The 57,356-nt window shown below is 60.3% G+C and carries 47 protein-coding genes and 5 pseudogenes (1 of these 52 running past the window's edge); 22 read left to right on the top strand and 30 right to left on the bottom strand.

Annotation, left to right across the window (positions count from 1 at the left end; genetic code table 11):
• Positions 1 to 56 carry the 3' end of a hypothetical protein gene (locus GWG67_RS16020; protein ID WP_275170256.1) on the top strand. Its footprint begins 151 nt before the window's first position, so the window shows 56 of its 207 coding nt (coding positions 152-207); its start codon lies off the left edge, out of view; it ends in the stop codon at positions 54 to 56.
• A gap of 85 nt (positions 57 to 141) precedes the next feature.
• On the opposite strand, the pseudogene GWG67_RS16015 reads toward GWG67_RS16020, so the two are convergent.
• Positions 142 to 255 (bottom strand): annotated as a pseudogene (locus GWG67_RS16015) (DUF427 domain-containing protein); the annotation flags it as partial.
• Positions 256 to 258: 3 nt separating this feature from the next.
• Positions 259 to 336 (bottom strand): annotated as a pseudogene (locus GWG67_RS16010) (fasciclin domain-containing protein); the annotation flags it as partial.
• Between the two features lie 508 nt (positions 337 to 844).
• Here GWG67_RS16010 and GWG67_RS16005 point away from each other — a divergent pair.
• The 4 genes from GWG67_RS16005 (at position 845) to GWG67_RS15990 (ending at position 6,033) form a co-directional block, all read left to right on the top strand.
• A complete protein-coding gene (locus GWG67_RS16005; protein WP_275170255.1) occupies positions 845 to 3,313 on the top strand; it encodes a family 16 glycoside hydrolase in 2,469 nt (822 codons plus the stop codon).
• Between the two features lie 20 nt (positions 3,314 to 3,333).
• On the top strand, positions 3,334 to 4,710 hold the full coding sequence (locus tag GWG67_RS16000) for an alpha-amylase family glycosyl hydrolase (RefSeq protein ID WP_275170254.1): 1,377 nt from the start codon (positions 3,334 to 3,336) through the stop codon (positions 4,708 to 4,710).
• Complete coding sequence (locus GWG67_RS15995) at positions 4,692 to 5,183, top strand: hypothetical protein (protein ID WP_275170253.1); 492 nt, start codon at positions 4,692 to 4,694, stop codon at positions 5,181 to 5,183. Before GWG67_RS16000 ends, GWG67_RS15995 begins: the two co-directional genes overlap by 19 nt.
• Positions 5,184 to 5,394: 211 nt before the next feature.
• A complete protein-coding gene (locus GWG67_RS15990) occupies positions 5,395 to 6,033 on the top strand; it encodes an MBL fold metallo-hydrolase (RefSeq protein ID WP_342761042.1) in 639 nt (212 codons plus the stop codon).
• On the opposite strand, the pseudogene GWG67_RS15985 reads toward GWG67_RS15990, so the two are convergent.
• Both GWG67_RS15985 and GWG67_RS15980 read right to left on the bottom strand, forming a co-directional pair.
• Positions 6,008 to 6,387, bottom strand: a pseudogene (locus tag GWG67_RS15985) (hypothetical protein). The gene GWG67_RS15990 and the pseudogene GWG67_RS15985 sit on opposite strands and share 26 nt — an antisense overlap.
• Before the next feature lie 53 nt (positions 6,388 to 6,440).
• Complete coding sequence (locus GWG67_RS15980; protein ID WP_027516267.1) at positions 6,441 to 6,662, bottom strand: hypothetical protein; 222 nt, start codon at positions 6,660 to 6,662, stop codon at positions 6,441 to 6,443.
• A gap of 1,462 nt (positions 6,663 to 8,124) precedes the next feature.
• Between GWG67_RS15980 and GWG67_RS15975 the strand changes: the two genes are divergently transcribed.
• The 4 genes from GWG67_RS15975 (at position 8,125) to GWG67_RS15960 (ending at position 10,724) form a co-directional block, all read left to right on the top strand.
• On the top strand, positions 8,125 to 8,334 hold the full coding sequence (locus tag GWG67_RS15975) for a hypothetical protein (protein ID WP_275170252.1): 210 nt from the start codon (positions 8,125 to 8,127) through the stop codon (positions 8,332 to 8,334).
• 131 nt (positions 8,335 to 8,465) lie between these two features.
• The gene (locus GWG67_RS15970) at positions 8,466 to 9,506 is read left to right on the top strand and encodes a glycosyltransferase family 4 protein (RefSeq protein WP_275170251.1); all 1,041 of its coding nucleotides are present in this window, start codon (positions 8,466 to 8,468) and stop codon (positions 9,504 to 9,506) included.
• 256 nt (positions 9,507 to 9,762) lie between these two features.
• A complete protein-coding gene (locus GWG67_RS15965) occupies positions 9,763 to 10,206 on the top strand; it encodes a low affinity iron permease family protein (protein ID WP_275170250.1) in 444 nt (147 codons plus the stop codon).
• 2 nt (positions 10,207 to 10,208) lie between these two features.
• On the top strand, positions 10,209 to 10,724 hold the full coding sequence (locus tag GWG67_RS15960) for a DUF1003 domain-containing protein (RefSeq protein ID WP_275170249.1): 516 nt from the start codon (positions 10,209 to 10,211) through the stop codon (positions 10,722 to 10,724).
• 117 nt (positions 10,725 to 10,841) lie between these two features.
• Here the strand turns inward: GWG67_RS15960 and GWG67_RS15955 are convergent, their stop codons facing one another.
• Positions 10,842 to 12,206, bottom strand: coding sequence for a carbohydrate porin (locus tag GWG67_RS15955; RefSeq protein WP_275170248.1), 1,365 nt, complete (start codon positions 12,204 to 12,206; stop codon positions 10,842 to 10,844).
• A gap of 229 nt (positions 12,207 to 12,435) precedes the next feature.
• Between GWG67_RS15955 and GWG67_RS15950 the strand changes: the two genes are divergently transcribed.
• Together GWG67_RS15950 and GWG67_RS15945 are read left to right on the top strand one after the other, a co-directional pair.
• On the top strand, positions 12,436 to 12,639 hold the full coding sequence (locus GWG67_RS15950) for a hypothetical protein (protein WP_275170247.1): 204 nt from the start codon (positions 12,436 to 12,438) through the stop codon (positions 12,637 to 12,639).
• 15 nt (positions 12,640 to 12,654) lie between these two features.
• Complete coding sequence (locus GWG67_RS15945; protein WP_275170246.1) at positions 12,655 to 13,077, top strand: hypothetical protein; 423 nt, start codon at positions 12,655 to 12,657, stop codon at positions 13,075 to 13,077.
• A gap of 274 nt (positions 13,078 to 13,351) precedes the next feature.
• On the opposite strand, the gene GWG67_RS15940 is transcribed toward GWG67_RS15945, so the two are convergent.
• A complete protein-coding gene (locus GWG67_RS15940) occupies positions 13,352 to 14,536 on the bottom strand; it encodes a DNA topoisomerase IB (RefSeq protein ID WP_275170245.1) in 1,185 nt (394 codons plus the stop codon).
• Positions 14,537 to 14,795: 259 nt separating this feature from the next.
• On the opposite strand from GWG67_RS15940, the gene GWG67_RS15935 reads away from it, so the two are divergent.
• Positions 14,796 to 15,620, top strand: a complete 825-nt coding sequence (locus tag GWG67_RS15935) for a ribonuclease HII (protein WP_275170244.1) — start codon at positions 14,796 to 14,798, stop codon at positions 15,618 to 15,620.
• Between the two features lie 29 nt (positions 15,621 to 15,649).
• Here GWG67_RS15935 and ligD read toward each other — a convergent pair.
• From ligD to GWG67_RS15895, 8 genes and pseudogenes are all read right to left on the bottom strand, one after another.
• Positions 15,650 to 16,557: pseudogene (ligD, locus tag GWG67_RS15930) on the bottom strand (non-homologous end-joining DNA ligase).
• Between the two features lie 200 nt (positions 16,558 to 16,757).
• Positions 16,758 to 17,435: an MOSC domain-containing protein gene (locus GWG67_RS15925; RefSeq protein WP_275170243.1), complete on the bottom strand. Its 678-nt coding sequence runs from the start codon at positions 17,433 to 17,435 to the stop codon at positions 16,758 to 16,760.
• Entirely contained in the window at positions 17,435 to 19,117 is a 1,683-nt protein-coding gene (locus tag GWG67_RS15920) for a helix-hairpin-helix domain-containing protein (RefSeq protein ID WP_275170242.1), read from the bottom strand. The genes GWG67_RS15925 and GWG67_RS15920 overlap by 1 nt, the downstream gene beginning before the upstream one ends.
• Positions 19,118 to 19,597: 480 nt before the next feature.
• The gene (locus GWG67_RS15915) at positions 19,598 to 19,936 is read right to left on the bottom strand and encodes a hypothetical protein (protein WP_342761038.1); all 339 of its coding nucleotides are present in this window, start codon (positions 19,934 to 19,936) and stop codon (positions 19,598 to 19,600) included.
• A gap of 62 nt (positions 19,937 to 19,998) precedes the next feature.
• Positions 19,999 to 20,262 carry a GlsB/YeaQ/YmgE family stress response membrane protein gene (locus GWG67_RS15910; protein WP_275170240.1) on the bottom strand — a complete coding sequence of 88 codons (264 nt, stop codon included), beginning with the start codon at positions 20,260 to 20,262 and terminating at the stop codon, positions 19,999 to 20,001.
• A 22-nt stretch (positions 20,263 to 20,284) separates the two neighbouring features.
• Positions 20,285 to 20,743, bottom strand: coding sequence for a YidB family protein (locus GWG67_RS15905; RefSeq protein WP_275170239.1), 459 nt, complete (start codon positions 20,741 to 20,743; stop codon positions 20,285 to 20,287).
• Between the two features lie 75 nt (positions 20,744 to 20,818).
• Positions 20,819 to 21,439 (bottom strand): general stress protein, encoded by a 621-nt coding sequence (locus GWG67_RS15900; RefSeq protein ID WP_275170238.1) that lies wholly within the window; start codon positions 21,437 to 21,439, stop codon positions 20,819 to 20,821.
• A gap of 31 nt (positions 21,440 to 21,470) precedes the next feature.
• Positions 21,471 to 21,791 (bottom strand): hypothetical protein, encoded by a 321-nt coding sequence (locus tag GWG67_RS15895; protein ID WP_275170662.1) that lies wholly within the window; start codon positions 21,789 to 21,791, stop codon positions 21,471 to 21,473.
• Between the two features lie 387 nt (positions 21,792 to 22,178).
• Between GWG67_RS15895 and GWG67_RS15890 the strand changes: the two genes are divergently transcribed.
• Entirely contained in the window at positions 22,179 to 22,364 is a 186-nt protein-coding gene (locus GWG67_RS15890) for a DUF3606 domain-containing protein (RefSeq protein ID WP_275170237.1), read from the top strand.
• Between the two features lie 42 nt (positions 22,365 to 22,406).
• Here GWG67_RS15890 and GWG67_RS15885 read toward each other — a convergent pair.
• Positions 22,407 to 23,307, bottom strand: a pseudogene (locus tag GWG67_RS15885) (3'-5' exonuclease).
• 734 nt (positions 23,308 to 24,041) lie between these two features.
• A complete protein-coding gene (locus tag GWG67_RS15880) occupies positions 24,042 to 24,254 on the bottom strand; it encodes a hypothetical protein (RefSeq protein ID WP_275170236.1) in 213 nt (70 codons plus the stop codon).
• A gap of 575 nt (positions 24,255 to 24,829) precedes the next feature.
• On the opposite strand from GWG67_RS15880, the gene GWG67_RS15875 reads away from it, so the two are divergent.
• Positions 24,830 to 25,030: a hypothetical protein gene (locus tag GWG67_RS15875; protein WP_275170235.1), complete on the top strand. Its 201-nt coding sequence runs from the start codon at positions 24,830 to 24,832 to the stop codon at positions 25,028 to 25,030.
• A 152-nt stretch (positions 25,031 to 25,182) separates the two neighbouring features.
• On the opposite strand, the gene GWG67_RS15870 is transcribed toward GWG67_RS15875, so the two are convergent.
• Both GWG67_RS15870 and GWG67_RS15865 read right to left on the bottom strand, forming a co-directional pair.
• Positions 25,183 to 25,494 carry a DUF2380 domain-containing protein gene (locus GWG67_RS15870; RefSeq protein WP_275170234.1) on the bottom strand — a complete coding sequence of 104 codons (312 nt, stop codon included), beginning with the start codon at positions 25,492 to 25,494 and terminating at the stop codon, positions 25,183 to 25,185.
• A complete protein-coding gene (locus tag GWG67_RS15865; protein WP_275170708.1) occupies positions 25,425 to 25,757 on the bottom strand; it encodes a hypothetical protein in 333 nt (110 codons plus the stop codon). The genes GWG67_RS15870 and GWG67_RS15865 overlap by 70 nt, the downstream gene beginning before the upstream one ends.
• 904 nt (positions 25,758 to 26,661) lie before the next feature.
• On the opposite strand from GWG67_RS15865, the gene GWG67_RS15860 reads away from it, so the two are divergent.
• Together GWG67_RS15860 and GWG67_RS15855 are read left to right on the top strand one after the other, a co-directional pair.
• Positions 26,662 to 26,853, top strand: coding sequence for a CsbD family protein (locus GWG67_RS15860; RefSeq protein ID WP_275170233.1), 192 nt, complete (start codon positions 26,662 to 26,664; stop codon positions 26,851 to 26,853).
• A gap of 912 nt (positions 26,854 to 27,765) precedes the next feature.
• Positions 27,766 to 29,040 carry a patatin-like phospholipase family protein gene (locus GWG67_RS15855; RefSeq protein ID WP_275170232.1) on the top strand — a complete coding sequence of 425 codons (1,275 nt, stop codon included), beginning with the start codon at positions 27,766 to 27,768 and terminating at the stop codon, positions 29,038 to 29,040.
• A gap of 117 nt (positions 29,041 to 29,157) precedes the next feature.
• On the opposite strand, the gene GWG67_RS15850 is transcribed toward GWG67_RS15855, so the two are convergent.
• On the bottom strand, positions 29,158 to 32,508 hold the full coding sequence (locus GWG67_RS15850) for an adenylate/guanylate cyclase domain-containing protein (RefSeq protein WP_275170231.1): 3,351 nt from the start codon (positions 32,506 to 32,508) through the stop codon (positions 29,158 to 29,160).
• Positions 32,509 to 33,155: 647 nt separating this feature from the next.
• On the opposite strand from GWG67_RS15850, the gene GWG67_RS15845 reads away from it, so the two are divergent.
• The 3 genes from GWG67_RS15845 to GWG67_RS15835 all read left to right on the top strand — a co-directional run bounded on the left by GWG67_RS15845 (position 33,156) and on the right by GWG67_RS15835 (position 38,161).
• Positions 33,156 to 33,293, top strand: coding sequence for a hypothetical protein (locus GWG67_RS15845; protein WP_275170230.1), 138 nt, complete (start codon positions 33,156 to 33,158; stop codon positions 33,291 to 33,293).
• 115 nt (positions 33,294 to 33,408) lie between these two features.
• Complete coding sequence (locus tag GWG67_RS38950) at positions 33,409 to 33,546, top strand: PAS domain-containing protein (protein ID WP_342761041.1); 138 nt, start codon at positions 33,409 to 33,411, stop codon at positions 33,544 to 33,546.
• A 1,249-nt stretch (positions 33,547 to 34,795) separates the two neighbouring features.
• A complete protein-coding gene (locus tag GWG67_RS15835; RefSeq protein WP_342761037.1) occupies positions 34,796 to 38,161 on the top strand; it encodes an AAA family ATPase in 3,366 nt (1,121 codons plus the stop codon).
• 1,284 nt (positions 38,162 to 39,445) lie between these two features.
• Here the strand turns inward: GWG67_RS15835 and GWG67_RS15830 are convergent.
• From GWG67_RS15830 to GWG67_RS15815, 4 genes are all read right to left on the bottom strand, one after another.
• Complete coding sequence (locus GWG67_RS15830; protein ID WP_275170228.1) at positions 39,446 to 39,631, bottom strand: hypothetical protein; 186 nt, start codon at positions 39,629 to 39,631, stop codon at positions 39,446 to 39,448.
• 1,547 nt (positions 39,632 to 41,178) lie between these two features.
• Positions 41,179 to 42,489 carry an adenylate/guanylate cyclase domain-containing protein gene (locus GWG67_RS15825; RefSeq protein WP_275170227.1) on the bottom strand — a complete coding sequence of 437 codons (1,311 nt, stop codon included), beginning with the start codon at positions 42,487 to 42,489 and terminating at the stop codon, positions 41,179 to 41,181.
• A 288-nt stretch (positions 42,490 to 42,777) separates the two neighbouring features.
• Positions 42,778 to 43,950, bottom strand: coding sequence for a CynX/NimT family MFS transporter (locus GWG67_RS15820; RefSeq protein ID WP_275170226.1), 1,173 nt, complete (start codon positions 43,948 to 43,950; stop codon positions 42,778 to 42,780).
• Positions 43,951 to 43,993: 43 nt separating this feature from the next.
• The gene (locus tag GWG67_RS15815) at positions 43,994 to 45,370 is read right to left on the bottom strand and encodes an FAD-binding oxidoreductase (RefSeq protein WP_275170225.1); all 1,377 of its coding nucleotides are present in this window, start codon (positions 45,368 to 45,370) and stop codon (positions 43,994 to 43,996) included.
• Positions 45,371 to 45,480: 110 nt separating this feature from the next.
• Here GWG67_RS15815 and GWG67_RS15810 point away from each other — a divergent pair, with 110 nt between their 5' ends.
• Together GWG67_RS15810 and GWG67_RS15805 are read left to right on the top strand one after the other, a co-directional pair.
• The gene (locus GWG67_RS15810) at positions 45,481 to 46,392 is read left to right on the top strand and encodes a LysR substrate-binding domain-containing protein (RefSeq protein WP_275170224.1); all 912 of its coding nucleotides are present in this window, start codon (positions 45,481 to 45,483) and stop codon (positions 46,390 to 46,392) included.
• Positions 46,393 to 46,618: 226 nt separating this feature from the next.
• Positions 46,619 to 47,473 carry an arylamine N-acetyltransferase gene (locus tag GWG67_RS15805; protein WP_275170223.1) on the top strand — a complete coding sequence of 285 codons (855 nt, stop codon included), beginning with the start codon at positions 46,619 to 46,621 and terminating at the stop codon, positions 47,471 to 47,473.
• A gap of 296 nt (positions 47,474 to 47,769) precedes the next feature.
• On the opposite strand, the gene GWG67_RS15800 is transcribed toward GWG67_RS15805, so the two are convergent.
• The 6 genes from GWG67_RS15800 to GWG67_RS15775 form a co-directional block, all read right to left on the bottom strand.
• Complete coding sequence (locus GWG67_RS15800; protein WP_275170222.1) at positions 47,770 to 48,750, bottom strand: ABC transporter substrate-binding protein; 981 nt, start codon at positions 48,748 to 48,750, stop codon at positions 47,770 to 47,772.
• 321 nt (positions 48,751 to 49,071) lie between these two features.
• A complete protein-coding gene (locus GWG67_RS15795; protein ID WP_275170221.1) occupies positions 49,072 to 50,322 on the bottom strand; it encodes an adenylate/guanylate cyclase domain-containing protein in 1,251 nt (416 codons plus the stop codon).
• Complete coding sequence (locus GWG67_RS15790) at positions 50,319 to 50,708, bottom strand: response regulator (RefSeq protein ID WP_275170220.1); 390 nt, start codon at positions 50,706 to 50,708, stop codon at positions 50,319 to 50,321. The genes GWG67_RS15795 and GWG67_RS15790 overlap by 4 nt, the downstream gene beginning before the upstream one ends.
• Positions 50,680 to 53,268 (bottom strand): ATP-binding protein, encoded by a 2,589-nt coding sequence (locus GWG67_RS15785; RefSeq protein WP_275170219.1) that lies wholly within the window; start codon positions 53,266 to 53,268, stop codon positions 50,680 to 50,682. Before GWG67_RS15785 ends, GWG67_RS15790 begins: the two co-directional genes overlap by 29 nt.
• A 130-nt stretch (positions 53,269 to 53,398) precedes the next feature.
• Positions 53,399 to 54,394: an ABC transporter substrate-binding protein gene (locus GWG67_RS15780; RefSeq protein WP_275170218.1), complete on the bottom strand. Its 996-nt coding sequence runs from the start codon at positions 54,392 to 54,394 to the stop codon at positions 53,399 to 53,401.
• Between the two features lie 246 nt (positions 54,395 to 54,640).
• Positions 54,641 to 55,084, bottom strand: a complete 444-nt coding sequence (locus GWG67_RS15775; protein ID WP_275170217.1) for a CBS domain-containing protein — start codon at positions 55,082 to 55,084, stop codon at positions 54,641 to 54,643.
• 433 nt (positions 55,085 to 55,517) lie between these two features.
• Between GWG67_RS15775 and GWG67_RS15770 the strand changes: the two genes are divergently transcribed.
• Positions 55,518 to 56,261: an adenylate/guanylate cyclase domain-containing protein gene (locus GWG67_RS15770; RefSeq protein ID WP_275170216.1), complete on the top strand. Its 744-nt coding sequence runs from the start codon at positions 55,518 to 55,520 to the stop codon at positions 56,259 to 56,261.
• Between the two features lie 71 nt (positions 56,262 to 56,332).
• On the opposite strand, the gene GWG67_RS15765 is transcribed toward GWG67_RS15770, so the two are convergent.
• Positions 56,333 to 56,893 (bottom strand): AAA family ATPase, encoded by a 561-nt coding sequence (locus tag GWG67_RS15765; protein WP_275170215.1) that lies wholly within the window; start codon positions 56,891 to 56,893, stop codon positions 56,333 to 56,335.
• Between the last annotated feature and the right edge of the window lie 463 nt (positions 56,894 to 57,356).

Below are 57,356 nucleotides of genomic sequence, written 5' to 3'. Positions count from 1 at the left end.
TGCAGTCGCTCGCGGTCGCGTTCGTGCTCGGAATGTGGTTCGCACGCCGGCGCTGATGGCGGCGGAGTCATGATCGGAGCCTTCGACGGCGAACAGGGTAGCCAAGGCGGGATTCCCGGTCGCAGGACAGCGGCGCCCACCGACGCTGATCGTCCGATATTCCGCAACGCCCTTAAACTCACAAAGCGAATGACCCTCGACGCGGCGCAACAGCGCGAGCGCCACATCTGTGGGAGGGAAGTGGTACGTGAGGATCTAAGTCAGGGTCGCCTTGTTCTCAGGCTTAACCAACGTTTCGACCGTACCCTTTGGTAGCTTGCCAAAAGCAGCATTGGTTGCCGTGGGACGCATGATGGAAGATATGGACCATCGCCCCAATAGGCGGATGCAGCGCGATGATGAAGATATGGACCGTCGCTCCCGATATCGCGATGAGGATCGACCGCGCTGCCGCGTCAAGATCTGCTTTGAATATGAGAACGGTGACGAATTTTGTCGTTACCGCGCCTGAGTTGACGTCCTGATCTCCCGAATGGTCCCCGCTCCCGTGCCGCGTCGCATCCCGATCGGCGCCGTTGTGACGTTCTGCCAGCCGGCCGCGAGAAAGGTATTCGCCCGTGTCGAAGAGTTAGAGCGTGTTCGACGGTCCTGCGAGGTGCCGCGTTTCCAATTGGCGCCGGGAGCGGCTCCAGTACGAAGATTGGAACTCGACCGATCCCGCGCAGCGAGGCCGCTCTCGCTGCGGCTGAAAGTAAGAGCAATCTGTGAACTAGCTCATTTAAGGTTGAAGGAGATCGTGCCCTAACAGGAAAGCGAGTTCGAGGGTTGCACCAGGAGGCGGGCAATGGCGATCACTACCGAGACGACCTCGTTCACCAAAGACATCCAGGGCCGCTACCTCTGCAACAACCTAGCGGAGGTTGATGCGTGGAAATCCGCAGGCGGGCGTCCGTTCGATTTCATCATTGTGGGAGCCGGTACGTTCGGCTCGGCTATCGCCGAGCATCTGTGGTTTCGTCAGAAGCAGAGTGGCGGCGGATTACGGACACTGGTCGTAGACGCCGGGCTGTTCACCGTTCCTGAGCACGTCCAGAACACGGGAATCCAGGGGTTTGGCGATCCGACCAATCCGTTCTTTCTTAACGAAAACCTGCCGCAGCCTGAGCCGCCACGCAACGAGGTTTGGGGCATTCCTTGGAAGTCGACCATTCCCTTCAAGGGACTGGCGTATACGCTCGGAGGCCGATCACTCTATTGGGGCGGTTGGTCGCCTCGTCTGCTGGACGAGGAGATGTCGGGTTGGCCGGCAAATACCGTAGCCGAACTGAACGGCCGCTATTTCGATGAGAGTTCGTGGCAGATCGGTGTCGACGAGGCGAACGACTTCATTTTCGGTGAACTGCAAAACGCGCTTCGTCGCCAGCTCTTCGACAATCTGTCCAGCGTGCCCGGGGCGATTACGCTCGACGCGCTCCCACCCTCGCCGCTGCTGAAGCCTGGCGCCGACCCCGCACAGTTGCTCGGTCTGTCGTCGAGCGGCGGGCTTTCGCAAAACGACCTGCTGAACCTGCTGAAGCTGGAAGCGCCGCTTGCTGTGCAGGCGCGCCCGCCACATGCGGGGTTCTTTCCGCTGAACAAGTTCAGCGTCGTTCCGCTGCTGATGAAGGCGGCTCGGACCGCGGCGAGCGACTCCAACGGCAACGATTCCGTCAAGGAATTCATGGTGCTGCCCGACACGCATGTGTTGACGCTGCGTAGCGTGCCGACCGCGGCAGGCACCTGGCGCATCTCCGGCATCGACACGAGCCGCGGCCCGATTGATCTGGCTCCGGGCGGTGCCGTCATCATGGCGCTCGGCACGATCGAGAACGCGCGGCTCGCTCTGGCGTCGTTCGATGGCACCGGCTTTCCGACCCTGCCGCTCGTCGGCAAGAACCTGATCGCTCACCTTCGCTCAAACCTTGTCATCCGCGTGCCGCGCTCGGCGATTTCCGGGCTTTCGTCGGCGGTGAACGAACTGCAGACCGCGGCCATGTTCGTGAAGGGACGGGCGACGCGCCCGAATGGTGATCTGATTGGCCACTTCCACCTTCAGATTGCTGCGAGCGGCGGCGGCAATACCGTAGGCGGCGAGGACGAACTCTACCGCAAGGTGCCCGACGTCGACTTCTATGACCAGCTGCGGACCTCGACCGATACGCATGTCGCAATTGCAATCAGGGGGCTCGGAGAGATGGAGCCAGCCGATCCGGCCAATCCCGCCGCCCACCCAAGCCGGGTCGATTTGAGCGCGCGCACCGACGAATACGGCGTTCGTCGCGCATCGGTTGCGCTAACACCGACACAGCGAGATCAGGATCTTTGGGCCGCCATGGATGCGACAATGCAGAAGGTCGCCGCCATCTTCGCCAACGGGCAGCCGATGCAGGTGCTCCAGAGCAACCAGGACGGGCTCGGGACGACGCATCATGAAGCCGGGACGCTTTGGATGGGCACCGACCCGGCCGCGAGCGTCACCGATGGCAACGGACGCTTCCATCACACCGAAAACTTGTATGCGGCCGGCCCCGCGCTATTCCCGAGCATCGGCTCTCCCAACCCGATGCTGACCGGGATCGCGCTGTCGCGCCGCACGGGCGACCTGATCATGGCGCCGCCATCCCTCGCGGCCGATGCGGGATTCGAGACGCTGTTCGATGGCATCTCTCTTGGCGACTGGACAATGTCGACGATCAGCAACCAGCCTGGTCGGAACGACCCTGGCTCGTTCCGGGTCCGGCGCGGCGTGCTCGAGGCGCGAACGGGAACGGACCTTGGGCTGCTCTGGCTAAAGCGCCCCACGCCTCCTCGTTACGTTCTGCGGCTGCAGTGGATGATGACGGCACCCGGCGACAATTCGGGTGTCTTCATCGGCTTCCCCGACCCTCGAAACGAAGGCTACGACAACACGGCCTATGTCGGCGTCAACTTCGGCTTCGAAATTCAGATCGACGAATTGGCCCGTCCAGACAATGCGCCGATCCACAGGACGGGTGCAGTCTACGCCTTCAAGGGACCGACCGACGGACCATTGACCGTCCATCCGGTCGGAGAATGGAACAACTATGAGATCACCGTCGATGGGGCCGACATCACGGTCGCGCTGAACGGGCAGGCGGTAAACATTTTCCATTTCGCCGGCGATCCGCAGTCTCCGCGCCGCGGCCTGCCGTCCACCGCGCAAGACCCGCGCTTCATCGGCCTGCAAACGCACACGGGCCGCGTGTTCTTTCGCAACATTCAGTGGAAGTCGTTGGAAGGCGCGGTGGCATGAACTTGATGCCACTCGGATCGTTGGGCGCCGTCGAAGCACGCGGCACGGTGACGTTCGGACTCTGGCTCCCTTGGGTGTCGGCGGCCGATGGCAACGTCGTCACCGTTAAGATCATCCATGAGGCAGATCAGTTTCTTCAGGCGTTTCCGGCTCGGGAACTTCAGCTCACACACAGAGTTCGTCCGCCGTATGGGGATTTTTGGTCGGTCACGGTGCCCATCGCCGGTATGCCGCCTGCAGTGCCGGGCTCAGCCTGGGGCAATCCGGGCCGCTACGTCTATCGCTACACGATCGCAAATCCGAGCGTAGGCACGCTCGACTGGATCATCGACCCTTTCGCGCGCGAGTTCGGTGTCGGCAGGCAATCCGCCTTCACCCTAGGCTATGAGCCCTACGTCTGGAGTGCGGGCGAGGCGCAATGGCGGACGCCGGCGCTGGCAGATCTGATCCTCTATGAGGTGAACATCGCCGAGTTCGGCAGCGACCTCGACCGCGCTCGCGGGCTCGTTGCCTACCTGGCCGACCTCGGGATCAACGCCATCGAGATCATGCCGCTGTCCAACGTCGGCAACTCGGTCGACTGGGGCTATCTGCCGATCGGCTATTTCGGCGTCGACGAGCGCTTCGGCAACCGGTGGGATTTCCAGCAATTGGTCGACATCTGCCATCAGCACGGGATCGCGGTGATCGTGGACGTCGTCTATGGCCATACGGGGGTGGATTTCCCGTACTACGACGCCTACACGCGGCTGCGGTACCGCGACAATCCGTTCATGGGGCCGTTTGCCAAGGACTACTTCAGCAACTTCGGCAAGAGCACGGATTTCGATCGGGAGATCACGCGGGACTACTTTTACACCGCAAATCACCATTGGTTGGAGGTCTATCACGTCGACGGCTTCCGTTACGATTGCGTCCCGAACTACTGGGACGGGCCGATGGGCGTGGGCTATGCGAGCCTCGTCTATGAGACGCACCAGCTGACCAAGGCGAACATCGCCGCAGGTCGCCCGTACTGGAGCCGCTTCGACGGAGCGGCCGGCAAGCCGCTGAGGCTCGTGCAGATGGCCGAGCAGCTCGAAGCCCCGGAGGACGTGCTGCGGTCGACCTATTCCAACTGCACGTGGCAGAACGGCACCTATGGCGCGGCACGCGCGGTGGCCCAGGGGGATCGCGGCCGGCTCGCCGACCTCGGTCTGCAGCTCGGTCTCTTCGGCTACCCCGACCGGGAGATTGTCAACGGCGACGACATCCCCAAGACCGCGCTTCAATACATCGAGAACCACGATCACGAACGCTTCCTGTGCAATTTCGGCACCTCCAACCCCGATGAAGCCGGAATCCGCTGTTCGCCGAGGGCGACCGGGCGCGCTGGTACATGCTGCAGCCCTATTTGATCGGCCTTCTGATGAGCAAAGGAATTCCGATGCTCTGGCAAGGCGAGGAATTCGCCGAAAACTATTTCCTCCCCGATTTCGGAATGGGCCGCGTCTCGCTCTTGCGACCGATGCGGTGGGACTTCTTCTACGATGAGTCCGGCCGGCCGATCGTAAGCCTGGTCCGCAGGCTGCTGCGGATCCGGCGGCAACGCGACCACATTCGTCAGGGCACGTACTTCTTCTTCAACGATTGGGATCGCTATCAGAAGTGCGGAGTTCTGCTGTTCGCGCGCTACGCAGGCGCCCACTACACGTTGGTCGCTGTCAATTTCAGCGACACCGACCGGACCGTCCCGTTCTGGTTCCCGATGGCCGGTGACTACGCGGAAGAGCTGCATGGCGGCGCCCTCGACCTGAGGAACGTGCTTTCGCTCCGGCAAGTAGATCTAAATATCCCATCGCATTATGGACGGATCTGGAGGCTGACGTAGGCGCCCGGGGACTGCCCTTGCGCCCAGTTCACGGCAGGATCGATATCCGACCGCTGCAGCCGCAGCGGCAGCTAATCTGAAATCCTGCGGACCAACGTTACAGAGTCTTTGGGTAGCGGTTGGGATCCTCAAAATGGCAGGGCTAAATCGGATCGTCCAATCGATGCCTCTCTGACGGTGATACTCGCCTCACCCAGAGGCGCGGCGCTCCCTGGCCATCTCTATACTCGCGATTTCGGCAATCGCGCGCCTAGGAGGTGATATCCACCGTCACACGGCTTTTGGAGGTTCGGCGCGCTGCAGCGCCCAGTATTTCGGCCATCGCCCGCGGTACCCAGTGGCGCTCTCTTATCGCTTTGACACTGCAGATCGCTCTATCGTTTTCTCTGGTGATACCCGAAAGACCGACGCTCTCATCAATCTTGCGAAAGGCGCTGACGTGTTCGTGTGCGAGGCGCAATATCTTCCGGGAATGCGTCAGGTGCTCGATGCAGCTGTGAAAGTAGGCAGGTTCGATAAGGAGACCGCCGACAACCTCTTTAAAAGTGTTTCAAGGAATGCACTTACGCTCGAACAGGCGGGCGAAGTGGCTCAAGCCGCAGGGGTCAAAACGCTAGTGTTAAGCCATTTCGTTCCGGGAAATGGCGCTGTTCATGATCAGGTGTTTGTGGACGAAGCCCGCAAAGCTTTCTCCGGCGAAGGCGGCGGTCGGGCCCCTGAGTGGGACGACTTCCACTCTACCTATCGCTCCAAGCATACCGCTGCGGTTTGCCAGCGGCGATGGGCAGCACGCAACGTCACCGACGCGCGACGCAACGCCGCGGCTACCGAAGCGGGCGGGACCGGCTGAACAAGAAACCGCTGGGAGTGAACTTTCGGGCTACTGCGAGCGCGCTGCCCTCGCACGTTTCGAGCGCGATCTTCTGGGCCAGCATGACGTCTCCAATCGGAAGGTCGCCAACGGGCAGGAAACACAAGCCTATCTTTGGGCGACCGTTTTCGCCGATCTCGCAGACATTCGCAGCCGCTCCCGCATAGATCTGTAGCGGTTGCCCGTATCGCCGCCGATTACCTCGAAATAACCCTTTTCCCCGAATTGCCGCCGTTGGGCGGGCGAGAGGCACTGCCGCAGCAGCAGCAGCGCGCGTCCTTCCGGAGTCCTCTCGGCGCCGTGTCTAATGAACAGCGCCTTTGCAGCCCTCATCCGTGAGCGTTCACCCGGCCGCGACGGCCTGAACAGCCACACGGCTCAGCGATTCAGCCGCCGACCAGCCTGGGGAAGAAGAGAGTTTCTTCCGCAGTGGGGTCGAACGATCGGATCCGCGACACCTGACCTGAACCGGTCCGAACCGCGGCGGTGAAGCCGACGTTCGTCAGCTCGCGGAATCGCTGCTCCGCCTTGGCTACTTCCCCTGCATCGTCCGCATCGAAGAAGTGACGGCTGTCGCCGGTACTGTCCATCACGGTCTGGATCGGCATGCGGATCCCTCCTTGTTGATCATGACAGAATATTGTTGAAGCTCCGAAGTTCCTCGATCGCACCAGAGCTACTACCTTTCGCGCCTCGCAACTAAGGCTTCGGTATGGTGGTACGCAGATGGCCCGCAAGCCAGGGCGCAGTTTTTGTGGACTTCGGCGAACAGCATCAGCCCGCCACAGCGTCACCGGATGGCCATTGGTCGAAAGTCGGTCCGCATCCTTCCACAAACCAGCTTTCGCATTCAGATACGATAATTCACCTGATGGAGAGCGCAGTTATGCTCAGAGTGGGCGTTGCGAGTTCAGAGGCTTTCATGCCGTACTACGAATTTGAGCTTGTCACCGATGCAACATGCCAGCATCAGGGCGGAATGATCCTTAAGATCGACAAGGAGCGGCGGACCAAGCCGAGCGTCTCGCGGCAGAGCTCACGCTGGCGTCGCTTGCGCTCTGAGAAACAGGCAATCGCAGAACGGCTTTTCATCCGGTACCGTAGCTGGCCCGTGAGCGCTCTGGTCGTCAGGTGTTGTGACACCCGGCGATCTCCTAAGCTGCGGCCCTCGTCCTGCTTCCTGATCGAAATGGACAGCCCCATTCGGCTGGCGCCCGCCACTCTTCCGGCGCGCTTCAGTTAGGGCTCCCCTGGCGGCTTACCTTCCACCAGTCAAGACGCGAAACCGCGGGGATGCCAGTTTGTCGGGCGGCACGCGCATCGGAGTGAATTTTGTATCGCTCCGCTGAGCGCGTTTGCAGTTTGAGCAGACGAAAAGGTGGGCGATTATCGATTCTGGAGTATCTCGCACCAGCTCAGAGCGGAACCATCTCGTGGTAATGCGGCAATTCGGACAGTCAGGGGATCGAGGTGCCCCAATGCTTCCTTTAACCGGTCCATGTCCGCCCCTCCGTTCCGGGAAACAGTAGCAAAGCATAACGGTGCGCAAAGTATCAAAAGATACACACCAGCCCATTGAGCCGCCCAAACTCAGCTGAGGACACAAAGTCGAGCCGCGATGCCTTCGGCACGTCGGCAAGCTCTCCGCCAATCTGGTGGTCTAGGGCGGGGTAGGACCGAGTGCCGCGCGCGGGGCCCGTCAAATTCGGGCCAGTGGCCGCGCGCCTTCCGGATCTCGACATCTTCTCGCAGGCCTGGTCGAACCTAAACCTCGGATGGCCGTTTTACGGAGAAGGGCAGGACGATACTCGATTTCAAGCCAAGTTTTCCGGGCCGCAAACCGGACGGGATGGTCCGGTCGAGCAGCTGTCGTGCGAAGCCCGCGCCCCACTTCGCCTTCACATGGATTGGCCGAATCCAACGCCTGCAGCGCCGGCGTGCGGCAAGTACGCGGGCGCATGTCGGAGCATCCTGAGCCTTCTCCCTTCGTCTACCGTCGGGAAAATCCGGAAACTTTCCAGAGCGCCTTGAGTTGGCAGCGACTGGGTTCGGTCTCCGGAGAGAGTGAGTATGGTCGACGAAGTCGTCTTGAAGAACGCCGCGGAGACCGCCTGGTCGGTGTATCGGACGCGGCACCCCGAGGTCGATGCGCACGACAGCCGGCGCTGCCTGCTGGAGCGCCACCTCCACAGCAGGTCGGAGGCGCGCGAGAGCGACACGGAAGAACTCGCTGGCTTCGGGATAGCCTACTTGCAGCGGCTTCCTCGAGACGAATGTTGACGGGCGTGAAAATGCTCGCGGCGCGAGTGGTTCGCGAAAGCACAAGACCAGCCTGGACGCTGCTCGCGATTTCGTCCCTCATTTCCGCGGTTGTCGTGATAGGCCTGCGGTTCGTGTTCGGGGCCTAGCCGATGCGGATTGCCCAGCTTGCTCCGTTGGCCGAGAGCGTACCTCCCAAGCTCTACGGCGGCACCGAGCGTGTGATCGCCTGGCTCGTGGACGAATTGGTCGAACTGGGACACGACGTGACCCTGTTTGCAAGCGGGGACTCCAAGACGAAGGGAAAGCTCCACGCCGTGTGGCCGCGCGCGCTGCGCCTGGGGCGGAAGGGTGCGGATCCGAGCGCTGCCTGCGCGCTTCTGATCGAAGCCATCGCCGAGCGCGCGCGCGACTTCGACGTGATCCACTCACACGTCGACTGGTTGCCCCTTCCGGTGCTCAGCCGAACCGGCGTGCCTTTCCTGACGACGATGCACGGCCGGCTCGACCTTCCCGGTCTGCCCCAAGTTATCGGTGCCTTTGCGGACGCTCCGTTCGTCTCGATTTCCGCCAACCAGCGTCGTCCGCTTCCGGAGGCGAACTGGATCGCGACGATCCAGCACGGACTGCCGAAGGATCTGTTTCGGCCGTCCTACGAACCGGGTTCCTACCTGGCCTTTCTGGGGAGGCTGACGGCTGACAAGGGACCGGAAGACGCCATCCGCATCGCGCGGGCGGCGCGGATGCCCCTGCGGATCGCTGCGAAGATTCCTCGGGCGGAGACGGCCTACTTCAAGAACAAGCTCGAGCCGAACATCGATGGCCAGACGGTTCAGCTCGTCGGCGAGGTCGACGACGCGAAGAAACAGCCTTTTCTCGCGAATGCAGCAGGCCTGCTGTTTCCGGTCGATTGGCCCGAGCCGTTCGGTCTGGTCATGATCGAGGCGATGGCGTGCGGGACGCCCGTGATCGCCTATCGATCAGGCTCGGTGCCGGAAGTCGTGGAGGACGGCGTCACCGGCTTCATCGTCGATGGTGAGGAGCAGGCGATCAGCGCCGTGAAAGAACTGGGCCGGCTGGATAGAAGAGTGATCCGCGCCCGGTTCGAAGAGCGCTTCGCCGCAAGCCGGATGGCGAATGAATACGAGACCCGATATCGCAACCTGATCGCTCGTGGAGGACGCTTCGCGTGAGAGATCCGCGGCTGGCTTGTGGGACTGGCATGAAGCGAATCCTTGGCCATCCGTTTCGAATCAGGAGCAAGTGGAATTCTAGAGTTGAGGTCGGCATCCGAACGGGCGTGGCTTGGACGTACTCTGCGATCGCTTTCAATACGTGCTCTCGGGAGCTCCGCGTAAAGCATGTCTCGGTTGCCTCTGATGTATGTCGATTCCTGACGCGGAACTTTCACCCCGAAACAACATTGTGGTTGGTGGCACCGGCTGAGTCATGAAAAACGAACCATCCCGGATCTCAAAGTTCTTCGGTGATTTGGCGAACGAGACCTCGCTTGCGGCTGGGCGCGCCTCGACCTTCCTGTTAGCCGCGGGTGTGGTGGTCGTATGGGGCATCAGCGGCCCGCTCTTCCAGTTTTCGGACACTTGGCAGTTGGTCATTAATACTGGGACCACAATCGTAACTTTCCTTATGGTATTTCTGATTCAGAACTCGCAAAACCGTGACAGCGCGGCCATTCAGGTAAAGCTGGACGAACTCATTCGCGTGAGTGCGGCGCGCAATAGTCTCGTGGGAATTGAGCACCTCACAGACGATGAGATTGAGGAGCTTCGCTCGAAATGTGAAGCGCGTGCCAAGGCCGAAAAGGCCGGAGATGAGACAGTCGACCGGACCCGACAGTCAGCGCGGCGAGCCGCCGAGCAGATCGCCAGCTGACGATGTCAGCGCCGGCATCATCGAAAAGACCGGTAGAAAATATCGACGCCATCCTGCGGCTTGAAAAGCAGGATGAGAAAAAGATCGCTCTTCATCATCGTGTTTTTCATGCAATCGGATCGTTTGCGGGAACTCCGCAGTTCGTTGTGCTGCAGTGCGGGGCGGTGGTGTGTTGGATTGCGTTCGGCGGGGTATTCCCCGATCGCGCGCTTGATCCATTCCCGTTCCCGCTGCTCGGGACATTCCTTGCGCTGGAGGCGGTACTTCTCACCTCCTGTGTCCTCATTCGCCAAAATGCGACCGACCGCATCTTGGAGAAGCGGGATCGTCTAGAACTTCAGATTAATCTGCTCTCTGAACGGGAGGCGACGCGATCTTTGAGAATATTGCAGAAGCTTGCCACGCGGCTGAATGTCGATGACGAGGATTGCCAACAAGACGAATTGGCGCAGGAGACGTCTGTTGATCAACTTGCCCGAGGCTTGCGCGAGCGCGAGCAGGCTGAAGAGGCTCAATGAGATGTTGGCCCAAGTACCCGACATGCCGGTCGCCCTAATGCCACCTGCGTGGTCGTCATCATCTACACGAGCTAAGCCTGAACTTCGTCGAACAGAGTCCGTGCGATGCGCACGGTGCTAGAATTTGAGCGTAGTCCGGAGCCCGAACACCGAGGCGTTTTTGAGGACCTTTCCGGCGGATGACGTCGCCGGCCCCGTGGCGCCGCCGCCCGGATGGATGATGTATTGGAAGTTCGGCTGCAACGACCAGCCGTCCTTTATCTGATACTGGTAGACCGTCGTCAGCAACCCCTCGAAGTTTCGCAAGGGCCAATTTGGATTCACCAACGTCCGGTAGTCGGCGTCGAGCGCCTGCGCCCGTTTGGACACATGGGCATAACCCGCGGCGATCCCGAACTTGTCGTCGGGCCGGTCGTCACGAAGCCCGATGAACTCGAGGCCGGCATCAGCGTATATATCGACCAGGTTGCGATCAGCGGGCGCGCCGGCGGCCCTTGCGAACACACCGATCCCGCGATCGTCGCTGTGAGGCACGCGGTAGATCTGTTGCTCGAAGACCGCCCAGCCACCGATGTCTCCTGCCAGCAATAGCGGCTCACCGCTGCTACCGGGAGCGGCGAACGAGACGCCGTTGGACGCGAGCTGTTGATCCGCGAAAGAGCCAAAGTGCCGCCAGCCGCCGAACTTGATCTGGCCGGTCAGGTTGGGATCGCCCTTCTTGTTGTTCCAGGCGAACTGGATCTGACCCAGTAACAACGGCGGATCGTTGACGCGGAAATTGACGCCGTAGCGATTGCGCTCCTGCGGGTCGCCCGGTCCGGGTCCCGCTTGGTCGCCGTCGAAGATCCCACCCAGAACGGAAAGCTGGTCGGTCAGGTTGACCAGTAGCCTTGCGCCCATAGCCGCCAAAGGTGGCGACGGTCCGCCGCTGGGAAGATTGAGCGACGTGATCGCGGGCCAACCCATTGAGGCGTTGGTGAACACGTCTGTATATTTGGTGTTGAAGAATTCGCTGTCGGCGGCGAGCTGACCCACTTTCAACGAGATCCTCTTCGCGCCCCACTGCTTCTCGAAATACGCTTCGTAGAGACGCGTTGAGGGTAGAGCCTCGATTCCGCTGACGACAAAGAAGTTCTGAAGATTGCTCCGGGACAGGCCATCGCCATGGATCTGGAACATGTTGGCGTGAAAAGTGAGCTTATCGGTGCCGACGAGTTTCTGCAGATCGACATCCACCGCAAGGTTGAGACGGCCTTCGTAGATAGCGCCCCGCTTCAGGCCGCCGGAAGCGTTACCCAACGCCTCGCCGATGTAAGTGGCAGCGAACTTCACGCCGTACTTCTGCAGCGGATTGGGCAGAAGGCCGAGCGTCTTTTCCTCGACTGTGCTCTCACCCGTATCTGGATCTGCCGGCTTATCGTCGTCGGTCTTCTTATCCTCCTGGGCGGCGGCGCCGGCTGCCACGAGCAAGAGGACCGACATCGAAAGAACGACCTGCCTATAGACTCGCTGGGGTCTCGACACGCGAGTGTTCCTGATCTCGAGGATAGCCTTACGACTTGCCCGATCTTACAAGACAAGTCCACCGTGCAGGCATCTTCCAAAGGTACGGGTCAGACCAGCTGGCTTGGCCTATCGCGACCGAAACTTTGTTGGGTCGCGCTGAGCGAATGTTGGCTATATTGGGACTTTCGCGTTCTGGGGAGTATTGATGTTCGATGCGGCAACCACTGCGCTAGTGCGCGCGGTCTTGGACGAGGTCTGCGAGAGCGTTTTGCAGCGCGAGATCGGACCGCGTAGCCATGTCGCCTCAAAGATACTTGAGGCGGCGACTAGAGGCGAGGTATCGCAGGACGAACTCACGCAGGTCGGCCGTGGCGCCCTTTGGCGGGCGCCCGCGATGATGTGGCGCTGATCGGTCGAGGCGGGCGTGAATTTCCAGGTCACGGTGCTGAAGATCCTGGTGAGCTATCCGGACGGCTTCGCCGTCATGGATGACCTGAAGCGCGACATGGCCATTCTGGCGACCAGCGGCCGCGATTGGGCGGACCGGACCAAGAGCCTCGCTGCGCAGGTCCCCGCCCTCGACATCTTTTCTCAAGGCTTAGTCGAACGCATCAGCGGGGGCTGGCAGATCACGGCAAAGGGTCGGGCAGTGCTTGAATTCATGGAAGCCCGCCCGGAGGCATCCGCGCCGGCCCAACAGGCCGCAGCCGATGAGGCTCCCAAATTGGTATCCGAGACAGCGCCGGTTCCTCCGCTGCGGCAACCTGCCGACCGTGCCGAGCGGCGGCGCGCACGCCGCCAACGTCGTCGTGAGGCGCGCGAACGCGCGAGAGCGAACGTCTCTTGAGGTGGATCGAAGCCAAAGAAGAAGCCGCCGGGTGGGCGCTGCGGTTGAAAAAGTCCCAGACTTTCGTACCTCCTAGCCCGAAGCGTACCGCCGTTACGTTGTTTGCGGCCAGGCTAGTCCGACCTAAGAACGGCATTGCTTCGGGTCGGGACGGCGACTTGTGCACGGATCCTTCTACCCGAGCCGGGAGGCGCGAATGGCGAGGACGGAAGCCGAACCCGCGCGGTAAGCGACCGTCCCCCGGGCCCGCACCACGGCTTTGAATGGAAGGCCCCTATTTGCCGACGAGAGCACCAGCCGAGGCCTGCCTGGAGGCATCAAGGAAGACGCAGGCATCCGGAGACCGGGTACGCGAGGCTAGGCGGGCACCTTCAGAATCGAGACGCTTCCGGAGAAATGCCAGCACCACGATCTCGTCGGAAGTGAGCTTTGCGTACTGGCGCTTGAACTTCTGCGCGATCTTGGCCTCAATCATCTTCACGAGGTCACCTGACATGTAGGCGTTCAAGACTTCCGGGTGCACGTAGCACTTGCGGCAGATGGCCGGTGTGTTGCCGAGCTGCTTCGAGACGCTTTCGATCGCAGCGACGACGTTGCGCTTCGCCTCGGCCTGGCTGTCGTACTTCTTGAATTCGGCAAGCGCCAACGCCGCCAGAACGGTTCCCGCCCAAGTCCGAAAATCCTTGGCGCTGAAGTCCTCGCCCGTGATGTCCTTGATGTAGGCGTTTACGTCGCCGGAATCGACGGTGCGGGGCTGTCCGTCCTCGTCCAGGTACTTGAAGAGCTCATGTCCCGGGATCTCCGCGCAGCGCTTCACGATCGCGACTATCCGCTTGTCCTCGACGCGAAGCTTCCACTGTTTGCCCGACTTGCCCGTGAAGTCGAAACGAAGGACGCCGCGCCCGACCGCCACGTGCTTGCGGCGCATGGTGGTGAGCCCGTAGGACTTGTTTTGCTCGGCATACTCGGCATTGCCCACCCGGATCAATGTCTTCTCCAGAAGACTAACGATCGTGGCCAGCACCTTCTCGCGGGGCAATCCGTCCCGCTTCATGTCGGCGGCGACCCGCTCCCGCAGCGCGGGCAGCGCGGCAGCGAACAGGATGATATGCTCATACTTGTTCTGGTCTCGGAGCTCGCGCCACTTCGGATGGTAGCGATACTGCTTGCGACCACGCGCATCGAGCCCGGTTGCTTGGATGTGCCCGTTGGACGACGGGCAGATCCACACGGACTCGTAGGCCGGCGGGATGCCGATTGATTTGATGCGTCGGATGACGGCGGCATCGGTGATGCGCTTGCCGTCCTTGTCGTAGTAGCTGAAAGTGGTTCCAGTTCGCTTGCGCGTGTAGCCCGGCGCGGAGTCGCTGACGTACCGGAGGCCTTCTTCCGCGATGGTGGCCGCGACCTCGGCGCTGCGGTCCAGAGCCTGTTCTTCGTTGCTGGCTTGGCGGAGCATGGGCCGGCCCCCTCGGAAGCACCCGGGGATCGAGGCTCCACTCTTTCTCAAGGGATGAAGACACCGGTTGGTTCCGCTCTGAGGTCGAACGCGAGGTCTGGATCAGTGGCCCTCCAGAATAGCGGGACCTCAGATGGCGAGCCGGTCCGGTTCCTTTCGACAAGGCGCTGCGCAGTCGATGAGGGCACAGTCTGACTTCAGACAATCGCCACAAATATCACCGACACGCTTCCCACAGTCAGTCTTCACGAAGGCCGCCATGTCCCAGTATTCACTCGATGTATTGCGTCGGCGCTATGTCGTCGAGAAAAGACCGCTCGAGGCCGACGTCGAGCAGATCTTGCGGGCCGACGCCCGCGCGGGAGCCCGTGCCATCCTGGCGTCAATCGATAAACGGCGCTTCGAAAACAGGTCCGAGGGGCAGCGCCTGCGAAAGATGCTCCGCTTCGAGACCTCTCTCTGGGAAAGCGGCCATCATGCCGTGGCAGGCGTGGACGAGGCGGGAATGAGCCCTCTCACCGGGCCAGTCTCCGCTGGCGCCGTGATCCTGAAGCCCGGCACACGGATAATCGGAATCGACGACTCGAAAAAACTCGACGCCGCCGCTCGCGAAGAACTCGCGAAGGAAATCAAGGAAAAGGCAGAGAGTTGGTGTGTAGCATTCGTCGAGGTCGAGGAGATCGACGCAATCAACATCTATTGGGCAGGCATCCGGGCGATGCAACGTGCGGTCCGGAGCCTAGGGTTGACGCCGCAGCACTTGCTGATCGATGCGAAGCGGTTGAAGGAAATCGACATCCCTCAGCAGCCCATCATAAAAGGCGATGCCAAGTCCGCCAGCATTGCGGCCGCCTCCATCCTCGCGAAAGTCGAGCGCGACACCGTCATGCGGACGCTCGACGAGCGTCACCCCGGCTACGGATTCGCAGATCATAAGGGCTACCCGGTGCCGGCTCATTATGAGGCGCTCGCCAGGCTTGGTGCATGCGCTGCTCACCGGAGGTCGTTTGGACCTGTACGCAAGGCGCTCGGGCTTCCGCCCCTGGCGCCGTGGCCTTCGGCGTCCGAGCGCGCCGCGAGCTGAACTCCAGATCGAGCTTCGTCTCGGCTGCATTATTTTCGCGACCACTTCGTTTCGCGAACGACGTCCTTGGCGTTTTTGTCGGACCTCAGGCCGAGATAGACCGGCTGGCGCAGCTCGCCCTTGCTGGTCCACTCCGCGAATTTCACTTCCGCGACCAACGAAGGACGAACCCAGGTCGTAACCCGCTCATCCTTCACCTTGGAAGGAAGGGCGACTTGGCTGTCTTGAGGCTCACGAGCTTGCCGTGAAGCTCTTCGAGAACTTGGTGGCTGAAGCCGGTGCCGACGTGGCCGATGTACCGCCATGCACCGTCGTCGCGTACCGCCAGCACGAGGGCGCCGAAGAAGGGCCGGGTTCGCCTCGGCGCCGTGAAGCCGGCGATCACTACCTCCTGCCGCTGCGCGGTCTTCACCTTCAGCCAGTCGGCGGTCCGGCGTCCGGATGCGTACGGGCTATCGGCGCGCTTGGCCATGATGCCTTCGAGATGTCTCAGCTCGGCTTGTGCAAAGAACTTTGTGCCGCTGCCTTTGCGGTGGTTGCTGTACGCGATCAGCTTGTGGCGCGGCAGGATGGCCTTGAGCCGCTTCTTGCGCTCGAGAAGCGGCAGCGCACGGAGGTCCTCGCCGGCTGCGAACATGAGGTCGAACGCGCAGTACAAAAGCGTAGCCTCGTGACGCCGGGCGTTTTGAAGCAATTGGAAATGGGATACGCCGTCCTTCCCGATCGCAACGAGCTCGCCATCGATCACGGCGTCCGCCTTCACGCCCTCAAGGGCTTTCGCGACCTCGACATAGGAGCGGCTGATGATCTTGCCGTTGCGGCTGTAGAGCACGACGCGACCGCCTCGGATTTCCGAGACTATGCGGAACCCATCGAACTTGTCCTCGAAGAGCCAATCGGAATCGTCGAACGGCGAATCTGTCAGCGTGGCCAGCATAGGCTGCAGGCGAAGAGGCAGGGTCGATTTTCGGGCCATGGCTGGACGACGGGTGACGGAGGGTAGGAACGAGGAGGATGCATCGTCAGTTCCGTCCGACATATTGAAGGCTTCGACAGCCCCACGCCTGCCTCGATAGCCTCCCTTCAAGTCGGGGCGGTCATCGTGGGTGCTCGACGCGTAGCACGATTATCGGCGGCTCAACGGCCGCCACACCTGCTGAAGATCCACGCGCACCGATCAAGGAGCAGATCGATCTGCTGTTGAAGTCCTTGGTGGGTCGGATATCGGCCGCCGACTTGCGTAAGGGCCTCTCTACAGACCCGGCAAGGCACGAAATGAAGAGGACGGGAGCCGAACCCGCGCGGTATCGCCAGCCGCGGACGCTCCGCCGGCGCTGACCACGCCCAGCACCCCGCATTTGAACAGAGGCCCGTTTCCGCCGACGACAGCACCTGCCGTTTCATGCCGGCCTGGAAACGGTCGATGAGGATACAGGGCGTCCGGAGGCCGGTCAGCTCCACGATCGCCGTGGCTCCAAGCTCGATGAGCGTCCCGAGCGGCATCCGCTCGAGGTCCAGACCGGCAGTGGTGATGTTCTCACCGAGCTCTCCAGCCCGCACCTCGAAGCCCGCGTCCGAGAGGGAGGCGAAGAGCTCGGACGGGATCAGGTGAACCTGCCGGAGATTGGGTAGGCGAGGCCGGCGGCGGGCGAGATAGCGGTGCCGGACAAACTGGCCGGCGTGGGCGTCGCCTTCGACCCCATAGCCTTCCACCAGCACGATCTCGTCCTGCGGCGGTTTGCTGAAGTGGTGAGCGCGATCGGCGGCGACCGCGACCACGGTGCCCTCCGGCGAGAGCGCGTACGCCTGCGGCATCAGGCGGCCCGGGCGACCGAGCGCCGCTTCTGGCGGAAGTAGCGCGTGATCTCCGGAAGGGCCATGGCGTTCAGGACGCGGTCGGCAGGGACGCCGCCCTTCCGGGCCATCTCGACGCCCCAGTGCATGTGGTCGAGCTCGGGGACCGAGTGCGCGTCCGGATTGATGCTCATCATGCAGCCGAACTCGAGGGCGGCCTGGTGCCAGCGCCAATCCAGGTCTAGTCGCCAAGGATGGGCGTTGATTTCGACGACGACGTCATGCCTGGCGCATGCCCTCAGGACCTTCTCGATGTCGATTTCGTAGCCCGGCCGCCGCTGCAGCTGCCGCCCGGTCATATGGCCTATGATGGTGGTGTGGGGATCGGAGATCGCACGAAGCAGGCGCTGCGTCTGCGCCTTGCGGTCGAGTTTGAATCGGCCGTGGATGCTCGCGACCACGAAGTCGAAGCGCTGCAGCACGTCGTCCGCATAGTCCAACGAGCCGTCGGCCAGAATGTCGGACTCGATGCCTTTCAGGATCCGGAAATCCTTGCCGAACCGCTTGTTCAACCGGTCGGCGTCCCGGTGCTGCTGCGCGATATCTTCCTCCGAGAGTCCGCCCGCGTAGTGCGCGGACTTGGAGTGGTCGGCGACCCCGAAATACTCGAAACCGCGCTCGCGCGTGGCCTTGGCCATCGTCTCCAAGGTCTCCGTGCCGTCGGAGGCATCGGTGTGGCTATGAAGGATTCCGCGCAAGTCCTTGTCGGTGACGAGCTTCGGCAGCTTGCCCTTCTGAGCCAGTTCGACCTCTCCGCGCCCCTCTCGCAGTTCAGGATCGATGAACGGCAGGTCGAGAGCGCTATAGATTTGGGCCTCGTCGCCGGCGATCAGGGTGCGACCCTTGTGCAACCCGTCGCTCTCCAGCCGCATTCCTTTCTCCGCGGCCAATGCTTGGAGCCTCTCGATGTGAGCGGCTGAGCCGGTGCCGATAAGAAGGGCGGCGCCGAAGTGGTTGCGGTCGGACAAGCAGATTTGCAGTCCGTCCGCCGCCGAAGCATTCGTCGCCTTCTCGATCTTGGCAGCCTCCGCGACGATCGTGAGGTCGCCGACGAGTTCGCAGCCGCGGCGGAAGTCGCCTGCGATCGTCACCCGCTTGAGCTCCGGCCGGACCTTCCGCAGCGAATCCTTGGCGTGCGCGAGCAGGGCGGCCGCACGGTGCAGATGGAGGCGACCTTCTCCGCTTTTCGCGAGGGCCAGGTTCTGCAGAATCTTGGTCTGCAGCGCCGCGCCGAGACCTTTGGCCTTCTTGATGCGGTCGTCCTTGGCGGCGGCCTCCAACTCCGCGAGCGAAGTGATGCCGAGATCCTTGTAGAGCCGCAGCACCTTCTCGGGGCGGAGGCCGGGAACGGCGAGCATCTTGAGCACGCCCTCGGGTATCTCCTTCCGGAGCTTCTCAAGGCTCGGATGAGAGCCCGTCTTGTGAAGCGTGGCGATCATGTCGGCGATCGCCTCGCCGACGCCGGGGATTTCCGTGAGCCGGTCTTCGGCGATGAGCACGTCCAGAGGGACGGCAAGGGCCGCCAGGCTGTCTGCGGCGCGCGCATAGGCTTTGGCCCTGTACGGGTTCCCGCCACGCAACGCCGTCCGCTGTGCGTATTCTCGCAGGAGACTGACGATCGTGCGAACGTCGGGGGAGGCCACTCAACGACCCTCCCGTTCCGCGCCGGGCCTCACCGGCGCAAAGTCTCCCTTAGCGGGTGGGCCGTCATCGCGCCGGCGATCGAGAGATGCCTCAAGTTTCTGCGCTGCCCGGAAGTCCTCAAGGTGCTGCGTGTTCGGGCGATAAGCGGCCTCCTTCTTGAGGAGATTGTAAATTCGCCCCGCAACCAGCTGCAGATGCTTCATCCTGCCGCGCGGCAGCGATCGGGCTTTGCAAAGAGCCCGGACGGCGTAGGCGCGGAAGTAATCGAAGGCGTCAGACATGGTCTCGGTAAACGCCCATTCTCGCCTATAGTTCGGTCGACATCGTCAGCCCGCAGGACCGTTATAGGCGACATTTGGCGTGCACCTATAATCGTCAGCAGGCTACAGCTCAGCGCGTGGCGAGAACAATGAAGGCAGGCGCGATGAAAGCGCCGCTGCGAGTTCGTTTACGGCCGGCCTGTCCGAAACGTTCGGACCTCACGTTTTCGGACTTGGCTGCGGAGTGGGGAGACCTTGGGGAGGCTGAGAAGGTGTGGGATTATTCTGTTGCTGAGTTGCTACGGCGTCGCCGCCTGCATGAGGAACGCACGTACCGATGTTGCTGAGCAGGCGTTTGGCCTGGAGATCGCGGACCTTCGAGTATTCGCGCCGTCGCTCGATATTGGCCGCGGCCCATCGGTCCCAGGCCTCGAAAGCGTCCGTGTAGTGCTTTCGCATCTGCTCCTCGGCGGCGAGGCAATCGGCGAACTTGTCGAAGACCAGGTCGGTGTTGACCGGGGTCATTCCTCCTACAAGAACAACGAGCATCCATTTCATCTTGCCGATTGCCTTTCGCGGGGCGAATTCTTCGCTAACGCGAACAATTCCTTCCACGGTGGTTAGATGGCCCGGCGGCTGCGACCGGCGACAAATCCGTAGACGAAAAGCACGATGATGGCGCCTACCACTGCCCCCACTAGCCCCGCGCCTTCTCCTGGCCGGTACCAGCCGAGAGCCTGACCAAAGTAGGTCGCAACGAACGCCCCTACTATTCCCAGGATTGTGGTCAGGATGAAGCCCGACGGCTCGTTATCGCCGGGCATGATGAACTTCGCGATGATGCCTGCGATGAAGCCGATGATGATCGTCCATATGATGCCCATGTCTCTCCCTCGGTGGCTGTGATTATCCCGCCGATGGAGCCGGAAGACGTCCATCAGGTGTGTATTTGTCCACGGCTGCCGGAAGCTCGCGCGACAATCGGTTGAGGATCTCCTGCTGAGACAGGCCGGTCTGCTGCTCCAGCTTTTGAAGGACGTCCAGACCGATAGCCTGCTGGAGTTCGGGCGGGGTGACTTCGCGATTTGGCCCCTGATTGATCCAGGATTGGGCCGCTTCGCCCTGCCCGTTCTGCTTGAAGTGCTCGAGCAACTCGCCGATCCCGCCGCTCAGCAGCGAACCCACCCCACCGCCTCCCACAACGCCGCCAAGATTTCCGAGCATGCCGCTCAGGGAATCCTTGGCACCCGCCGGCTGACCGGAGGTAGCATTGCGAAACATGTCGGCGAGCTTGTCACGATTTTGGTAACCGGCGATTGCGAGCATACCCAAGAGGGCAGTCATCGATGGCATTCCGCGGCTCATTTTCGGCTCCTCAGTTCGATGATTGGTAACCTTGCAAGAGAAGGGCGGCCCGCGTGGGGCAGGCCGCCGGTTAATTCATCGCGCTCCGGTGCCGTAGAGCTGCCGTTCTCTCCGGACCTCCTCCGCACCGTAAGGCTGGGCGGATGGATCGTAATTCTTCCACCCGCCCTTCTGCCAGGCTGCGCTTCGGTCGCGCAGATTGACGGCGGACTGGTTCAGGATCGCTTCGTATCGCGCCCGGTCCGCGTCCGGCACACGCGCTGAAACCAGCGTGCCGCCGCGCCTCACACCTTCGGCGTAGAGCGGAGCTTCCTCATCGGATACACCAGCCTGCGTCAACGCGCCGACCACCCCGCCCGTAGCGCCGCCAGCTGCGGCACCCAGCGCGGTCGACGCAAGCCATCCGGCCGCCACGACCGGACCCAGGCCGGGTATAGCCAACAACCCAAGGCCCGCGAGCAAGCCGGCCGCGCCACCGAGGCCTGCGCCGACGCCCGCTCCCGTGGCCGCACCTTCAGCCCGATCATCAACCCCATCTCGATCTCGATCGACCTTCTTGTCGGTGCTGTACCAGTTGTCGGAATTGTTCGCGACGATGCTCAAATCCGAATGCGGCACGCCCGCGGCCTCCAGGCTCGTCACCGCGCGCTGCGCATCGGAGTAGTTATCGTAGAGACGTGAGATCGTGACGGTCATCTTGAATCCCTCTCAATTTTGGTGGGGCAGGTTATTTCGCCCCGTTCACGTTGCCCTGGAAATCCAGACTGACATCGGTCGAGGCGCCGCCTTTAGTGGCCTTTCCGCGCCAGACGCCGTTGTCGTCCTTCTTCAGGGATGTGACGTTGGTGTAGCCTGCGTCCTCAATCTTCGATTTGGCCTGGCCCTCGGTGAAGCTGTTGGCGCCTGCGACCGGGTTGTTGGAATTGTTCTGACCGGAACTGTTGACCGCGTTATTGTTGGGCCGATCAGTGGCCGGCGGGTTTTGCGCAAACGACGGACCCGCGAGAAGCGAAGCAGCCGTTAACAGAAGAAGCAGCCTCTTGTTCATGTCGTCCTCCAGAAGTGGCACGGCACAAACATGCGCTGGACTGAGAAGTTCCAAGTTTTCCCGGTCCGTGGGTTTGGAATGGAGGATGTAGAAAAACATCTGCAAGAAACGGGAGCGGGCTCCGGGCGGCGTATTTGAATCTAAATGGGCCGGAGCGTCCGGAGCTGGCCAACTCGGGCGATGTGCGCCAAAGGGCCGCTGTGCTCATGCGGTGCGACGAAGCCTTCATGCAGGCGGTCGAGCAAACGAAAATGGAAAGGCCAACAAAGGTGGAGCCGAGATGCTGCTGGCGCTCGTTTGGCTTCGGCCCGGCAACAGCTTCTTGGAGGGAACCCCACGATTCCTTGAAGCGTTGCACTGACATCAGTTTGGCAGACGGAGGAGCAGATGGTGGCAGCGAAGAAGAAGACCGCACGGGGACGCAAACAAGATCGCACCCGTGTGGCTAAGGGCCAGGACTACGAAGTGCGATACGAAGCAAAGAAAACTGGCCGCTCGGCCTCCGCGGTGAAGAAAGCCGTGAAGAAGGTCGGCAACAGCCGCAAGCGGGTCGAGAAACGTCTCGGCCGCTGAGGGCAGGTTCGCCACGTATTTCGGCGTGGCGATTGGCGGCCCTCAGATCCTGCAGGAGAAGCGGGTGAAGGCAGTCAGCATCTGCAAGCGCGGCTCACGTCGCGCAGGTAGATCTCGGTCCGGAGAAATGCGAGTTCGGTTTCTAGAGCGGACTCGCGGACGTCAACGTACCAGGATTTTGGCCGACCGTCCGTGCCGGTCGCTCCAGCGATAGCCGCGGCGCTTCAGCGAATCCTTGAGTTCGAACGGCGACTGTTCGGCCATATCCGGATGGTCTTCTGTCGTGCGCTCTCGAGCAGGACAGCGAGCGCTGGCGCGCCGGTCGTTGGTAGGTCGAAGTCCAAGATCTCGAGCAGCGCGTGACAGTCGTGAACCGCGCGGTGCGCCTGGTGGAAATAGCCGGCGCCGTTCAGAAGGTAGCCGAGCTTCGCTCCATCGAAGCCGTGCTGCCGCCAATCGACCTCGGTCGCGGAGCATGCCCACGCCTTCCGCTCGAAGACGGGCTAGTAGCGTTCGGAAAACTTCCGATCGAATCTACTGTTATGCGCGATGACCAGGACCACGGAATCGTCGACGAAGGCGTTCACGGCGGCCTCGTCGATCCTGTGGCCGGCCACCATTTTCATCGGTGATGCCGGTAAGCGCCGTGATCTCGGCCGGGATCGGCTCGGACGACTCATTGAAGGCGGAGAACGTGTCCGTGACATCAATGATGCGACCGTCCGGCGTGTAGCCAAACTTGACCATGCCGAGCTCGATGACTTCGTCCTTGCGGTGGTCGAGGCCGGTTGTCTCGGTGTCGAGCAGGATGCCGATCTTGGTTTCCTGTCCGAAGGCCGGCATCCACGTTTGGCCGCGGTACCAGGTGGCGCAGCACCCGGTAGTCGCTCGATCGGCCTAGTACCTCGGCCGTCGCGGCCAGATCCGATGCGTCTTGAAACATCTCTTCTCGTGTTGAGCCGATGAGGTAGTCCCGTCAGGCCCCACAATATCGGGACCGCTCGGCGCGAGATATCTGAAAGACAAGCAATTCACGGGCTTTTCGGGAGTGTCGGTGCAGTTGGCCCCCCTTGCGGGACGCTCGCGCAGGGCCTCAATCGCGAGCGCTCCAGAGGTCCGCGCTATGAACGGGCGGATCGGCGGAGCAGCTCCAAAAGGCTAGACAGGCGTCCGCGTATGGTGCCGACCCTGGGATTGCTACGGCCCCACTGGTGCGTGATCGTTTACGATCTGCAGCTATATTTGGGTCCATGGACTCCTCGTACGACTCCGAGCGCGAGGCCGTCGCGGCAATGAAGCTTGCCGCCGAAGCCGATGGGCTAGAACGGCAGAGATGGATCACCGCCGCCCTGGCGTGGTCAGAACTCACTCGCCTCCGGGGCTGCCGAGCACAACCTGCCGGAAGGGTGGCCTACGCGGCAGCTCGTTACCGGTGCGAGGCGCAGCGCCTCCCCCACCCGCTTCCAAGCCCCTAGGATCGCGATCAGGGGGAAACGCGATGTCGGACCCGCCCACGGCATCCAATCCTCCCTGGTGAGGCCAGGACCACCGGCTGGGTAGGCGAGCTTGGTCCTGGGGAAGCGTCTGTCGGCAGATCCCTTCGCGCACTGCGGGACGGCCGCGAGGCTTCATCGGGTGCGCGGTGCGGCACCATCAAGAACGACAGGGGTGGGGGCGTCAGGCCTCGCCGGGTCCAGAGAAAGTCGCTGCAGCCGGCGTCGTGCGAGGCGTTGGCAGCGGCCGCTCGGTCGGTCCGGATGCCGAGGGATGACCGCCCCTGCTGTCATACCGTTCGGCGAGATCCAGGAGACGACGCCGGGTGAACGGATCGGCTTTCTCCGCCATACCCCCGACCCTTTGGGCCAGACCTCGGTAGAACTCCTGCTCCATGACACGCCCCTCAACATCACTGCCGGAGCTGCGTGCTCTACGGTCACGAAGTCAAGAAGGCCGGCAACAGTGTGAACCCGACCAAATTTTCATCGGCCAGCTTGAGGATCTCGGCTGAACTAGAGTGCCATGGCAGGGGGAAAAAAGATGGCCATGCTCCATCCGGTCCGGAAGGCGTGCCCGGCGTGCGGCAAGCCGATGAAAGCTGTGTCCGACGGAGCTTCGGAGCGGCGGTCGCGGTACGTGTGCACCAATTGCAACGATGACCCGCTACACGACCCCCGATGCTCGCAAGTGGGCGGATGGTCCGTTGCGACCTCCGGAGCCCTAGGTCTTCGCTGCGCGCGGTCTTGGTGTCGAGCATGGAACGGCCTCGGCCCGATGTTGTTGATGTGGTGGGCCCGCGCGAATGCACGGCCCGCGTGGCTCCGCCATCAAGCCCCCAGCCCCCAAAAGGCGGGGCCACGCTCATTCTTCCCAGTCATCGGGCAGAATTTTTCGGCGACCGTAACTTGCGTGAATCCTCGGCTGAGCGGGTTCAGGCAGAATGTGCTTTCGCTTGGGGGCGACCTCCAATGTTCGATGCTGAAACCACCGCGCTGTTGCGCGCGCTCCTCGACGAAGTGTGCGAGAGCGTGTCGCGCTACGAGACCTCCGCTCGCACCCACGTGGCCTCCATGATCCTCGAAGCCGCCGGCAAGGGCGACACCTCAGTCGACGGGCTGAAGAAGATCGGCGTCACTGCGCTTCGCGAGGCGCCAATCGTGCGGCATTGACCCTGCTCTCAAGCGAGCGCGCGGCCAGCGCCGCCCGGCCTATAGCTAAGGCGTGTACGCTTTAAGCGGCTGGCCGTCTGATGTCCGGTTTGCGGTCAACATCTGCCTAAGAGCGGATCGCCTGCGAGGTGGCGGATGGGCCAAAACCGGACTCACGGTGCCATGCTCACGGTGCCATGCACATGCGTCGCGCGTAGTCTATTGCTGCGATCTGCTTTCAAGCAGCCGGTCGCGGCCTCCTCCGATACAAAGCGCTCCGCTCGCTGCCATGCCTCGTCGTTGTCGCCGCGGAACTGGAAATATTTCCTAAACACGATGCGCTGGGATTTCGTGTCGATAGCAACAGTCTGCGCAAACTGCACGAGCGTGCTTATCTTATGGAAGCCGCCGATGATCAGGAGCTGCGCGCCGGCTTGTACGCCGCACGCAGCCGATCGCGCAACGTCAGTCCATCGGTCGGGCAATTTGACGCGCAGGAGGACGGCACAAGCTCAAAACGGTGATCCGCCGTGACATCGTCCCGCAGCGCGGTCATGAAGGCCCGCGATCGCTTTTCATGTACGGCCGTTTGATCGGTGGGCTCGTTCGACGTGTCTCTATATTTGAAATCGCCGACAGAGACAGCTAAGGCGTGGCTGGCGGTCTCGGCGGATGCATCTGAGATGAGGCTGGATCCCAGGAACAGACCGGCTGGGGTAACAGCGTGCAGGATTGAGCTGTGGCGCATGGCGATGACTCGATCTCCTCGGCTGAGTCCATCTTACAAGATCGATTCTTTCCGTCTCCTGTCGAAGAAATTAATCCACGGTCACGCTACGCGGCCGCCCATAGCAGCGCATCGCTAATGTCTGCACTGGGTCAACAGTGACCGTTCGCCGCGGGATCAGTTCCGGTCTACCGGGAAGTCGCCGGGCGCCGTTCAGAAGACCGCGAACGGGCCAGGAGGCGACATCTCCCAAAACGGCAATGCCTTGCAAACGGAGAAACCCGCTTAGCATTCTCGCGGGTTTCACTCCTTTGTGCCGGTGGCAGATCGCGGGCGATCTCTTTTTCCAAGGCGGTCGTCGCAAGCTGTTATTTCTTTGGCGCAGAGCCATCCTTCATGGGAGCGTTGTAGTCGGCCTGCGAACTATTGATGTTTGATGGATTGCCGGGAGCACTGCTACCGGTTGTCGTCCCGACCGCGTTGGTTGTCTCTCCCGGTGCATGAGAAGCCGCGCCAGGCGGGTCTTGGTTGCCAACATACCCGGACTCTCCGGAATTGCGGGTTTTTATACCCTTATCAGCTTCAGCTTGCACGTTTTGAGCAACACCGGATTGAGACGTCGCCTCCGTTTGCTGTTGGGCAGCAGCAGGTACCGATTATGGCTGGAAGTGCGACTAGCAATGCCACAGATAGAGTTCTCCATCGAAGCCCCGCCGCTTCTTCAACGCTCCCCGAACATTTCCGCCAAACCGATGAAAACTTGGGACTGCAGCGTTGACACATTTCACGGAGAAAGCAGGTTTGAACGCAGTCCGTGCTCTTCATGCGCCGCTACAACCTACACGGACACGCGGTCCTCGTCTCGCAGGAACGACCGCGCACTGACTTGGTTGTGCTTGTCTTCCGGATAGGAGAGGTAACGATCATGGACCGTGAACATGTGAAGGGCGCCGCCGACAAGGCAAAAGGCGCGATCAAAGAAGGGGCCGGCAAGCTTACCGGAGATAAGGACCTGGAGGCAGAAGGCAAAATGGATAAGGCTAAGGGATCCGCCCATAACGCCGCAGGAAATGTGAAGGACGCGGCGCGGGATACCTCTGATGCCTTAAAAAAATAGCGAAGTTGTTGACCAAGAACTGGCCGCCTCTGGGCGGCCATTTCTTTCGCGATACGGCTCTTTCACTTCGCTATCGAAAGGCAGTAACCGCGTCGACGGCGGCCGGGCCTCTCGCTCGGGCCGGATCTGCGAATCCTCCTAGATGCGATGCGCCTTCGCAGGCTTGGATCTCCGCCCGAGGGCGTTGACTTGCGGCTTTGTGATCAACCCTCAATTGCAACTTTTTCCCAAATAGCGCAGTATTGGGTTTTCATCCCGGCCCGCATTTTAGGAATCCAATGGGTGTCAAATTCGTACTGGCGAAGCTCCTCGAAGCGGAGCTTAACGCACGAGGCGTGAGATCCATACCGTCATCAGACTGCGTCGACATCGTGCATCGTTTGTTGGAACAGCTCACAGAAATAGAGCTTACCTTGGCCGCGCGCGAGGTAGATGAACAGTCTCGACGCTAGGCTCTTGATCGGAGCGCATCTTCATAAGGTGGCGCGATCAGCGCTTATGCGTTTTTTGCGGAAAGAACATTGATTAATGACTAAGCCAGATTGCGTAATAGTTCGGGCCTATGGACGACAGTTGGATCAGCTCCGCTCAGAGGCGGCCCGGATATCAAAAGGAAGGAAGATCGACTGGTGGGTAGAACGTGCGGACTCCGGCACCCGATTCTGTTTCGAGGACACCGACACAACGAAAGCGTTCGCTTCTATCTGCGAGAGCTTAGCGATCCCCTGCCGCGACGTCTAACTCGCGTCGCTCGGGGCCTCGGATCAACCACCACGGCTCCCGGGCATCGTTCTGCCAAAGTCCGGCCAAAGGAGAGTCCGAACGCTTTTCAATAGGCATGAAAACTACTAGTCTTCCGCGGCAGTGAAATTCGATCGGAGCATAACCACACAAGACTCAACGGAGGATGCCATGGCGAAGAGAGCAATAACGCTCGGCGGTGGTGGACCGGCGGCAGGGCTGCACATTGGGGTTCTGGAAGCTCTCGCCGCACACAACATAACGTTCGATGTCTGGGCACTGTCCTGCATCGGCGCATGGGTCGGGATCGTCTACAACCAATGGGACGATCATGAAGACAAAGTCGAAAAGACTCACCAATTCTTCAGGAATGGCGTCTTTCGGGACGACGAAAGCTATAAGCGTTTTCCCATAAACACAGTCTTCGGTCCGGATTGGCGCAGCAACATAAAGGCGCTGAACAACTTCGTCAGCGATTCCGACAACTATAAGGACTTCCTATGGGATCCATACCGGATGATGGACATCTTCCAGGACTCGATGGAGATTTTGTTCAATCAGCTGCCTGACAGAGACAGAAAAAAGAAGTTCACCAGATTGGATGAAGGGGATTTCAATAGATGGATTCTCAATCAAGCGATGGCAACCAATCCCTTCATCCGTTATTTGACGTCCTTAATGTACCTTTCCAACGTCAACGGCCTGTCAAGGATCAACTATCCGGATAGCGAGTTCATGAAGGGGATAGATTTCGAACAGCTGAAAAAGCCTGGAAAACCAGCAATCTTCCATAACGCCTGGAACCTTGATCAGCAGAAGCTCGCATTATTTTCCAATCGTCCCATGAAAAGGGCGAGCGGAAAGTTTATGTTTGAGGGCCCTATCGACGCAAGCACCTTGTGTGCGTGTTCAGCTCTTCCGTTCGTCGAAGGTACCGTAGAGATTGGCGGAGTGACCTACTGCGAAGGGGCGCTTGTCGATACCGTCAACTTCGAAAGTTTGCTGGAGGAGCACCCGGAGCTGGAAGAGATATGGGTGAGCCGGATTGTCGATTCAAAGCAAATCCGCAAGCCGGAGAATCTTCATGACGCGCTGGCAAATCTTTGCCAATTGTTCGCCTCGACGGTTGGCGAGGATGACGTCAAGCTTTTCAAATACCACATCCGGTGTGACAAAAAATCGAAACAGGAGGAGGCAAGGGACAAGAAACTCAAGATCATAGAGATTCACGTTCCGGGTCACATCAATTTCAAATGGAATCACAGCAATCTCGATAATGGACGCAAGCTGGGAAAGGCCGCTGCAGAGCAGGCGCTCGAGGCATTCGGAAAGCATGAGGCGCGCCCTGCGCACAACGGGCCGCATTTCATCAACGAGAAGCCAGAGGGGCCAGCTTGGCAAAGCGTGTGTGAATATCACAAGGAGCTGAAGCGAGCCGCTGCATAAAGGCTCGAGCATGATATGGACAGGCGGAAGTCTTCCGAGCGGAACTCCTCAACCTCGAAATAATGATTTGAGGCCAATCATTCGGGCCAGACGCAACGACCCGGCGTTTTGCGATAGTCACCGCAGCTTGTCGAGCAGCGCCTTCGCCCGCTTCATATCTCTCGTGTCGAAGCCCTCGGTAAAGGATTCATAGATCGGGGCAAGTAAATCGAGCGCCTGCTCGCGTTTTTGCTGATCGATGCACAGCGCGGCAAGGTCTGTCGCGGCCCGAAGCTCAAGGGCCTTGGCGCGTTGCCCCCTTGCCATGGCCAATGCATGTTCGAGCAGTGACTGTGCCACAGCCTCGACATCTGGTCCGCCGCGGCCTATTAGCACCCGTGCTTTGAGTCGGTACAATTCGGCTTCCAAAATTCGTTCGCTGTTGCGGGTACTTATAGCGAGGCCCGACTCGATCAGCTCCAGCGCGGGCTCGTAGTCTCGATCAATCAACAGGCGCTGACACAAAAGTACCAAGAGCGCGGTAATGGCCAACTGATAACCGGCGTGACGATACTCGTCCAACGCAGCACGGATTTCTCCGAGCGCGTTGGGTGAGGGATCGAGCGATGCCATGCATATGCCGCGAACGGCGCGGGCCAAACGCCACTGCCGGAATCCATGCTCCTCTGATAAGGCGATACAGCGCTCGGCATAACTCTGCGCTATCAGGAATTCACCGCGGAGAGCTTGGAGAATGCAGGCATAATAAAAAGCGTATGCCTGCGAATGCGGATGGCCAATGGCATCCGCGCGCTGAATTGCAGCGTCCATTCGTATAATGGCCGTATCGTCGCGGCCAAGTAGCCACAGTGGCCACGACATCAGCGCAAGGTCGGCCACGCCGGCATCCTGGCCGGCCACACGCGCTGCCAGTCTATCCTCCTCGCTGCTCGCCTCGAAGGCTTCGAAAGCCCGTTCGATCGCTTCCTGGGCTCCGGTGATCTGTCCCATGAACAGGCGGATCATCGCCTGCCCGCGCATCGCATTGAGCAAGGCTGGCCGATCGCCGCGCGTTTGGGAGAGATGAAGTAAAGCGGCGATCGTCTCCTGGGCCAGCGGCAGTTCACCGCGAATGACGCTCGCAGTGGTTAGCCAGAACATGACCTGAAGTTGCTCGGGAGGATCTCGCAGGCGCTCGCATAGCTCTCGCGCGCGGGTAAAGGTAGCCATCGCCTTGTTGGAGGCCGGCCCTTGGGTAGCGATCAGGCAGGGCCCTAAAGCGAACTGGAGGTCAAGTTCAAGCCTGTCGTTTCGTGCGTCATCGGGCCGATGGCTCGTGGCCTCGATCCCTCGTTGCAAGTGCGCAATGGCCTCAAGATTGGCGGAGCGCGTGGCTGCCTTCTTGCCGGCTTGCAGCCAGTATGCCTCCGCTTTTTCGAACAGTCCGGCCTCAGTGAGATGGTGCGCGAGCGTTTCGGGCTGAGCATCCACAATTTCCGGGAACCGTTGCTCGAAGGCCTGCGCGATCGTGGCATGCAGCGCTGCGCGTCGGCTCTTCAGGAGCCCTGAATAGGCAGCGTCCCGCACAAGTGCATGCTTGAAGGTATACACCGCCTGCGGTAACTCGCCGCGGCGGAAGATCAACTCCGATCGGACCAACTGGGCAAGAGCCTCCTCCAGTCTCTCTCTTGGCAACCCGGCTACCGTGCTCAGCAGTTCGTACGAAAACTCGCGACCCACCACGGCGCCGACCTGAGCTACCTCCCTTACCGGGGCCAATCGATCGAGTCTGGCCATTAGCGATGCCTGTAACGTGGTCGGAATCGCCATCGCTGGCAGAGGGCGGCTTAGGGTGTAATGATCGTCATGCTCTTGCAAGAACCCGGTTTCGAGCACGGTCTTGGTCAGCTCCTCTACGAACAGAGGCACGCCATCAGTGCGGGCGAGTATCTGATCCAAAACCTCCTTCGGGAGCGCCTTGCCGGCGGTGACCCGCTCGATCAACGCCGCTCCGTTGCGACGGTTAAGTCGCGTCAAAGAGAGCGTCGTAACATGCGCATGACCAGGCCAAGGCGGCGTGAATTCCGGTCTCGCGGTGATGAGCAGCAGCACCCGAAGCCGCGGTACTTGTTCCAAGGTCATCGTCAGGAGCTCGAGAGAAGTCGGATCCGCCCAATGGACATCCTCAACAATGACGAACACTGGTTGCAGTGCTGCCAGGCTTTTCAGCTGAGCCAATAGCGCCCCTAATGTCATTTCTTTGCGCTTTTGCGGGCTCAGCTCCTGCAGTTGGTAACGCTCACCGAGTGGCAAGGACAAGAGATTGGCCAGAGGCACTACGCGATCTGCGTCAGCTCCGGATCGACCGAGCAGGACCTCAAGCTTGGCGAATTTAGCCGTCGGCGAATCACTCCGCTCGAACCGGGCGGCTCGTTCGAGTTGCCGGATAAACGGGTACAGCGCACTATTAGTATGATGCGCCGAGCAGAATTGGCGCACCGTGATGTGCTCCTCTCCTTGCAGCCGCTCGTCGAGCGCCAAGGCGATATGCGATTTACCGATGCCCGCCTCTCCGGTAAGCATTACTGCGCAACCCTCGCCGCTCATGGCGCGCTGCCAGCGACGCAACAGCAACTCGATCTCCTCCTCGCGTCCAATTGGCTGCGTCAACTGAGTTTTGTGCTGGGCCTCGAAGCGGCTGTCGATGCCGGTAGTGCCCAGCACCTGCCATGCTTGTGTTGGCTCCGCCCAACCTTTCAGGATGACCGGGCCAAGATTCCGGAATTCAAAATGTCCTTCGGTTAGCCGGTGAGTACTCTCGCAGATCAGGACGGCGCCTGAATCGGCGAGCGTCTGCAAGCGCGCAGCTAAATTTGGTGTTTCACCAATAACCGCCTGCTCTTTCGCCGCACCTTCTCCCGTCAAATCGCCTACGACCACCATCCCGGTAGCAATCCCGACGCGGATCCGAAGTTGGGTGGATGGGAATGTCTGGAGGTTGGCCACGGCATCGACCAGCGCCAGCCCGGCGCGCGCCGCTTGCTCGGCATCATCCTCGTGCGCATGTGGATAACCGAAATAGGCGAGCACTCCGTCGCCCATGTATCGCGCGATGATACCCTCATTCCGAGCGATCACCTCCGCAATGCAGCTGTGGTAGGCGCCAATAACCCCTCGCAAATCTTCCGGATCAAGACGGGCCGAGAGCGCCGACGAGCCGACCAGATCGCAAAACATAACCGTGAGTTGACGCCGCTCGGCTCCGTCCCGCGCCGCCTTGCCGCCCGCTTGAGGCGTGCGCGAAATGTCGCCCTTGAGCTCCGTGATAGCACGCAACATCTTGCGGCGATGGCCGAGCAGGACACCGAGGTCCTTCAGGTCCTGCTCGGTGAGATCCCCAACAACTGATAGGTCAATGGCGTTCTCGCCAAAGCGCTGAGCGTACTCTCCCAATCCGATCGATGATAGCCATTCTGCAATACCGGACATGGCACACCTATTGGCTGTTTCTATCAGCATAGCACGTCAAGAACGTAAGCGTAGGCACAACTGAGAGAAGGCATGAAGCCCGGATCTTCTCGCAACGCAAAACCGGCGCTCCTCCTGGCTAAGGGTCGATGCGGTCAAGCACGGTCTCTGAAGGTCCATCGTGGCGTTCGCGTTGATGCCGATCACCTTCCGCTCTTCCCCGTCTGAGGCGCAAAAAGCGCAAGCCGTAGCGCCGGAGATGCGGGCCTTTGAAGGCACTGGCCATCGAAATCGACGGCGGCCGGGATCAATGGCAAGCGTCGTCATTCCCCGAAATGCGATGCTTGCCAAGAACCAGGCACTGCTTGCGGCGACCCATCTGTTCGCCGTGAGGAACGATTGCATCAGCCCCGCTTTAGCCGTCCGCACCTACAAGAGTTTGATCGGCGATTGCGATACCCGGCCGCCGATCGAAGGACCGGTCAGTGCGTATCCTTCTCGTTGTGCCTACGGTTTCCGAACACGTTTTCGAGCCAGTCTCACCTTGAAGAGCTCAAGGACGACAGGGCATGAGATGGCAATTTTGTCGAGCTGCAGCTTGCGCATTTGTACTGTGGAAGGTCTCTACAAGAGGCACGGCCCCCTCGCGCCGCACCGGCTTGCGGTCCTTGTCCGCCGTCCTCGCCTTTGCGGTTTTCCTGCTTGACGTCATGACGCCGCTCGAGGGCGCCGTGCCGGTTCTCTATCTCCTGGCGATCCTGCTCGCAGCGAAGACCAACTGGCGCGACAATACATCGTCGCCGTAGCCGGCTGCATCGCCCTGACGATCACCGCCTATCTGCTGTCGCACGATCTGCGGACCATCGCCTCACCGCCCTTCGTGTGCTGGTGAGCCTCGCGGCAATCGGGATCACGACCTAGCTGGCGCTACAAAATCACGCGGTAACGAAGCGCCTCGCGGCACAGGCCCGCCTGCTCAACCTCTCGCATGACATCATCTTTGTCAGGGATCGCAGCGGCGTGATCACCTTCTGGAACAAGACGGCCGAGCAGGTCTAAGGGTGGTCGGCCGACGAGGTGATCGGGCAGCTCGCCGACGCGCTTCTGCATACCAGATCTCCCGACCGGCGCGGGGTCATCGAAGCGAGCCTGGTGGGCACCGGTCGATGGTAAGGCCGCGTGCAGCAACGAACGAAGACAGCGGGGCGCTCACCGTCGACGGCTGGAGACACGCAGATATGGGGTGGTACTGCAGCGGCCTGGGGCTTCCATAGCGAGCAGTCTCGTAAACTGTCGGAGCTGATGGCAGCAAGGCACTCGATTCAGAACAGACCTAAGTTGATGTAACGCGGCCTATCACCGCAACACTGAAGATGCCGCCTCTTGGCACGCTTTTTCCCGGGGGAGTTACCCTGAAAGTTGTTCCGCATCTCCAACAACACCAAAGTTTTGCAGGCGCAGTCGCGATAAGTATTTGAAAAACTCGCCCGCATGTCGCGCGAATTGCCCCAACGATCCACAGGCGGTCTGCATCTCTACTAGTTCGCCTTGCAAAGAGGTGGTGTGGATTTTCCCAGATCAGCGGATACTCCCTCCTCCATATCTCCTTGACGGCTTGGTGCTTTTGGTCGCCCTGAGGGATAGCTACGGTTTCAATCTACGATTTCTTTACAAGTCCCGAATGAAAGCGCTTTAGTTGATTATCATCAAATTCAGATCGAGGACCCAGAGTCGTAATAACGTTGCTCGAGACATTCGCACTCACCGCGCGGCTGGGATGAAGGGGAGCTCAAGCTCACGTCCCCTATTGGTCCCTCATGAGCCAGATCCAGGCGGTCGATCGTCGGCTTTGCGTCCAAAGCTGCCCTGCCAAATTCGCATTTTGTCCCAAGGCGCTTGGTTGTTGGCCTGCGCGAGGACTTCATCGACTTGGCGCGTGCTAATTGTAGGGTGCCACAGATTGCTGGCAGTTGCTGATCGCCCACAAGTTCACGTTTGGGTCGAGTCGGATTGCAGCGGGCCTGCTTAGATTGAAAATGGGCTTGAGTTGCCGAGTGTTAGCTAGTTCATAATTCTCGTCTAGCCTGCCAGCGTAAGCTTTTGAGACAACCGCTCGGGAGACAATAATGACACCCGATTGGCTCATTTTCCCTACGACTATCGCCTGTGTCTGCTTCTTGATCATTGTGAGTTTGATCGTCCTTGGCGCGTGGTAGCCAACTCACAAGGAGCATCTTCATATACATCTGAATATCTGCCCCTAGACCGACGTGAGCTCAAATAGTTCGGCAATTCGATCGGGTGCGGCATGGATTGTCCAAGTTGCGGCAGAGTCAATCCAGAGAGAAGGAGGGTATGCGACGATTGCGGCGTACCATTGCACTGCCGTTGCCCTGCTTGCGGCGCCGGCAATCCGTCGAGCAAGAGGTTCTGCGGCGACTGCGGTGCCGCGCTGCGGGCGATGGTAGGGCCGCGAGTAGCAGCTGCGGCCGGCGATTCGACGCTCGCCGCGGCATGGGTCACGGAGCACTCGAGCTCGTCATCCGCCCCAAGTTCTTCCGAGCGTCGCCAGCTCACGGTGATGTTCTGCGACCTCGTCGGCTCGACGGCGCTTGCCACAAAGGTCGATCCTGAGGATCTACGAGACATAATCGCCGAGTACCGCGATAGCGTGGCGGCGGTCGTCCGCGAGTACGGTGGCACTATAAGCCGCTACATCGGCGACGGCATGCTCATCTTGTTCGGCCATCCGTCAGCGCATGAGGACGATGCCGAACGCGCGGTGCGCGCTGCGCTTGAGATCGCCGCCACCAGGCAGGCGCCAGGAGCACCGCCCGAGCTCGAGCTGCGGGTTCGCCTTGGGCTCGCGACAGGTCTCGTCATCGTAGGTGACCTCATCGGCAGCGAAGCTGCGGAGACACAGGCGGTGCTCGGCGAGACGCCGAACCTTGCCGCTCGACTGCAAGCGCTCGCCGAACCGGATGGGGTGGTAATCGCTGAGGACACGCGGCGGCTCATCGGCGGGCTCTTTGACTACGAGGATCTCGGCGCGATGGCTCTGAAAGGCTTCGCCGCGCCGGTGCAAGCGTGGCGGGTGCTGCATGAGGGAACGGCGGAAAGCCGCTTCGAGGCGCTGCACCCTTCAGTCCTCATCCCGCTGGTTGGGCGTGAGGAAGAACTCGCGCGGCTGGAGCAATGCTGGCTCCGTGCGCGGGCGGGTACCGGTCAAGTAATGCTGCTCGTCGGCGAGGCGGGGATCGGCAAGTCGCGCTTGGTCGCGGCTCTCCAGGAACGTATCGAACGCGAGCCGCACACCTTCTTGCGCTACTTCTGCTCGCCACATCATCAGGAAAGTGCGCTCCATCCCTTCATCGCCCAACTGCAGCGAACGGCTGGTTTCGATCGTGAGGACACCCCGCGGGCGAAGCTCGACAAGCTCCGATTGCTGCTATCCCCGGCATTGTCGTCCGACGAGGACGTGGCGATCCTGGCCGAGTTGCTGTCGATTCCGGACGGTGATCTCTACCTTCCGGTTACCGTTACGCCGCAACAGAAGAAGGAGAGAAGCTTCGCCGCTCTGGTTCGCCAGCTTGAAACTCTCGCGCAAAGACGTCCAATCATGGTCGTGTTCGAGGACATGCAATGGATCGATCCGACGTCACGCGAGCTGCTAGACCGGACGGTCGATCGCATAGCAAACCTACCGGTCTTGGTCCTGGTCACCTGCCGCCCCGAGGTCAAGTTGGGATGGACCGGGAAGCCGCACGTCAGCGTGCTCGTGCTGAACCGGCTTGACCAGAACTCGGGAGCCGCGCTGATCCGGAGCGTGGCTGGCGCCCGGACGCTGCCGACCGAGATCGTCAATCAAATCGCTGAACGAACGGATGGCGTGCCGCTGTTCGTTGAGGAGTTGACCAAAGCGGTGCTCGAAACGAGCCCGGAGGGGAGCACGCGAGCCATTTCATTCGCGCCGCCGCCCGGACTAGCTGTGCCGGACACGCTGCATGCTTCGTTGATGGCGCGGCTCGACCGGATCGGTCCGATAGCTAAGGAGGTTGCGCAAGTCGGCGCGGCCATCGGCCGCGAGTTCTCCTACGATCTGCTTGCCGCGATCGTACAGCGGTGGGACAGCGAGCTGCGGGCGGCGCTCGACCGGCTGATCAACGCGGGGCTCATGTTTGGGCGTGGCGAACCGCCCGACGCCAATTTCTTGTTCAAACACGCACTGGTGCAGGATGCGGCCTACGGCACCCTTTTGCGCAGCCAACGCCGCGAACTTCACGCGCGGATCGCTGGCGCGCTCGAGGAGAGACTCGCTACGGGCAGCCAAGAGCAACCGGAGATTCTCGCGCACCACTGCGGGCATGCGGGCCTGATCCAAAAGGCGGTTTCCTACTGGCGGGAGGCCGGTGAGCGTTCTAAGTCTCGATCGGCAATGACAGAAGCAATCGCGCAGATGCGAAAGGCGCTCGATCTGCTATCTCATCTGCCGGATACGCCCGGGCGCCAGGGCACTGAAACCGAACTTCAACTCGCGCTCGGCGGCGCGCTGATCGCCGCGAAGGGCCATGCGGCCGAAGAGACCGGCAAGGCTTACGCACGGGCGCGCCGCCTCTGCGAGTTACTGAACGACAGGCCGAACTTGCTCAAGGCACTCTGGGGCGAGTTCGTGCATTTTCACGTGCGCGGTGAAACGGACCGATCGCATCGCATCGCCGAGGACCTGCTCGACTTGGCCGGACGACAGAACGATGCGGCCATTCTTGTCGCCGGTCATCGGGCAGTCGGCGATAGCTGGCATCATCGCGGACAATTGGCCTTAGCGCGCGCCCATCTTGAGCGGGGGCTCGCCCTCTACGATCCGGCGCAGCAGCGCTCTCTGACGGCTCTGTTCGCAGAAAACGCCCGCGTGGCGATGCTTTCGTTCCTCTCGCTGACGTGTGGTCTTCTTGGCTTCGCCGATCAGGCGCGCGTGCAGAGCAGTGACGCCCTATCAGAGGCGCGCGAGTCGTCGCACCCGATCAGCCTCGCATTCGCGCTGAGCGTCGCCTGCCGATTGCATTTCGTCCTCGATGAAGCGGGCATGGTTGGACGACAGGCAGAGGAGCTAGTTGCTCTTACCACCGAGCAGCGCTTTGCCTTCTTTCTCGCGATGGGAACGGCATATCGCGGCTGGACCTTGGCGGAGGCTGGCGACGCCGAGGCGGGTGTGGACTTACTGCGCCGCGGTATCGAGGGGTTCCAGGCGTCCGGCGCAGCATGGATCCTTCCGTTCTATCTCGCCCAGCTCGCGATGGCAGAGGCAAAAGCAGCGCGATTCGAAACCGGGCTTGGCCAACTATCCGACGCCTTGGCACTAAGCGAGAAATCGGGGGTTCGATGGTTCGAGGCCGAGCTGCATCGGCGACGAGGCGAGTTGATGCTGACGGCTCGGCCGGGCGTCGAGGCCGAAGCGGAGGCCGAGTTTCGCTACGCCATCGCGATTGCGCGCCAACAGGAGGCGAAACTCTGGGAACTTCGCTCCGCCCTCAGCCTGGCCCGGCTTTGGCGCGATCAAGACAAGCGCGCTGAAGCCCGCCGTCTTCTTGCGCCGGTCTACGGTTGGTTCAGTGAGGGCTTCGACCTGCGCGACTTGAAGGAAGGCAAGGCGTTGCTGGAAGAACTGGGCGAGTAGAGATTTGAACTTGCTGTAAGCGCAACCCACTAGAGCTCCTTCTCGGGTTTGGCAACTTCGCTGTGCCGCCGAGTCGAGAGAGCAAACGCCGAACATCTAACGGCGATACTGCTGTTCACACGAGGAGCCGCGATGCGTCGCCTTAGCAGAGACCCCGAATGAGCAGCATTGCTCCCGCAGCGCAATAGAACTGACGGCGTCGGCGCGGCCGAGTCCATTACCTTTGTCCACGCGCGGATCAGGTAGAGTGCTCTCGGTGAGGATTGCCGGACAGCATTGAAACGACCTTTACGCGACGGTTGGCTGCAATTCTGGCAGCAGATCTCGCCGGATATAGTGAATTTATGGCCGCGCCGAGGAAGGCACTCTGCAAACTATAGGCGGCTATCGGTGCACAATCTCCGACCTTATCTCTGAACACGCAGCACGGATATTTGGTGGTGCTGGTGATAGCGTCATTGCGGGATACAGTAGCCCCCTGCAAGCAGCGCGGGCGCAGTGGCGATTCAACGTGCGCTCAATCGCCATAACGCTGATCTTCCAAATGAGAAAAGGGTGGACTTTCGTATCGGAGTTCGCAGTCCATCTCGGCATGAGTGCGAGCGAAGCTTCGCTCTGGCGGTAACGTCACGGGTATCGAGCCGCACATTCCGGGGCTACCGACCATGCAAAATCGAACTTGTCCGCGAGATCGTCCCTAGCCCCCAGCGCATCGATGCAACATGTCAACATCAGGGCGTAAAATGATCTTAGAAGATCGACAAGGAGCGGCGGACCAAGCAGAACGTCTCGCGGCGGAGCTCACGCTGGTGCGACCAGAACTGATGTCCCACAATTCCGCAATTCGGGTTCGAGATCACAGTAACGCTGAAATCTATCGCACTGCGCTCGATGCTCTTGCAATCCGGAAACGCCACCCAGGTCCCGGCACACCATTGTACTCACGATAGCACAACGTTCGTGCTGCCGATTGGACATTCATCCGGCTGCATCACCAACTGCACCCAAGCTCACCGAGGCGGGTTCAATTCGCCTGCAAGCCAACCGACCGCATCTGTCTTCATTGGATCCACAGCGAACGACGCCGTCTCGGTACGTTCGCAGGTCGAGCATTCGAACGTCCGCTTCTCGAATCCGTACTTGCCGGGAGAGATGCGCGCCAATGCCATCCGGTGTCTGCATACGGGACACATCGGCCGTTCGTTGATACACGCAGTCATCCACTGGCCCCCAAAGAATACTCATTTATCCCAATCCGATTTTCGAAACAACAAATGGCAAGCGCTAGGCAGCAGCTAAGTCATGCTGACCAGGGGTGAAACAGCCTTCAATGTCGGTTGGGAGAGGAGCCGCAGCCAAATGCTCCCAGTATTCTGCCTCGGCGAGCAGTTTCCAGCTTCTGTCAGGATGAAGCGCGGCACTCTGCCGACAGAGCGCGGCCATCGCGCGCAAGCGCTGTGCGGTTTCCATTCCAGCCTCCCATGTTTTCCCCACCTTATTTTTTGTTTTTACGTTGGAGTCATTATGATTATGCGTCAAAACTAATTTTTTGTTTTTCCCGACCCCGGCCGCGACTCGATACGCGCTTGCTGCGGTTGGCTTTCGTTTCGAGCGCCAACGCTGTTCATTTGGCGCAATGTTCCGGCTAGGCATTCGCCCTGGTTGAAACCTTTGTGCTCTGACGCCTTTTGCTGCACATGCGGTGCTCGCGAACGATACAGGGAAGGAATCTCGGCGCGGAGAGAAGGACCTCTTCAGCCCTGGCCTGATCACGCAATTACGCCTTGGAACGCGCGCTTGCTCCACCATCCGCGGTCGCCCGCAGAGGAAACGCCCCGCCCCGAGGCGAAAGAGCGTCCGCCATCGCAATTCTCAGCTGCCTTAAAGATCATTATGGCCGGACTTTTGACTTAAGCGAAAATGGCGCTGCGAGTCAGATTTCATCATCGTCGCCATCGTCGTCCGGATCGGCTTCGTCCGAATCGACGGCCATAGGTTCGATGTAGTCACCGCAGGCATCCCGCAGCGTGCGACCCGATGTCGGATCCGGTCAGGAAAAACCACCATCCCCCGGTCTTCTTTCCATGGATGGAAAAGGTCGATGTGAGCGACATGACGCTCGCACGTGCTGCACGATATCCGTGCGGCTACACAACGCAGTTTCAGCGTCGATAAGTTATAGGTGCGCTGTCAAACGATGATGTGCTCGTAATGATATCGTTGACTTGTCGTTTTGGAAAGCCGCCGCACCGCTTAGCCTCGTGGTGGCCGGCACCACCCGTAAATTTCCCAAGTGCCGGCAACCAGGCGCAATGGTTAAGTTGCGGCAGGTTTGAGCGCCGCATCATGAAAACACAAAAGCCAAAGCAATGGGCTGATCGCGAGGTCCAGCACTTGTCCAAGCTTGCCCGGGCAGGCGCTGGCGTATCGAAGATCGCAGCCGAGCTGGGTCGTCACGCAGGATCGGTGAGGCGAATGGCGCGAAGGATAGGGATACTGTTGAAGAAGTAGCGCTCGCATCCCCGCCCGAATGAACGCAGCACGGCTCACCTACAACTCAAAACCGCGACTAATCTCCCGCACAAGCCTGCGCGCAGGTCAGTATTTCGACGATAGAAGAGCGCCTGATCGAGCTGCGAAAGAATGGTCAGCCCAAATAGCGCGATAGCAATACCTCTAAACATGGTGGTGGACCGGGTTGAACGATGCAACGCACGTTTAAACGGCCCCAGCCGCAGGTTGGGAGAAACAGCCGGGGCCGTGCATTCCCATGCCATGTGCCGTAATCAGCGGTAATCGGCACGCCTCAAGCTTCACACGCACATGCTAACAAGCTATTTCGCGGTCCGGCGTCGGAAGGGCATGTACTCACTATGCTGCTGGCCGCCTGATGTCCGCTTTACCGCCAACATCGGCCCAAGAGCGGTGGGCTCCGAGGTCGCAGATGGGCCATAAGGGGGACATCGGGCGATGGCGTCTCAGCTTTTTAAGGCGGAATCGGCGACCCCGGAACTCATTCAGGCGATGGCTGCGAATAGGCGCATGGGCTCGGAAAGACCCTTCAGCTCGGCCGGTCCGCGATCGACGAACTTGAGCCCAGCGCCTGCCACTAGGTCTTTCACCGTACTCGACGCCAGAACTTCGCTCGCTTTCGCATGCTGAGCTACACGTGCTGCGATGTGAACAGCAATGCCGCCCACATCGTCGCCCATCATTTCAACCTCACCGGTATGGACGCCGGTCCGCACTTCGAGATCGAGCGGCCGCACCGCGTTGACGATCCTCTGGGCACAGCGGACGGCGCGCGCCGGGCCGTCGAACAGTGCCAGAAATCCGTCGCCTGTCGTCTTAACTTCGCGTCCGCGATGCCGCTCCAGTTCGGAACGCACCGCCGCATGATGCGCTTCCAGAGTTGAACGCCACTGCCTGTCGCCCACCAACGAGGCCCTCCTTGTCGAATCGACGATATCGGTGAACAGCACAGTCGAGAGGACGCGATCAACCTCGACGGCAGTAGCGGACACACCCATGAACTGTCTGATCTCCTCGACAAGCCGATCCTGATCTCCTGACCATGGAAGGTGATCGCTACCCGGTAGTTCGATGTAGCGTGCGTCAGAAATTCCCTCTCCAAGCTCGCGGCCGGCGAGTGCGCGAATGCGTACATCGTCGCGCCGATGCATAACCAGCGTAGGAACATGGATCGACGGCAGGATGGCCGTTACATCGATCTCGCGGTTCATACGCATCAGGTTGATCACATCAGACGGGCTGGCCGCCGAGCGCTCGAACTTAGCGAAGCGCTCCATGGCGCCGGGAACTGCGGCTGAAGACGGGGAGAAACTGGGCAGACTCTTGCCGGTTCCCCAGTTGGCTCGGATATCGCGCTCCAATCCCGCGAAATCGTCAAACGGAACGGAGGCGCCCACCGTGCGCGCATACGTGCCGAACAGGAGGAGACCGGCGACCTGTTCAGGATAAGTCGCCGCGAACAGGATCGACATCGGCCCGCCCTCCGAGACACCGAACAAGTACGCCCTCTTAGAACCCGCGGCGTCGAGCACGGCGCGGATATCGTCGATCCTTTCATCGAGATGCGGGACACCGACGCCACGATCACTGAGACCCGTGCCGCGTTTGTCGAAGCGGATCAGTCGCGAGAACGAGCCGAGTTCGTTAAGGAAGCGCGCCGCATGGGGATTCTCCCACGACAGCTCAAGATGCGATACAAAGCCGGGCGTCATGAGCAAATCCGGACCGTCCTGTCCGGATATTTGGTACGCGACGAAGACCTCGCCGCTCGTCACATAGCGCGTGTCGACAACCATGGCTTTTCCGTCGGCCTAGCCCCTTGGGTAGCCTACGGCTAACGGCCAAGCAGTGCAATTGATCGGATAGGCTCATTGCAGTGTGGGAATGGCCTCAGCTGCTCATGTTCGCTGAGGGTCCGCGGCAGACCTCAGTCGGAGCGTTGCACAGGTCGGCTTTGGGTCCAGAATGCGAAGATTTCAACGCAAGCGAATCCGATCCGCCATGCCTCGCTGAGCGGACCTCTTGGCGCGCCACCGCTACTTCGGCGGTAGGCCCAAAAGCAGACCTTTCCGACGTGGTCTAAGTTATTGCTCTGACGATCCCTGAGCGGCTTGGAAAAGGATCAATGCTAGAACACACAAGATCAACATCGCCGCGGCAAAAACCATTGGCGCAGCGGCACTTCCCGCGTAGTCGCGAGCAAGTCCGGCTCCTGTTGGCAAGATCGCCATCGCTGCATAGTACCATGTGTAGTAAACGCCCATCCCGCCCGCGCGCGCCTCGGGCCGCAACGCCTGAGCGGGAAGTGCCATAATCAGTCCGGGCGGCACTCCCATACCGAGCACGATCAGAGCAAACGCAGCAAGTAAGCCGACGCCGGACGCAAATGGCACTACCAGCAAGCCAACTCCTGTGACTGTGAACGATGCCAGCATTGCAAGGTCGGGACGTCCGAATCGTTCGACAAAAGCACTCGCTAGAGGGATCGCTGGAATCAGCGTCCAGCCTATCAAGCTCACGACCAAATTTGCCTGCACCAGCGAGAAGCCATGCCGCCCAAATAACTCTGGCCCAAAACTGACCACTACAATGTAGGCCACGTTGAACAGTGCCCAAATCGCGCCGGCTATACAAACGAGAGTCCATTCGCGCCGATTGAGGTCAAGTTTGAGTCTCATCCGCGATGAGGACGTTACTCCTGGGGGCTCCTGATAAAATAGCGCGACCAATACAAATCCCGCCAGCACGCACATTGTGCTCGCGTGCATAATCGCGGCCCAGCCGTGCTCCGCGCCAAGTGATCCGAAAACCAGTAGTCCGAGCGCAATGCCAAGTGGCCAACTTGAAACCAGCGTACCCATGGCGGTCGCGATTTCACGTCCCGAGAACCAGTCTGCGACCATCTTCGTGGCCAATACGTTGAACAGTACGGCTCCCCCACCGAGCACCGTGCGCCCCACCGCCGCCAATAGAAACGATTGACCAAACCCCATGACAGTGCCACCCACTGCCATCAGGAAAAGACCGGTGAGCGCGACACGCTTGGCGCCGAGGTTTTGACCGAGCACCCCGCCTGGTATCGCAATCGCCACGCCAGGCAATGAATGCAGACCGATCAAAAGCCCAAGCGCGGCATAATCGATGACCAGCGCTGCGATAAGGAAGGGGCCGGCGGAAGCCACCGCCTGGAACTGAATTGCGAGCGCTGTGCGTGCAAGAAAAAGCACGAGCAGAATTAGCCATCGCCTATCAGGCATATACGATATCGCCCCTTTTGGCCCGCAACAGACGGCATTTCAATCACGCTGACGGCCTGATGTTTTGGTTCATTCGGAAACAGTTCTTGGGATCGTACTTGCTCTTCAGCTCGCGAAGGCGACGGTAGTTCGATCCGTAGGCAGCAGGAACCGGATCCATGCCTTCATCATCACCGAGATAGTTGACGTATTTGCCGCTCGCTGCGAAGGGCTCCATCTGCGCGTAAGTATCGCGCGTCCAGGCGATGCAGCGATCGGTCATCGCGACATCCAGCCATTGAGTTAGGATCAGGAAGTTGTAACCCTCCTGGCGATGCGGGAATGCCGTTTCCTCGACGCCGACGCGAGCTGCAGCACCGTGGATGTGCTCGATAACAAGCTGCCCCATGGGGGTTGGGCAGCGCGCGAAGCAGTCAATCATTGTCCGGAGGGCGTCATCACTGAGCTCTCGCAGGAACGTCGACTTCCAGTAGTTGAACGCGCCCTTCGGATATGCTGTATCCAGCATGCTGTTGAGCTCGCAGTACGCCATCGGCCCAATCCCGTCCATCGCCGGCGTGTCGAACTGCTTGAGCGGGCGCATCGCCAGTTCGCCGGCTGCGAGAGACCCACAATGACACGTCACCATCGCCGCCAGCTTCACGCCCGAGCCGTCAGGCGCATGAGCCAGCGTGGCGAAAAGGATCTGCTCGTCCGGGAGCGACGACGTGCGCTCGCGATACAGCGAAAGCACGTCACGGCTGCGATCGAACGGGTATGCGATCAGGCCACCCGTGATGGTGGGGCCTACGGAGTGCAGCTGATATTCCAGGGTGGTGGCGATGCCAAAGTTGCCGCCGCCGCCACGCGCCGCCCAGAATAGGTCCGGCTCCTCCGTCTTGCTGGTGCGTATCAATCCGCCCAGTGCATTGACCAGCTCAAGTGAGGCAAGGTTGTCGAGAGCCAGGCCGTATTTGCCCATGAGCCAGCCGAGACCGCCGCCAAGGGTCAGCCCCGCGATTCCGGTGCTCGATACGATTCCTCCCGTAACGGCCAGGCCGTGCCGCTGGGTTTCGCGATTTAGCTCCGCCCAGGTGACACCGCCCTGTGCATGAACCCTTCGGCGTTCCAGGTCGACCTTGATTGCCTTCATCAGCGACAGATCGATCATCACCCCGCCGTCGATCGTTGCGCGCCCCGCCACGTTGTGACCGCCACCGCGGACCGCAACTTCGAGTCCAAGTCTTTGCGCGAGCCTGATCGCATCGGCGACATCTGCGGTATCGCTACATTGAGCGATGAGCGCTGGCCGCTTATTGACCAGCCCATTGTGGACCTTTCTTGCCTCCTCGTAGCCCGCATCTCCCGGCCGCATAAGCGTGCCGCGAAAGGTTTTGCCAAACTCCGCCGCCTCAGCGGCAACCGATCGAACCACCGTCATCGTGCGCTGTCCCTTCGTTTGTGCTCCATCACTTCTCACACCCTCATCGCGCGGAAGGCAAACTCAAAGAATTTGGCTTGAAGATGAATCCTATTCATCTAGGATGAGACATGACCAAGTTGCCGCCGCTTATCGAGCTCCGCGCGTTCGAGGCTGCCGCGCGACACCTCAGCTTCAAGAAAGCTGCGGCCGAACTCGGCGTCACGCCGACTGCTATCAGCCACCAAGTCCGGTTACTGGAGCGATATTGCGGGAAGGTGCTGTTCCGGCGCAGACCGAGACCACTGTCGTTGACAGATGCCGGCACTCGGCTCTTTCCAGTCGTACGCGACGGTCTCGAAGGGTTCGCCACCGCGCTCAGCACGATCAGGCGCAAGGACGATCGACAGGCCCTTCGTATCACGACAACGAACGCTTTTGCCGCTCAATGGCTTGTGCCACGCCTGCCGCACTGGAGAAAACAGCGCCCAGATGCACCACTTGATATCATCGGCACCGACACTATCATTGACTTGTCTGCGGGAGACGCGGACGTGGCGATCCGCTATGCCACCTCCCGCCAAGCGCCGCGAGAGGGCATTGCAGAAGAGTTTTTGAGCGACACGTATTGGCCAGTCTGCAGCCCTGACTTGCTTCCCGCCGGAGGCCGGCTGAAAAATGCGGCCGATCTTCGGAAGCATGTCCTCGTTCATTCCTATTGGTTTCCGTCTGATATCGACCCACCTACCTGGCAGCGATGGCTCTCCGTCGCCAGGCGCAGGTGGCGCAACCTGCCCGACTTCACGGACATGCAGCATCTGAGTTTTCGAGAGGAGCTTCACGCGATCGAGGCGGTCGTCGGGGGCCAGGGTGTGGGGATTTTTAGCGACGTGCTTGTGGCAGCCGAACTTGCATCCGGCGCGCTTGTAAGGGTATTTGACCTAAGTTTACCCGGATATCGCTTTCACGTCGTCCGCCGGACAAGCCATCCCCGCGAAAGGATCATTCGCGCATTCTCCGCCTGGTTGCTATCAGTTCGATAGACTCGGATGAACACCGCACACGAACGCGCAGATGCATGTCCGCTAAGGTCGAGCGCTCGGCCGCAAACTTCTGGCAGCCCTTGTCAGCCGACATGCAGCAGCACCGCTTCAAAGGAAGCGATCGGCCAAAAGCTGCCATCCCGGCCTCGGGCAGCGCACAGAGGCGGTCTGGGACGCCGGGCCCAAAAAATGGCAACATGCGTGCCAGACACCCGGAGTAAGCGAGATGTCCGACGCACACCTCGATCAGAAAGCCTGGCTTGCGCGCATCGGCTATGCTGGGCCGCTCACACCAACGCTTGAGACTCTAGATCAACTTATTTTCGCACACTCGCACTCAATCCCCTACGAAACGCTCGATATCATGCTCGGGCGTCCGCCCAAACTCGACGTGCATACGCTCGAACAGAAGATGATTGCCAGTAAACGCGGGGGATACTGCTTTGAACAGAACATGCTCTTCCGAGCCGGACTTCGGTCGCTCGGCTATAGCATCACAAGCTTACAAGGGCGTGTCGTGCGGGGGCTGGAGATCGACGCACCGCGCCCAGCCATCCACATGTTGTTGAAAGTGGATTTTCCTGAAGGCACTTATCTAGCGGACGTCGGGTTCGGTAACCTCGCGCCGACCTGCGCGCTCAGGCTCGTGCCGCAAATCGAACAAGAGACACCCCACGAGGTCATGCGCTTTATCGATGTTGGCGGCGAGCTGACGCTCCAGGCGCGGCTTAAGCATGGCTGGCAGCACATTTATCGGGTCATTCCTTATCCACGTTACGATAGCGAATACGAGATCACCAATTGGTACACGGCGACCCATCCAGAAACCCCTTACCAAGGGAATATCATCGTGGCGAGGCCGGGGCCGAACAGGAGCCGCATCACCATGTACAACGCGCGCGTTACCGTCCGGGACGCAGAGGGGCATGCGGAGAAGCGCTGGCTGGCGACTGAGAACGAGTTCAGAGACGTGCTGCGCGGTGAATTCGGACTAAATATGTCGGATGAGCAAATCGATAAGTGCGTCGCGGTTATGAAGGCGAAAGGAACAGGAGACGCTCCTCACCCCTTCTTTGCTTAAGCTATCGTCGACGTCTGGATGGGTCAAAGCGGACTCAGCTCCATGAATGAGGTGGCCACTGCTAGAAAAGGGTCAACTTGGAGTCGAAAAGAGCCTTGCCGAGCTCGCACGGCCTCTCTTTGGCTCACCTCTCGGAAGCACCCGCTGCTGTATTCTGAGCTAAGTCGGTCACGGGCAAATCCTGATTAAAGCGCAGCAGACTGGTTCAAACACGCTTAGCTCGGGTCGAGGTTTGGCACTCTTTGGACCTCAACCTTCGCGCCAGTCGGGACATGCTCTGCCCCTCCAGAAGCGGTCTATTCGATGACTTCATTGGCGCGCGCGAGCAATGACATCGGGACGGTTATGCCGATCGTATTCGCGGTCTTAAGGTTGACGATCAGCTGAACTGCCGTGGATTGTACTACCGGCAAATCTGCCGGCTTGTCGCCCTTTAGGATCCGACCCGTGTAAGTGCCCGCCAGACGATAGACATCTTCAACATTTCCGCCATAGCTCACCAGCCCTCCGGCCTCGGCATACTCACGCCTGTCGAAAATCGTGGAAATTGCGTAGCGTTTTGCCAGATCGACGAGTTGGGCGCGCCGGCTGAATAGAAACGCATCCGTGTCGACGAGAAGAGCACTTCTCCTTCGTTCACCGAGTTCTGCAAGAGCTACATCGATTTCGCCTTCAGTTGTTGCATTCACCGTATCGAGTTGCAGCCCGATGCTGCGAGCCGCCGCTTCCAACGCCTCGGACTGAGTTTTCGCGTTGGGATTCACTGGGTTAACCAGCGCGGCAACAACGCTTGCGTTCGGGAGCAGTTCATGAAGCAGCTCCAGCCGCTTTGAAACCACCTCGACATTCAACGTGACCGCGCCGGTCACGTTGCCTCCGGGTCGGTCCAGGCTGGCAACAAGCCCTAACTCAACAGGATCGCTGCTGGTCGTAAAGACGATGGGAATTTGCGCGGTTGCCTTCTTTGCCACCAGGTTCGCAGGGGTGCTTGTCGCGACGATAACGGCGACGCGCCGGCCAACCAGATCAGCCGCCAACGCCGGCAGCCGATCGTAGTGGCCTTCCGCCCACCGGTACTCGATCGCGACGTTCTGCCCCTCAACGTAGCCGGTTTCGGCAAGCCCACGGCGAAATGCCGCGACGAAGTGGCCATATCCCTGCGGCGATGTGCCATTGATGAATCCAATGACTGGCATCATCGGCTTCTGCGCCCACGCCGCAAGCGGCCAAACGGCAGCGGCGCTGCCGAATAACGAGACGAACTCGCGCCGCTTCATGTGATCATCCTGTTGGGATTGCCGGTGACGCAGCACCTTGCGCTTAAAAAACGGAGAATGGAACAGCTTATAAGGAAAGCCGCGGTTGCGATCCCAAGAAGACGTTTCGGCCAAAGTGCGGAGGGAGTTGAGCGGAGCAACTCTAGTCCGCCCTTGCCTTCTTAAGCTGACCTCACGAGGTGCGCGGCTACTGCGCTGATGCGCCAGAGCGGTTGTCGCGAGACTAAGGAAACAGGAAGGTGGACGCGCCTGCCATCGAGATCTTAATGCCGCCAAATAATTGTTGAAGCGTGGACAATCTTTGGGCGCGGTGCGGGACTCTTACTCAAACTGAATGCGGGTGCCCTTGGCACCGTTGAGTAACCGCTTGAGATGAAATCCGGCCAGCGCGTCGTCGGCATGCAGGCCGACCAGTGCAGCAAAGGCCGGCATCGCCGTTGCATCGCCGGCCTCCAGCCTGGCGAAGGCCTCGACATATTGCGCGGTGGAAGGCGCCCTGAACGCCACGTCCTGAAGCGGCTCAAAAGCACGGAGCGGCTCGCTGCGTCCGCGCAACATAATTTCACCGACGGGTCGTCCCTGAAAATTGCCGGCGGCTTGGGCTGCCGCTGCACTGACGCAAATTCGGGTGCCGAGATACTTGTTGGCTGCCTCGAGCCGGGCTGCGGTATTGATGGTATCGCCGTAGGCGGTGTAGTCGAAGAACCGACTGCCGCCAAAGTTGCCGACCAGCGCGGCCCCCGCATGGACACCGATGCGCGTGGCACCAAACTCAACCCCCTTTTTTTTCCAGCGTTCTCGGAACATTTGGGCTCGGATGTCGAGGTTATGAGCGCAGCTAATGGCTCGTTGGGCATAGTCGGGCTGTTCGCCTGGAGCATTGAACAGCACCTGGATCGCGTCACCTATCACCTTGGCGACTGTGCCTTCATGAGCGAACACCACATCAGTCATACCGCCCACATATTCGTTGAGTAGCGCGCCCAGCACTCCCGGAGCTACAGTCTCTACGAGCGGGGTAAAGTTGGTGACGTCGGTGAAGATAGTTGCAATCTCCCGCCAGTGCACCTCCATACCGTCGCCGTCGCCTATCCCCGCGAGACGGCTCGCTATCTGTGGCGAAAAATAACGAGATAGCGAGGCGTGAGCGCGTTCGGCTTCGAGCTGGCGGCGGCGGGCCTCGCGCATCGTCCGGACGTGACTGATGGTCTTGTTGATCGTCATTTCAAGGTCGTCGAAATCGATCGGCTTGGTCAGGAAGTCGAACGCACCGCGGTTCATAGCCGTTCGAATGTTGCTCATGTCGCCGTAAGCAGAGACGATGATGGTCGATTTCTTGTCCTCCGGCTCCTGCAGCTTGGCCAGCAGCGACAGCCCGTCCATCCTGGGCATATTGATGTCGGATACCACCATGTCGACATGCGGATGCTGCTCAATCGATGCTAACGCCTCGATGCCGTCACGCGCGAATACGAACGCCATTGCTCCTTCACGGATCTGGCGACGAAATTTCTGCAGCACCAGCGCCTCGAGATCAGGCTCATCATCGACGACCAGGATAGTCGCGGTCATGCAGCTTGACCCAGTCGACTATCGATTTCGATCCGGAGCAGCGCGAAGTCAATCGGCTTGGTCAGCAGGCCGACCGCACCGTTCTCGATGGCCTTGCGGCGCGTTTCGGCATCGCCGTAGGCAGTGATCATGATCACGGGCACATCAGGGCGCTGGGCACGTACTTTCGGCAGCATCTCGAGTCCGCTCATGCCGGGCATGTTGATGTCGGAGAGGATCAGGATCAGCGAAGGATCCCTGACCTCGGCGGCACGCGCCAACGCTGTGGCCGCCGACGGGGCGAATTCCATCTGGAAGCGGCCGGTTTTCAGATCGCGGCGGAACTGCTGACGAAACATGGGCTCGACGTCGGGCTCGTCATCCACGACGAGTATGTAAACGCTCAATTGTCCCTCCGTTGGTCGTCGGTGCTGTCCTGCTTCTGGGCAGCGTAATAATGAATTCGGTAAATGCGCCGGGCTCGGTGGCGACGTCGATTGTACCGCCATGCTGCTTCACGATGATGTCGTGGCTCATTGACAGTCCCAGGCCGGTGCCTTCGCCCGCCGGCTTGGTTGTGAAGAAAGGATTGAAGATCTTCTCCTTCACCTCCGGAGGAATGCCGGTGCCGTTGTCCCGGAACCGTATTTCTACCTTGCTGCCCAAGCTCCTGGTCACGGCGCTCAAGATGGGTTCGAAGTTTTCGTCACACGTCTCCTTGCGCTTTGCGGCGGCATAGAACCCGTTCGAGATCAGGTTGAGGAAGACCCGAGTAATCTCCTGCGCATAGACGTCGATCTGGCCCGCGGCGGGATCGAGGTCGCGCTCGAGCGTGATGTTGAAGCCCGCCTTCTCGGCGCGTGCGCCGTGGAAGGCGAGATTGAGGCTTTCCTCTACGATCGCGTTGATGTCGGTGGGCCGGTGCTCACCCGAGCCTTCGCGGGAATGCAGCAGCATGTTCTTGACGATCGAATCGGCTCGCCTGCCGTGCTGCACCACCTTTTCCAGGTTGCCCTTCAGCATAAGGGTGAGTTCATCGACTCCCTCGCGGGTCTCGCCATCGAGCGCCGCCGGCTGCAGAAGGTCGTTCAGCTCTCCAATCAATTCCCCCGACAAAGCAGCGAAATTGTTGACGAAATTGAGCGGGTTCTTGATCTCATGGGCGATGCCAGCGGTCAGCTGGCCGAGCGAAGCGAGCTTTTCGGTCTGCACCAGCCGGTCCTGCGCAGTGCGCAACTCCTCGAGCGACCGTGCGAGTTCTTTGGTCCGCGCCTGAACCTCGTCGAACAGCCGGACGTTTTGAATGGCGATAACGGCCTGGTCCGCGAAGGTGGTGATGAGCTCGATCTGCTTTTCGCTGAAGGGGCGCTTCTCCCGCCGCGTCAGGACGAACACGCCTATCGGCACGCCCTCACGTAGTAACGGAACAGCAATTCTTGATTGCGCTGGATCCGGATCTCCTCGCAGCGGCGAAACACCATCGTTGAGTACTGTCGTTTTAGCTTCGGACAAAGCGCGTCCAACTGCTGTCGCTCCGCCCGCCGTGAAACGATAGGCTTCCAGAAACTTCCGTTTTTTAACGCTAAGCCCGCAACTTGCCGCCAGTCCGAAGGCATCGTCTCTGGGTTGCAGAATGAGCCCTTCATCTGCCTCGCACAGTCGTGCTGCCGACTGCACGAGCGTATCGAGCACCGTTTGTAAATCGAATGTCGAGCGGCTGATGACCTTGAGAACGTCGGCCGTTGCGGTCTGCTGTTGCAGTGCCTCGCTCAATTCCGAAGTGCGCTGCTCGACCTTGTTCTCAAGGTCCGCATAGGATTCCTGAAGCCGCGTACCCATCTTGTTGAATTGATTCGCAAGACTTTCGAGTTCATCGCCGGTCGTGATCGAGATACGCTGAGCGAAATCGCCATCGCCAATTCGTTCCGCGCCAGCGCTTAATGCCCTGATCGGACCAACCATACGGCGGGCCAGAAAAACTCCGGCTAGAATGGCAAAGATCAATGCGCCGGCGAGTACGATGGAAAGGCGCTGCAGCGCCAGATACAGCGACGAATAGGCTTCATTGACCGGTAGCTCTACAAACATGGTCCAGCCCAGCGGCACGATCGGCGCGGACGCTGTCAGCACCTCTTGGCCCTGAATATTCAGCGAGCCCTGCAGCGCATCGGCGTCGTTTGCACTGCCGGCCTGGGCAGCCTGCACCTGCACCAGCTTCGACATGTCGGTGTTACGCAGCACCAAACTGATGTCTGGGTGCGCAATCAGCCGTCCTTCCGAACCCACCACATAGGCATGCCCGCGTTCGCCGACCTTGATTTGCGAGACCACTTCCCAGATGAGCTTCAGATTGACCTCGGCGATGCTGACGCCGGCGTCCTTGCGGGTGCCGGCCAGCGACAGAGTCATGTAGGGCTCGGAATCCCGGCGGAAGTAGACAGGGCCGTAATAGACCTTGTTGGCAACCGCTTCGGTGAACTTCGGATCCTTGGACAGGTCGAGGCCGGAGTCCACGACATCCATGGCGAGGCGCGAGACCCGCAAACGCTCCTTGCCCGTCGAGTCGATTTGCGACAGTTCGGTAACGGCCGGCACCTGCCGCAGCAGCCTAAGGGCATCAAAACGCCGGTCCTGCAGCGAGCCCGCCGACCACGGTAGCTGCGTGGTCCAGCCGAGCTGGCTTTCGATTTCCTTAATAAACTGGCCGATCTTGGCCGCGGCGGCCTCGGCCTGCTCGTGCTGAATCCGGATCAGGGCCGCCTTGTGCTCGCGGTAATAGAAGAAAACTTCGAAAATCCCGTTCGAAAGCAGCGCGACTCCCACCACGACCACGAACAGCGCGACGTATTTGGCGAACAGGCGGGCACGGACTTTCGGCGGCGCTGACTGCACAGCAGGCGCGTCCGGCCGGGCGGAAGCCGCCAGCGTCCGTCCTTCCGACGTGTCCGGTTGGAGGGAAATGCTCATCCCAGCCACGTTATCAAGAGGAATTGGGATTGTCGTCCGCGGGAGCCACGAAAACGCCTAAGCCGCGACGAACCGACCTGGCCGTTCCCCAATAACTTGGTGGCTCCCACCAACTCCGGACCAATTGCTTTCACTCGAGTACCCCGTCGGCGCGAGCGAGCAGCGCGGCAGGAATTTCGATGTCAAATGTCTTTGCAGTTTTGAGGTTGATAAAAAGTTCAAACTTGGTGGGTTGTTCGACTGGCAAGTCAGCAGGCTTCGCGCCTTTGAGTATCCTATCCACGTAGGCGACGCAGCGCCGGTTGGAGTCGATAATGTCCGCTCCATACGACATCAACCCACCGAGTTGTACAAACTCCTTGCCCATAGCCATTGTAGGCAGCCGATGCTCTGCCGCGAGGTCGACAATGCGCTTTCGTTGGTTGAAAAGCATGGGGCTCGGAAATATGAGAAGGGCATCGGCACGCTCTCCAGCAACCGCAGAAAACGCGCGATCCAAATCGTCGGGGACGTGCACAGCAACAAGTCGAAGGTGCACTGCCAAGGTGAGTGCCGCCTCGTTTGCTTCGTTCATCATGTCGTTCATCGTGCGCTTGCCGTAGGCGCCGGGATGCCAGAGCGCCGCGACTTGCGAAGCCGTGGGTAGCGCTTCCTTGAGCAGGGCTAGGCGCTTAGGGACAAGCTGCGGTCCAAGGAAAGTTAAACCAGTGATGTTCCCTCCCGGTCGAGCGAGAGTAGCAACGAGGCCGTCTCCGACAGGATCGCCCATAACCGGCACCACGATCGGAATATTGCTGGTCACTTGCTGCACGGCACGCGCGGCGAGCGAATTCGATGCGACGATAAGATCGACATTAAGGCGCATCAGTTCACTTGCCAGAGCCGGAAACCGCTCGACCTTCAAGTCCGCCGCTCGGACCTCTACGAACACGTTTCGACCAGCGATATAGCCGTATTCGCGTAGTCCCTGATCGAAGGCTTCGAGAATTGCGCGCGCCTCGGGAGATTCAAGCGAACCCGTCACTAGGAACCCAATTCGAGGTACGTTTTTGGGCTGCTGCGCCAATACCGCCAGCGGCCACGCTGCTGCTCCGCCAATAACACCAAAAACGTCTCGCCGCTTCATGGGCTCCCTCATCGTCGGGAAGAAGCATCGTATCGGCTAAAACGAGTACAATGATAGGGCAAACCAGCTTCGCTATCGCAAATTGAGACCGACTCACGTCCGGTTCGGGTCACAAGCCGCCCTTGGTAGGCTTTTTCACCTTGGTCGGCCCATCTCCGGAAAGCGGAAATTGCGGCTCTTCGGGCGACGGTCAGCAGCGGGCACACAAGCAGACATACGCAGGGCGACGGCACCGTGGTTTGTCTGTCAGCCTCCGGGGCCGTCCTTCATGATGTAACCCATCAAGTCGTCCACGTTGTGCTCCAAGTCCCGGATGATGTTCTTGACAACATCTCCGATCGAAATGACGCCCACGACCCTGCCCGCGTCCAGCACTGGGAGGTGGCGAAAACCGCGCGCAGCCATAATCGCCATGCAGGCGTCTAGCGGATCGTCCGGCTTGATCGTTACCGGCTTGCCCGTCATTACCTGGCCCACCGGCGTCTGCCTCGCATCGAGCCCGGGCAGCAGCACTTTGATGGCGCAGTCACCTTGAGTCACGATGCCGACCAGCATGTCGTCGTCGATGACCAGCACCGACCGAACCCGGTTGTCGCGCATCTGGCGCAAGGCTTCGATGACCATGTCGCTGGAACGTACATGGATCAGGGTGCCGCTCTTCTGCGTCAGCGCGCTTTTTACCGTGCTCATTGAACTGCCCTCGTGGGTCTTTGTCCTGCCCATTTGATGGACCGCATTGAAGGATAGTCGAAATGACTTGCCTCGTCAGCACCGCGATGCCGAAGACCTTGAATGGGTGGAGCAGGGTACCACAAGGTTCTGGCGTTCTAAGCACGTGCACCGGTTCAAGGGCCGTTATGGATCAAAACGCACAGCCCCGGCCAGACTGAACCACTTCCGATCTGCCTTCCGAGACATCTCGCCGGAACGCCCGCCCAACATCCATGGGGCTGATGTGCTGCGCAAGCAGATCGCACAACGCTCGCAGGCCCATTGAACCGCAGCAGCTGGCCATTTCCGGTTTCTCTCGTCAAAATGACCGGATTTCGGACATGCCGGATTCGGCATCTTCGTGGCCGTCTGTTAGAATGAAAATAAATGGGCGGCCGGTGAGAAGAATGCGATGGACCTGCAGCAACATTCGACCATCTGCAAAGGATGCTGGCAAAACCTGCACCTCCCAGTGGTTTTACGTGGCCCGTTAGCGATCCCCTTTCGCGTTCTCGGCCTCCGACCAAGCCGGATGAATCCCAACACCTGCACCTTTTGCGAACTCGCCTTTACGCGAATCATGAAAGCCCGCAACGTCACGATCGATGCAACCGTGCTCTTCGCGGACCTGCGCGGGTATACGGCAGCGTCTCAGTCAGTGACATCGCGCGAGATGTCTACAACCCTTGATGCTTTCTACGATGAATGCGCCGAAGCAATCTGGCAGCACGATGGTTTGCTGAACAAGACGATTGGTGACGCCATCATGGCCGTCTTCAATTTTCCAATCAGACAAGAAGGTCATGCAGCGCAGGCGGTCCAAGCCGCCCGACAGATGCAGCAACGCTGGCGCGGCCGGCACGCGGACCTCGTGAGTGGACTCGGCTTAGATGAAGGAAGCCTGAGCATTGGCATCGGCATCAGCAGCGGCGATGTCAGCTTTGGTGAGTTCGGTCACTCGCATCGGGACCTTACCGCGATCGGCACGGTGGTAAATACCGCCGCCCGCGCGCAATCTGCTGCCCGTGGAGGACAGATACTGGTCACGAAATCTGTTCGCGATCGGTGTCCGACGGGCATCGTCCAAAGCGAGGGAACCACATACAGCTTAAAGGGGCTTGGGGCGCCCATCGAACTATACGATGCCGGGACATAGGAAGGTGTGGCGTCCGCCCCGGTCAAGAGCTACCCGGACGGTCCCTAAACCCGGCTTCCGGTTTGCCCCCGTCAACGGACATCAATCGACCGGCTCGGCTCGCCTGTTTCGGGCCAAGAGGAGACTAACCACTCTTGGCGCGAACATGCGTCGAGCAGGTGATCGAGCGAGCTAACGGCCGTATCGAGCACCAGGTGTTCTCGATCCCACGATTCATAGTCTCGGTTCACTACCTCAGCCCACGTTGGCAGCTTGAGGCCGCTGAGGTCTGAGGTGCGCGTTTCCACTCGCTGCCGATGCACGATCAGGTCGCTGCAAACCACTTCAATCTCAACGACGCATGCCGACTTCTGAGCGGCGATCTGTCGCCATCCGACGCGGCTTACCAGGACTGGATTTACGCAGTCTGCGACAACGACACGACCAAGCTCGAAATTTTCAGCCGCGAGTGCGATGGCTACCACATAGCCCATCGTGCCGACCGTATGACCTGCGGTCCGTAGTGTCTGCTCAACGGCATCGATATGAAGGTACGTGGCCGCGAGACGTCTGGTCAGCTCCCGAGAAACTGTTGTCTTGCCCGTGCCGGGAAGGCCGCCAAAGACTATCAGCGTAGGTGCATGGCTTGTCATGCGACATCATCGGCCGGTATTCAGAAGTCCGGTCACCAGCGGTCCTCCACCGGCTGCGCGCGGCAGGTCAGCTAGTGCCAGAAACCGTCATTTCGGCCAGCTGCCGCCGCTTGGATCTCAGCGACCCCCATGCCGGACAGGGAAGCGCAACGGGATTTGGCTGGGCACCCGCGTTGGCTCTGGACGGGCTGGGCATTGCCGCGGTGCGTGGATTTGCCCCGGCGGCCTTCCTCTGGCGGGCAGATGGGCCGTAGCGATTTCCGACCACCTTTCGAGTTTTCGCGCGCGGCGGATGTAGCCTGACATGCCTGCTTACCTAATGAAATCCGGCTCTTTCTGTTGACTCGCATCGCGAATGGAGAAATCCTTCAAAAACGCAATTGCCATTGCCAATCTCAGCAGTACGAACTTCGGCGCCCTCGGTTTTATCGGCGCCATCTGACCAGATTTATTCTGAACAGAA

Origin of the sequence: Bradyrhizobium sp. CSS354 (assembly GCF_029051725.1) — a bacterium.
Lineage (GTDB): Bacteria > Pseudomonadota > Alphaproteobacteria > Rhizobiales > Xanthobacteraceae > Bradyrhizobium.
Note: the sequence above shows the minus strand (reverse complement) of the source record. Positions and strands in the feature narration are given on the sequence as shown.

Bases quoted from the DNA above. Each gene is read 5' to 3' on its own strand.
- GWG67_RS16005 (WP_275170255.1), top strand. From the start codon at position 845: ATGGCGATCACTACCGAGACGACCTCGTTCACCAAAGACATCCAGGGC.
- GWG67_RS15995 (WP_275170253.1), top strand. From the start codon at position 4,692: ATGCTGCAGCCCTATTTGATCGGCCTTCTGATGAGCAAAGGAATTCCG.
- GWG67_RS15980 (WP_027516267.1), bottom strand. From the start codon at position 6,662: ATGCCGATCCAGACCGTGATGGACAGTACCGGCGACAGCCGTCACTTC.
- GWG67_RS15975 (WP_275170252.1), top strand. From the start codon at position 8,125: ATGGTCGACGAAGTCGTCTTGAAGAACGCCGCGGAGACCGCCTGGTCG.
- GWG67_RS15970 (WP_275170251.1), top strand. From the start codon at position 8,466: ATGCGGATTGCCCAGCTTGCTCCGTTGGCCGAGAGCGTACCTCCCAAG.
- GWG67_RS15965 (WP_275170250.1), top strand. From the start codon at position 9,763: ATGAAAAACGAACCATCCCGGATCTCAAAGTTCTTCGGTGATTTGGCG.
- GWG67_RS15960 (WP_275170249.1), top strand. From the start codon at position 10,209: ATGTCAGCGCCGGCATCATCGAAAAGACCGGTAGAAAATATCGACGCC.
- GWG67_RS15955 (WP_275170248.1), bottom strand. From the start codon at position 12,206: ATGTCGGTCCTCTTGCTCGTGGCAGCCGGCGCCGCCGCCCAGGAGGAT.
- GWG67_RS15950 (WP_275170247.1), top strand. From the start codon at position 12,436: ATGTTCGATGCGGCAACCACTGCGCTAGTGCGCGCGGTCTTGGACGAG.
- GWG67_RS15940 (WP_275170245.1), bottom strand. From the start codon at position 14,536: ATGCTCCGCCAAGCCAGCAACGAAGAACAGGCTCTGGACCGCAGCGCC.
- GWG67_RS15935 (WP_275170244.1), top strand. From the start codon at position 14,796: ATGTCCCAGTATTCACTCGATGTATTGCGTCGGCGCTATGTCGTCGAG.
- GWG67_RS15925 (WP_275170243.1), bottom strand. From the start codon at position 17,435: ATGCCGCAGGCGTACGCGCTCTCGCCGGAGGGCACCGTGGTCGCGGTC.
- GWG67_RS15915 (WP_342761038.1), bottom strand. From the start codon at position 19,936: ATGAAATGGATGCTCGTTGTTCTTGTAGGAGGAATGACCCCGGTCAAC.
- GWG67_RS15910 (WP_275170240.1), bottom strand. From the start codon at position 20,262: ATGGGCATCATATGGACGATCATCATCGGCTTCATCGCAGGCATCATC.
- GWG67_RS15905 (WP_275170239.1), bottom strand. From the start codon at position 20,743: ATGAGCCGCGGAATGCCATCGATGACTGCCCTCTTGGGTATGCTCGCA.
- GWG67_RS15900 (WP_275170238.1), bottom strand. From the start codon at position 21,439: ATGACCGTCACGATCTCACGTCTCTACGATAACTACTCCGATGCGCAG.
- GWG67_RS15895 (WP_275170662.1), bottom strand. From the start codon at position 21,791: ATGAACAAGAGGCTGCTTCTTCTGTTAACGGCTGCTTCGCTTCTCGCG.
- GWG67_RS15890 (WP_275170237.1), top strand. From the start codon at position 22,179: ATGGTGGCAGCGAAGAAGAAGACCGCACGGGGACGCAAACAAGATCGC.
- GWG67_RS15880 (WP_275170236.1), bottom strand. From the start codon at position 24,254: ATGGAGCAGGAGTTCTACCGAGGTCTGGCCCAAAGGGTCGGGGGTATG.
- GWG67_RS15875 (WP_275170235.1), top strand. From the start codon at position 24,830: ATGTTCGATGCTGAAACCACCGCGCTGTTGCGCGCGCTCCTCGACGAA.
- GWG67_RS15865 (WP_275170708.1), bottom strand. From the start codon at position 25,757: ATGCGCCACAGCTCAATCCTGCACGCTGTTACCCCAGCCGGTCTGTTC.
- GWG67_RS15860 (WP_275170233.1), top strand. From the start codon at position 26,662: ATGGACCGTGAACATGTGAAGGGCGCCGCCGACAAGGCAAAAGGCGCG.
- GWG67_RS15855 (WP_275170232.1), top strand. From the start codon at position 27,766: ATGGCGAAGAGAGCAATAACGCTCGGCGGTGGTGGACCGGCGGCAGGG.
- GWG67_RS15850 (WP_275170231.1), bottom strand. From the start codon at position 32,508: ATGTCCGGTATTGCAGAATGGCTATCATCGATCGGATTGGGAGAGTAC.
- GWG67_RS15835 (WP_342761037.1), top strand. From the start codon at position 34,796: ATGGATTGTCCAAGTTGCGGCAGAGTCAATCCAGAGAGAAGGAGGGTA.
- GWG67_RS15830 (WP_275170228.1), bottom strand. From the start codon at position 39,631: ATGGAAACCGCACAGCGCTTGCGCGCGATGGCCGCGCTCTGTCGGCAG.
- GWG67_RS15825 (WP_275170227.1), bottom strand. From the start codon at position 42,489: ATGGTTGTCGACACGCGCTATGTGACGAGCGGCGAGGTCTTCGTCGCG.
- GWG67_RS15820 (WP_275170226.1), bottom strand. From the start codon at position 43,950: ATGCCTGATAGGCGATGGCTAATTCTGCTCGTGCTTTTTCTTGCACGC.
- GWG67_RS15815 (WP_275170225.1), bottom strand. From the start codon at position 45,370: ATGACGGTGGTTCGATCGGTTGCCGCTGAGGCGGCGGAGTTTGGCAAA.
- GWG67_RS15810 (WP_275170224.1), top strand. From the start codon at position 45,481: ATGACCAAGTTGCCGCCGCTTATCGAGCTCCGCGCGTTCGAGGCTGCC.
- GWG67_RS15805 (WP_275170223.1), top strand. From the start codon at position 46,619: ATGTCCGACGCACACCTCGATCAGAAAGCCTGGCTTGCGCGCATCGGC.
- GWG67_RS15800 (WP_275170222.1), bottom strand. From the start codon at position 48,750: ATGAAGCGGCGCGAGTTCGTCTCGTTATTCGGCAGCGCCGCTGCCGTT.
- GWG67_RS15795 (WP_275170221.1), bottom strand. From the start codon at position 50,322: ATGACCGCGACTATCCTGGTCGTCGATGATGAGCCTGATCTCGAGGCG.
- GWG67_RS15785 (WP_275170219.1), bottom strand. From the start codon at position 53,268: ATGAGCATTTCCCTCCAACCGGACACGTCGGAAGGACGGACGCTGGCG.
- GWG67_RS15780 (WP_275170218.1), bottom strand. From the start codon at position 54,394: ATGAAGCGGCGAGACGTTTTTGGTGTTATTGGCGGAGCAGCAGCGTGG.
- GWG67_RS15775 (WP_275170217.1), bottom strand. From the start codon at position 55,084: ATGAGCACGGTAAAAAGCGCGCTGACGCAGAAGAGCGGCACCCTGATC.
- GWG67_RS15770 (WP_275170216.1), top strand. From the start codon at position 55,518: ATGGACCTGCAGCAACATTCGACCATCTGCAAAGGATGCTGGCAAAAC.
- GWG67_RS15765 (WP_275170215.1), bottom strand. From the start codon at position 56,893: ATGACAAGCCATGCACCTACGCTGATAGTCTTTGGCGGCCTTCCCGGC.